Origin of the sequence: Labrys neptuniae (assembly GCF_040797145.1) — a bacterium.
GTDB classification, from domain to species: domain Bacteria; phylum Pseudomonadota; class Alphaproteobacteria; order Rhizobiales; family Labraceae; genus Labrys; species Labrys neptuniae.
The window spans coordinates 1-55,775 of record NZ_JBFNQD010000004.1 but is presented as its reverse complement, the minus strand read 5'-3'; the positions used below and the strand labels follow the sequence as shown (position 1 = coordinate 55,775).

Annotated in this window: 55 protein-coding genes and 2 pseudogenes (1 of these 57 running past the window's edge); 31 read left to right on the top strand and 26 right to left on the bottom strand. The window is 63.1% G+C overall.

Annotated features, from left to right (window positions below):
• On the bottom strand, positions 1–8 hold the 5' end (the start) of the coding sequence (locus tag ABXS05_RS14275) for an ElaB/YgaM/YqjD family protein (protein ID WP_311941369.1). Its footprint begins 328 nt before the window's first position; 8 of the gene's 336 nt are visible here — the first part of the coding sequence; it begins with the start codon at positions 6–8; the stop codon falls past the left edge of the window.
• Between the two features lie 189 nt (positions 9–197).
• Positions 198–956 carry a response regulator transcription factor gene (locus tag ABXS05_RS14270; protein ID WP_367624359.1) on the bottom strand — a complete coding sequence of 253 codons (759 nt, stop codon included), beginning with the start codon at positions 954–956 and terminating at the stop codon, positions 198–200.
• Positions 957–1,390: 434 nt separating this feature from the next.
• Between ABXS05_RS14270 and ABXS05_RS14265 the strand changes: the two genes are divergently transcribed.
• Complete coding sequence (locus ABXS05_RS14265) at positions 1,391–1,810, top strand: DUF1236 domain-containing protein (RefSeq protein ID WP_311945240.1); 420 nt, start codon at positions 1,391–1,393, stop codon at positions 1,808–1,810.
• 403 nt (positions 1,811–2,213) lie between these two features.
• On the opposite strand, the gene ABXS05_RS14260 is transcribed toward ABXS05_RS14265, so the two are convergent.
• The 7 genes from ABXS05_RS14260 to ABXS05_RS14230 all read right to left on the bottom strand — a co-directional run bounded on the left by ABXS05_RS14260 (position 2,214) and on the right by ABXS05_RS14230 (position 10,756).
• Complete coding sequence (locus tag ABXS05_RS14260) at positions 2,214–3,092, bottom strand: SMP-30/gluconolactonase/LRE family protein (protein WP_367624358.1); 879 nt, start codon at positions 3,090–3,092, stop codon at positions 2,214–2,216.
• A gap of 55 nt (positions 3,093–3,147) precedes the next feature.
• Positions 3,148–4,074, bottom strand: coding sequence for a 3,5-dioxohexanoate:acetyl-CoA acetone transferase (gene kce, locus ABXS05_RS14255; protein WP_367624357.1), 927 nt, complete (start codon positions 4,072–4,074; stop codon positions 3,148–3,150).
• Between the two features lie 9 nt (positions 4,075–4,083).
• Entirely contained in the window at positions 4,084–5,028 is a 945-nt protein-coding gene (locus tag ABXS05_RS14250) for a 3-hydroxyacyl-CoA dehydrogenase (protein WP_367624356.1), read from the bottom strand.
• 28 nt (positions 5,029–5,056) lie between these two features.
• Complete coding sequence (locus ABXS05_RS14245) at positions 5,057–5,836, bottom strand: SDR family oxidoreductase (protein ID WP_367624355.1); 780 nt, start codon at positions 5,834–5,836, stop codon at positions 5,057–5,059.
• 25 nt (positions 5,837–5,861) lie between these two features.
• On the bottom strand, positions 5,862–7,937 hold the full coding sequence (locus ABXS05_RS14240) for an ABC transporter permease (RefSeq protein WP_311945089.1): 2,076 nt from the start codon (positions 7,935–7,937) through the stop codon (positions 5,862–5,864).
• On the bottom strand, positions 7,934–9,484 hold the full coding sequence (locus tag ABXS05_RS14235) for a sugar ABC transporter ATP-binding protein (protein ID WP_367624354.1): 1,551 nt from the start codon (positions 9,482–9,484) through the stop codon (positions 7,934–7,936). Before ABXS05_RS14235 ends, ABXS05_RS14240 begins: the two co-directional genes overlap by 4 nt.
• 147 nt (positions 9,485–9,631) lie before the next feature.
• On the bottom strand, positions 9,632–10,756 hold the full coding sequence (locus tag ABXS05_RS14230; RefSeq protein ID WP_367624353.1) for a sugar ABC transporter substrate-binding protein: 1,125 nt from the start codon (positions 10,754–10,756) through the stop codon (positions 9,632–9,634).
• A 188-nt stretch (positions 10,757–10,944) separates the two neighbouring features.
• Between ABXS05_RS14230 and ABXS05_RS14225 the strand changes: the two genes are divergently transcribed.
• Together ABXS05_RS14225 and ABXS05_RS14220 are read left to right on the top strand one after the other, a co-directional pair.
• Positions 10,945–11,628 carry a GntR family transcriptional regulator gene (locus ABXS05_RS14225; protein ID WP_311945093.1) on the top strand — a complete coding sequence of 228 codons (684 nt, stop codon included), beginning with the start codon at positions 10,945–10,947 and terminating at the stop codon, positions 11,626–11,628.
• A 375-nt stretch (positions 11,629–12,003) separates the two neighbouring features.
• Positions 12,004–12,606, top strand: coding sequence for a TVP38/TMEM64 family protein (locus ABXS05_RS14220; protein ID WP_367624352.1), 603 nt, complete (start codon positions 12,004–12,006; stop codon positions 12,604–12,606).
• 31 nt (positions 12,607–12,637) lie between these two features.
• Here the strand turns inward: ABXS05_RS14220 and ABXS05_RS14215 are convergent, their stop codons facing one another.
• Positions 12,638–12,793: a hypothetical protein gene (locus ABXS05_RS14215; protein WP_367624351.1), complete on the bottom strand. Its 156-nt coding sequence runs from the start codon at positions 12,791–12,793 to the stop codon at positions 12,638–12,640.
• Positions 12,794–13,196: 403 nt separating this feature from the next.
• Here ABXS05_RS14215 and ABXS05_RS14210 point away from each other — a divergent pair, with 403 nt between their 5' ends.
• Positions 13,197–13,631 carry an SLOG family protein gene (locus ABXS05_RS14210; RefSeq protein ID WP_311945095.1) on the top strand — a complete coding sequence of 145 codons (435 nt, stop codon included), beginning with the start codon at positions 13,197–13,199 and terminating at the stop codon, positions 13,629–13,631.
• A gap of 60 nt (positions 13,632–13,691) precedes the next feature.
• On the opposite strand, the gene ABXS05_RS14205 is transcribed toward ABXS05_RS14210, so the two are convergent.
• A complete protein-coding gene (locus ABXS05_RS14205; protein WP_311945096.1) occupies positions 13,692–14,408 on the bottom strand; it encodes a LuxR C-terminal-related transcriptional regulator in 717 nt (238 codons plus the stop codon).
• Positions 14,409–14,768: 360 nt separating this feature from the next.
• Between ABXS05_RS14205 and ABXS05_RS14200 the strand changes: the two genes are divergently transcribed.
• Both ABXS05_RS14200 and ABXS05_RS14195 read left to right on the top strand, forming a co-directional pair.
• Complete coding sequence (locus ABXS05_RS14200; RefSeq protein ID WP_311945098.1) at positions 14,769–15,383, top strand: response regulator; 615 nt, start codon at positions 14,769–14,771, stop codon at positions 15,381–15,383.
• Positions 15,384–17,174: an ATP-binding response regulator gene (locus tag ABXS05_RS14195; RefSeq protein ID WP_311945100.1), complete on the top strand. Its 1,791-nt coding sequence runs from the start codon at positions 15,384–15,386 to the stop codon at positions 17,172–17,174.
• Between the two features lie 35 nt (positions 17,175–17,209).
• Here ABXS05_RS14195 and ABXS05_RS14190 read toward each other — a convergent pair whose 3' ends face one another.
• A complete protein-coding gene (locus ABXS05_RS14190; protein WP_367624350.1) occupies positions 17,210–18,469 on the bottom strand; it encodes an NAD(P)/FAD-dependent oxidoreductase in 1,260 nt (419 codons plus the stop codon).
• Between the two features lie 368 nt (positions 18,470–18,837).
• On the opposite strand from ABXS05_RS14190, the gene ABXS05_RS14185 reads away from it, so the two are divergent.
• A complete protein-coding gene (locus tag ABXS05_RS14185) occupies positions 18,838–19,560 on the top strand; it encodes a class I SAM-dependent methyltransferase (protein ID WP_311945103.1) in 723 nt (240 codons plus the stop codon).
• Between the two features lie 109 nt (positions 19,561–19,669).
• Here ABXS05_RS14185 and ABXS05_RS14180 read toward each other — a convergent pair.
• Positions 19,670–20,600: pseudogene (locus ABXS05_RS14180) on the bottom strand (cation diffusion facilitator family transporter).
• Positions 20,601–20,732: 132 nt separating this feature from the next.
• A complete protein-coding gene (locus ABXS05_RS14175) occupies positions 20,733–21,197 on the bottom strand; it encodes a hypothetical protein (protein ID WP_367624349.1) in 465 nt (154 codons plus the stop codon).
• A gap of 736 nt (positions 21,198–21,933) precedes the next feature.
• On the opposite strand from ABXS05_RS14175, the gene groL reads away from it, so the two are divergent.
• On the top strand, positions 21,934–23,562 hold the full coding sequence (gene groL, locus ABXS05_RS14170; RefSeq protein ID WP_367624348.1) for a chaperonin GroEL: 1,629 nt from the start codon (positions 21,934–21,936) through the stop codon (positions 23,560–23,562).
• 234 nt (positions 23,563–23,796) lie between these two features.
• Entirely contained in the window at positions 23,797–24,003 is a 207-nt protein-coding gene (locus ABXS05_RS14165) for a hypothetical protein (RefSeq protein ID WP_367624347.1), read from the top strand.
• Positions 24,004–24,182: 179 nt separating this feature from the next.
• Here the strand turns inward: ABXS05_RS14165 and ABXS05_RS14160 are convergent, their stop codons facing one another.
• Entirely contained in the window at positions 24,183–25,610 is a 1,428-nt protein-coding gene (locus ABXS05_RS14160; RefSeq protein WP_367624346.1) for a CoA transferase, read from the bottom strand.
• Between the two features lie 261 nt (positions 25,611–25,871).
• On the opposite strand from ABXS05_RS14160, the gene ABXS05_RS14155 reads away from it, so the two are divergent.
• Together ABXS05_RS14155 and ABXS05_RS14150 are read left to right on the top strand one after the other, a co-directional pair.
• Entirely contained in the window at positions 25,872–26,591 is a 720-nt protein-coding gene (locus ABXS05_RS14155; protein ID WP_311945111.1) for a DUF3053 family protein, read from the top strand.
• Positions 26,592–26,632: 41 nt separating this feature from the next.
• On the top strand, positions 26,633–26,881 hold the full coding sequence (locus ABXS05_RS14150; RefSeq protein ID WP_245196957.1) for a hypothetical protein: 249 nt from the start codon (positions 26,633–26,635) through the stop codon (positions 26,879–26,881).
• Between the two features lie 51 nt (positions 26,882–26,932).
• On the opposite strand, the gene ABXS05_RS14145 is transcribed toward ABXS05_RS14150, so the two are convergent.
• Entirely contained in the window at positions 26,933–27,232 is a 300-nt protein-coding gene (locus ABXS05_RS14145; RefSeq protein WP_367624345.1) for an I78 family peptidase inhibitor, read from the bottom strand.
• A gap of 316 nt (positions 27,233–27,548) precedes the next feature.
• Positions 27,549–28,469, bottom strand: a complete 921-nt coding sequence (locus tag ABXS05_RS14140; protein ID WP_367624344.1) for an alpha/beta fold hydrolase — start codon at positions 28,467–28,469, stop codon at positions 27,549–27,551.
• Positions 28,470–28,588: 119 nt separating this feature from the next.
• Between ABXS05_RS14140 and ABXS05_RS14135 the strand changes: the two genes are divergently transcribed.
• Positions 28,589–29,062, top strand: a complete 474-nt coding sequence (locus ABXS05_RS14135; RefSeq protein ID WP_367624343.1) for a winged helix-turn-helix transcriptional regulator — start codon at positions 28,589–28,591, stop codon at positions 29,060–29,062.
• Between the two features lie 26 nt (positions 29,063–29,088).
• Here the strand turns inward: ABXS05_RS14135 and ABXS05_RS14130 are convergent, their stop codons facing one another.
• Positions 29,089–29,553, bottom strand: a complete 465-nt coding sequence (locus tag ABXS05_RS14130; RefSeq protein WP_367624342.1) for an Rrf2 family transcriptional regulator — start codon at positions 29,551–29,553, stop codon at positions 29,089–29,091.
• 204 nt (positions 29,554–29,757) lie between these two features.
• Between ABXS05_RS14130 and ABXS05_RS14125 the strand changes: the two genes are divergently transcribed.
• Entirely contained in the window at positions 29,758–30,702 is a 945-nt protein-coding gene (locus ABXS05_RS14125) for an NAD(P)/FAD-dependent oxidoreductase (protein ID WP_367624341.1), read from the top strand.
• Between the two features lie 64 nt (positions 30,703–30,766).
• Here ABXS05_RS14125 and ABXS05_RS14120 read toward each other — a convergent pair whose 3' ends face one another.
• Positions 30,767–32,113, bottom strand: a complete 1,347-nt coding sequence (locus ABXS05_RS14120) for an aspartate aminotransferase family protein (RefSeq protein WP_367624340.1) — start codon at positions 32,111–32,113, stop codon at positions 30,767–30,769.
• Positions 32,114–32,175: 62 nt separating this feature from the next.
• Positions 32,176–33,030: a fatty acid desaturase family protein gene (locus ABXS05_RS14115; RefSeq protein ID WP_367624339.1), complete on the bottom strand. Its 855-nt coding sequence runs from the start codon at positions 33,028–33,030 to the stop codon at positions 32,176–32,178.
• A gap of 223 nt (positions 33,031–33,253) precedes the next feature.
• On the opposite strand from ABXS05_RS14115, the gene ABXS05_RS14110 reads away from it, so the two are divergent.
• The 11 genes from ABXS05_RS14110 (at position 33,254) to ABXS05_RS14060 (ending at position 43,996) form a co-directional block, all read left to right on the top strand.
• Positions 33,254–33,469, top strand: coding sequence for a hypothetical protein (locus tag ABXS05_RS14110; RefSeq protein ID WP_367624338.1), 216 nt, complete (start codon positions 33,254–33,256; stop codon positions 33,467–33,469).
• Positions 33,466–34,182, top strand: coding sequence for an MtnX-like HAD-IB family phosphatase (locus ABXS05_RS14105; protein WP_367624337.1), 717 nt, complete (start codon positions 33,466–33,468; stop codon positions 34,180–34,182). The genes ABXS05_RS14110 and ABXS05_RS14105 overlap by 4 nt, the downstream gene beginning before the upstream one ends.
• On the top strand, positions 34,179–35,093 hold the full coding sequence (locus tag ABXS05_RS14100; RefSeq protein WP_311945004.1) for an arginase family protein: 915 nt from the start codon (positions 34,179–34,181) through the stop codon (positions 35,091–35,093). Before ABXS05_RS14105 ends, ABXS05_RS14100 begins: the two co-directional genes overlap by 4 nt.
• Positions 35,090–35,452, top strand: a complete 363-nt coding sequence (locus ABXS05_RS14095) for an EamA family transporter (RefSeq protein ID WP_311945002.1) — start codon at positions 35,090–35,092, stop codon at positions 35,450–35,452. Before ABXS05_RS14100 ends, ABXS05_RS14095 begins: the two co-directional genes overlap by 4 nt.
• Positions 35,449–36,351, top strand: a complete 903-nt coding sequence (locus ABXS05_RS14090; RefSeq protein WP_311945001.1) for an alpha/beta hydrolase — start codon at positions 35,449–35,451, stop codon at positions 36,349–36,351. Before ABXS05_RS14095 ends, ABXS05_RS14090 begins: the two co-directional genes overlap by 4 nt.
• Entirely contained in the window at positions 36,348–37,484 is a 1,137-nt protein-coding gene (locus ABXS05_RS14085; RefSeq protein ID WP_367624336.1) for a GNAT family N-acetyltransferase, read from the top strand. The genes ABXS05_RS14090 and ABXS05_RS14085 overlap by 4 nt, the downstream gene beginning before the upstream one ends.
• Entirely contained in the window at positions 37,481–37,876 is a 396-nt protein-coding gene (locus ABXS05_RS14080; RefSeq protein WP_367624335.1) for an EamA family transporter, read from the top strand. The genes ABXS05_RS14085 and ABXS05_RS14080 overlap by 4 nt, the downstream gene beginning before the upstream one ends.
• Positions 37,877–37,878: 2 nt before the next feature.
• Entirely contained in the window at positions 37,879–39,681 is a 1,803-nt protein-coding gene (locus ABXS05_RS14075) for a sensor histidine kinase (RefSeq protein WP_367624596.1), read from the top strand.
• Entirely contained in the window at positions 39,656–41,038 is a 1,383-nt protein-coding gene (locus ABXS05_RS14070; RefSeq protein ID WP_367624334.1) for a sigma-54-dependent transcriptional regulator, read from the top strand. The genes ABXS05_RS14075 and ABXS05_RS14070 overlap by 26 nt, the downstream gene beginning before the upstream one ends.
• Positions 41,039–41,062: 24 nt before the next feature.
• Positions 41,063–42,325: a class I SAM-dependent methyltransferase gene (locus ABXS05_RS14065; RefSeq protein ID WP_367624333.1), complete on the top strand. Its 1,263-nt coding sequence runs from the start codon at positions 41,063–41,065 to the stop codon at positions 42,323–42,325.
• A gap of 114 nt (positions 42,326–42,439) precedes the next feature.
• Entirely contained in the window at positions 42,440–43,996 is a 1,557-nt protein-coding gene (locus tag ABXS05_RS14060) for a B12-binding domain-containing radical SAM protein (protein WP_367624332.1), read from the top strand.
• A gap of 157 nt (positions 43,997–44,153) precedes the next feature.
• Here ABXS05_RS14060 and ABXS05_RS14055 read toward each other — a convergent pair whose 3' ends face one another.
• Positions 44,154–44,681 (bottom strand): DUF6428 family protein, encoded by a 528-nt coding sequence (locus ABXS05_RS14055; RefSeq protein ID WP_367624331.1) that lies wholly within the window; start codon positions 44,679–44,681, stop codon positions 44,154–44,156.
• A gap of 47 nt (positions 44,682–44,728) precedes the next feature.
• Here ABXS05_RS14055 and ABXS05_RS14050 point away from each other — a divergent pair, with 47 nt between their 5' ends.
• From ABXS05_RS14050 to arsH, 6 genes and pseudogenes are all read left to right on the top strand, one after another.
• Complete coding sequence (locus tag ABXS05_RS14050; protein ID WP_367624330.1) at positions 44,729–45,091, top strand: ArsR/SmtB family transcription factor; 363 nt, start codon at positions 44,729–44,731, stop codon at positions 45,089–45,091.
• The gene (locus ABXS05_RS14045) at positions 45,084–45,626 is read left to right on the top strand and encodes an arsenate reductase ArsC (RefSeq protein WP_367624329.1); all 543 of its coding nucleotides are present in this window, start codon (positions 45,084–45,086) and stop codon (positions 45,624–45,626) included. The genes ABXS05_RS14050 and ABXS05_RS14045 overlap by 8 nt, the downstream gene beginning before the upstream one ends.
• Before the next feature lie 8 nt (positions 45,627–45,634).
• A pseudogene (gene arsC, locus ABXS05_RS14040) lies at positions 45,635–46,021 on the top strand (arsenate reductase (glutaredoxin)); the annotation flags it as partial.
• Positions 45,998–46,465 (top strand): arsenic resistance N-acetyltransferase ArsN2, encoded by a 468-nt coding sequence (gene arsN2 / locus ABXS05_RS14035; RefSeq protein ID WP_437178672.1) that lies wholly within the window; start codon positions 45,998–46,000, stop codon positions 46,463–46,465. The pseudogene arsC and the gene arsN2, both read left to right, overlap by 24 nt.
• A gap of 1 nt (position 46,466) precedes the next feature.
• Positions 46,467–47,522: an ACR3 family arsenite efflux transporter gene (gene arsB / locus ABXS05_RS14030; protein ID WP_367624328.1), complete on the top strand. Its 1,056-nt coding sequence runs from the start codon at positions 46,467–46,469 to the stop codon at positions 47,520–47,522.
• Positions 47,519–48,232: an arsenical resistance protein ArsH gene (gene arsH, locus ABXS05_RS14025; protein WP_311944981.1), complete on the top strand. Its 714-nt coding sequence runs from the start codon at positions 47,519–47,521 to the stop codon at positions 48,230–48,232. The genes arsB and arsH overlap by 4 nt, the downstream gene beginning before the upstream one ends.
• Positions 48,233–48,359: 127 nt before the next feature.
• Here arsH and ABXS05_RS14020 read toward each other — a convergent pair whose 3' ends face one another.
• The gene (locus ABXS05_RS14020) at positions 48,360–49,217 is read right to left on the bottom strand and encodes a MipA/OmpV family protein (RefSeq protein WP_367624327.1); all 858 of its coding nucleotides are present in this window, start codon (positions 49,215–49,217) and stop codon (positions 48,360–48,362) included.
• Between the two features lie 152 nt (positions 49,218–49,369).
• Positions 49,370–49,984, bottom strand: coding sequence for a TetR/AcrR family transcriptional regulator (locus tag ABXS05_RS14015; RefSeq protein WP_367624326.1), 615 nt, complete (start codon positions 49,982–49,984; stop codon positions 49,370–49,372).
• Positions 49,985–50,104: 120 nt separating this feature from the next.
• Here ABXS05_RS14015 and ABXS05_RS14010 point away from each other — a divergent pair, with 120 nt between their 5' ends.
• Entirely contained in the window at positions 50,105–50,674 is a 570-nt protein-coding gene (locus ABXS05_RS14010) for a hydrolase (RefSeq protein ID WP_367624325.1), read from the top strand.
• Between the two features lie 104 nt (positions 50,675–50,778).
• Here the strand turns inward: ABXS05_RS14010 and glyA are convergent, their stop codons facing one another.
• From glyA to ABXS05_RS13995, 3 genes are all read right to left on the bottom strand, one after another.
• Positions 50,779–52,083 carry a serine hydroxymethyltransferase gene (gene glyA, locus ABXS05_RS14005; RefSeq protein ID WP_367624324.1) on the bottom strand — a complete coding sequence of 435 codons (1,305 nt, stop codon included), beginning with the start codon at positions 52,081–52,083 and terminating at the stop codon, positions 50,779–50,781.
• Positions 52,084–52,128: 45 nt separating this feature from the next.
• Positions 52,129–54,822 (bottom strand): phosphoenolpyruvate carboxylase, encoded by a 2,694-nt coding sequence (locus ABXS05_RS14000; protein WP_367624323.1) that lies wholly within the window; start codon positions 54,820–54,822, stop codon positions 52,129–52,131.
• A gap of 449 nt (positions 54,823–55,271) precedes the next feature.
• A partial coding sequence (locus tag ABXS05_RS13995) for a peroxidase family protein (RefSeq protein ID WP_367624322.1) occupies positions 55,272–55,775 on the bottom strand: 504 nt, incomplete at its 5' end.

Below are 55,775 nucleotides of genomic sequence, written 5' to 3'. Positions count from 1 at the left end.
TCGGCCATCTTGTTCTCCGTTCTGGTGATCCTTGACGGTGATGGTGGATACCTGCACCGCCCTTGCCCATAACGCCCGATCAGGCGGCATGTTCCCGACACCTCACCGGCAGACAAAAAAGGCTCCCATAGGGAGCCTTGCCGTCTTGCGCATTCATCCAGGCACGAACGCGTTTTGCTCGAGCCGAGGCCCTGTGCTTAGTTGAACAGATCCTTGGTCAGGATCGCCACTTCCGTGCGATTGCGCGCCTTGATCTTGCGCATGATGTTGCGGATGTGGATCTTCACCGTGCTCTCGCTCATCTCCAGCTTGAAAGCGATGATCTTGTTGGACTCGCCACGGCGTAAACGGTCGATGACGTCAATCTGCCGCTGGGTGAGCGCCTGGCCGAGTGGCCCCTTGTCCGCAGCCGGCATGGGCGCGGCCTGCGCCGCCAGGAGGCTGCTGACGGGGACGAACTTCTCTCCTGCCTGAACCAGGCGAATGGCGGCGGCCGCCATGTCCAGATTGAAGGTCATGCCGACGAAACCCTGGGCACCCTGTTCGAGGCTGCGACGGACCAGAACAGGGTCCTCGACATCGGAGAGTACGATGATCTGGCTGTCGGGAGCCTTGGCCTGCAACCGGGCAATGTCGTCGCAAATGGCGCGTTCTGTCGCGCCGTCCCCAGTCGCGCACAGCAATATCGTCACGGGGGCGGCAGGGTCCGTCGGACGCCATTCGTCGACAGATCCATAGCCGCTCGTGCTGCAGTTCAATTCGGCTTCGGCGAGGCAGCGCGCCAGGCAGTCGCGGATCAGCGTTGCGGCGCTGATGATGAGGATCGGGATCGTCGCGACCCGGGGTGTGATGATCGGACCGGAAACGGGAGTCGGCCGCATGGCTTCATTGCGCAGTCTTGGCAGACGGTCGACGTCGACGCTCCTATAGGCGTCGGAAAGCACGGCAGCACCCATTACCATATTACCTTAAAATAGACTGCCGCTATCCAGCAGATCTCCAAACTTCATGGAGCCTTAGGGGTAATTTCATGCTGCGGATGTGCGATTTCGCACATACGACGCCGGCAGATCATCCGCTGCGATGACGAATCCGGTTATGCGCACGACACTCGGACAACCATCGGCGCACGTCTGCGGCCGCAAGACACAACGGCTGCGCGGCGACAAGAATTTCCTATCTACATATCTCAAAAAACTTGGAATTCATCAGAATACTTCAATGACACACATTTACCGGAAATGTGTCATCATTAAGAAATCAAAGATAATTTTGCGACGCGTGCCGTAATTCCTATTTTCATCAAAATTATATGGGAACAATTGCAGCCATGGGTTGTTGTATTGCTCATATCTGGAGTGGATACACTCGATAACCACGGAGAAAGGTCATGACAAGCAGGTTGATGAACTTGATTGGCATATCTTTGGTGGCGCTATGGCTGCCGGCCGCTGCCCAGGCACAAGGCGTGATGGGCGGAGCCCAGGAAGGGGCGGAACGCGGCAATGACAATGCCGGGCCGATCGGCGGTATCGTCGGCGGTACGGTCGGCGCCGTGACAGGCGGCATCAACGGGTTGCTGGGGATCGAACAGCGCCCCCGCTTCCGCAAATATGTGATCGAGCGGCATATCCCCTCCTATCGCTATGAAGAACCTCTCAATGTAGGCGTCGTCCTGCCTGAGGAGGGCGTCGAATACTACGACGTACCTGCCGACTATGGCGAAGTCCGCTACAAATATACGGTCATCAATGATGAGGTCGTGTTGGTCGATCCCGGCACCCGTCGGATCGTACAGATTGTAGAGTAGCATCCGGGTCTGCGGGTGGCTCGTTCACTTTAGCCACCCGTAATAGACATCGAGGTCTTCCGGCTGCTGCAGATGCAGGGGTCGGAAGACTTCGATGTCTGCTCAAGGCAAAACGATAAATCATCAATTTATGAATATAAAATATCTCATTGATGCATAACGATTTTTAAAAGAATCAAAACAAGGATTTCCACCCTGCTCCGATGACGAAAAGTCTTGCCCAGCGGCCCATGAGCCTGCCGGCTGGGCCAGCTTATCGGCGCGGGATCATCCTCGTCCTTAACTTCAGCAAGCTGGCCGCCAGCCAAGAAAACGACACTCGCCGGCAACGAGGCGCGCCGGCCCTGGCTTGCGGCGAAAGCTGCTGGTTGGGGCCGTCCCGTCCCGCCGTTTTCCGATCCCTTCACCCGCCGAAGCGCGGTTCGGGAATGCCCCTTATGCCCAAATCATGGATGGCGAACAGGCTGCCTCGCAGCACGCCGTCACCCGGGAAGCGCGGCAAGGGCGGCTTGGCCATCGAGGTCACATAGAGCACGTCGAGATCGGGGCCGCCGAACATCACGCTGGTAACCTTCTTGACCGGCATCTCGATCACCCGGTCGACGGAACCGTCCGGCCGGTAGCGTACCAGTTTGCCGTCATAGACCAGGGCATTCCACAGGCAGCCCTCGGCGTCCACCGTCGAGCCATCGGCCGCGCCACCGCCAGAGCCGTCGACCTTGGCGAAGGTTCGTTTGTTCGATACGCCGCCGGTGTCCTGGTCATAGTCATAGGCCGAGATCTCGCCGGACCAGGTGTCGGTGAAATAGAAAATGGTGCCGTCCGGGCTCCAGCACGGCCCGTTCGAGCAGATGATGCCGCTATCGAGCCTGGTGACTTTGAAATCCGTCGACAGGCTGTAGAGCGCCCCGTTCGGCCCCTCCTCCATCGTGTCCATGGAGCCGGCGACGAAGCGGCCGCGCTTGTCGACCTTGCCGTCATTGATGCGGTTGTTGGGCAGATCCGGCTCCGGATCGTGGATGAGCTCGACGTCCCCGGTCTTGAAGTCGAGGAGGTGGAAGCCGCGCGCCAGCGAGACGACGGCGCCCGAACCGTCCTTGCGCAACGCCATCGAGCCGATCTTCTGCGGCACGTCCCAGGCCCGCAGTTCCCGGCCGTCGGCAGTGGCACGGAAGACGCGGCCGTCGAAACTGTCGATCCAGTAGAGCCGCTGCTGCTCGACATCCCAGAGCGGCCCCTCCCCCAACGTGGTCTTCACATCCAGCAGGACTTCGATACGCATGCTTGTTCCCTCTCCTTCAACCGTTCTTTGGTTTTCAGCCTCCCGGCGGCCTGCCTCAGAAATTCACGGCGTGGCCGCCTTTCAGGCCCAGCATTTCGCGGGCCTCATCCGGGGTCGCCACGGCGAGGCCGAGACCTTCGATGATCTGGCGGACCCGGGTGACCTGCTCCGCATTGGAGCGGGCGAGCACGCCCGGCCCGTTCCAGAGCGAATCCTCCAGCCCGACGCGGACATTGCCGCCCATCGCGGCCGCCATCGCCGCAACGTTGAACTGGTTGCGCCCGGCACCGAGAACCGACCAGCGATACTGGTCGCCGAACAGGCGGTCGGCCGTGCGCTTCATGTGCAGGACGTCGTCGGGATGGCCACCGATGCCGCCCTGCAGGCCGAACACGGTCTGGATGAACAACGGCGCCTTCACCAGGCCGCGATCGAAGAAATATTTGAGGTTGTAGAGATGCGCCGTGTCGTAGCATTCGAATTCGAAGCGCGTGTCATTGCCGGCGCAGGTGGTCAGGATGTGCTCGATCTGCCCGAAGGTGTTGCGGAAGATGATGTCCTTGTTGGCCAGATAGGTCCGCTCCCACTCGTGCTTGAGATCGGTGAAGCGATCGAGCATGCCGAACAGGCCGAAATTCATGGAGCCGAGATTGAGCGAGGCGACTTCAGGCGCGAAGGTCGCCGCCGGCCGCACGCGTTCCTCGATACTCATGGTCGGGGCGCCGCCGGTGGTCAGGTTGATGACGCAGTTCGAGCGCTGCTTGATCTGGGGCAGGAACCGCGCAAAGGCCTCCGGCGTCTGGTCGGGCTCGCCCGTTACCGGATTGCGGGCGTGCAGATGCACGATCGCCGCGCCGGCTTCGGCGGCGCCGACAGCCGCATCGGCGATTTCTTCTGGCGTCACCGGCAGATAGGGCGACATTGACGGTGTGTGGATGGCGCCCGTTACGGCGCAGGTGATGATGACTTTATTGCGGGCCATACCGTCTACTCACTTTCCAATGTCCTTGGCGGCTTTACGCTTGTGGGCGCGCAGAGCCATCAACTGGCGGTCGCGCCATTTCTGGCGTTCGCCGAGCTTGTCGCGTGGCAGAAGGGCGCTACGCTCGGCTTCGATGCGCTCCATCACGGGGCCGGCCCAATCGACGCGGTACTGCACCGACGGGAAGATGTTGGCGTAGATGCCCTGGTAGCGCTCGGCATAGTCACGCACGCCCCCGGGCGCGTTGAGGTCGATCGTCTCGAACGGCCCCATGAAGGACCAGCGCAAGGCCAGCCCGTCGCGCAGGCCGATATCGATGTCCTCGACGTTGGCGATATCGTCGGCAACCAGGCGGAACGCTTCCTCGAGCAGGGCCCCCTGCAGGCGGTTCATGATGAAGCCGTCGATCTCGCGCTTCATCACCAAAGGCGACTGGCCGCAGCTGCGCATGAAGTCGGCAGCCTTGTGCATGGCCTCCTGCGAGGTCCAGGGCGAGGGACAGACCTCGACCGCCGGCACCAGATAGGGCGGATTGATGGGATGGCAGACCAGGCAGCGCTGGCGGTCGGGCAGGTGCTCCATGAAGGCAGAAGGCAGGATCGCCGAGGTCGAGCTTGCCAGCACCGCCTTGGCGGGTGCCAGCCTGTCGAGATCGGCGAACAGGGTACGCTTCAGTTCGACCTGTTCGGGCGCATTTTCCTGGACGTGATCGACGTCATCGAGCGCCACTGCAAGATCGGCCTCGATATGGATGCGCGCCTTGACCTCGGCCGGCTCCGAACCACCCAATAGGTCGTTGGCGGCCAGATCCGGCAGCATCTCCTCGATGAAGGCCAGGGCTTTCGGCAGGGCGTCGGCGTCCTTGTCCCAGAGCCTGACTTCGTGGCCGGCCCTGGCGAAGGTGATGGCCCAGGCGCGGCCGATGAACCCGGATCCGATGATGGCTGTCTTCATGGGGATGTTCCCGACTGAGAGGGGACGCTCACAGGGATTCGACGTTGCCGTCGACGCCCAGGGACTGGCCGGAGATGTTGATGCCGGCCGGCGACAACAGGAAGAGGACCATGGCCGCAACATCCTCCGGGCCCGTCATGCGGCGCAGCGAGATGCGATCGAGATACTGCTTCTCCATCGCCTCATAGGGCACGCCGACCTGCGCGGCGCGGTCGCGGATCACCCCCTCCATGCGCGGGCCTCGGATGATGCCGGGCAGGATGGCATTGACGCGAATGCCCGAGGGGCCGAGTTCCTTGGCAAGGCTCTGGGTGAAGCCGATCACCCCCCATTTGGCAGCCGAATAGGGCGTGCGATAGGCATAACCATAGCGCCCCGCCGCCGAGGACAGGTTGACGATGGCACCCTCGCCGGCCTGCTTGAGCAGGGGCACGCCATGATGCGTGCACAGGAACTGCCCTGTGAGGCAGATGTCGATGGTGCGGCGCCAGTCAGCGGGCGCGATCTCCTCCACGCCGCCTGTCGGCCCGGCAATGCCGGCATTGTTGATGAGCGCGTCGAGGCCGCCGAGGCCCGCTTTTACCTCATCGAACAGCCTGGCCACCGCCTCCTCGTCGGAGACGTCGCACAGGCTGGCGCCGTGTCCGGGATGGGCGCTGCGGAAATCGGCAAGATGATGCTCGGCGACATCGCACACATGCACCCTGGCACCGTTGTCGATCAGGAGGTCGGCGATGGCGCGGCCGATGCCGGAAGCTCCGGCGGTGACGAGAACCCGAAGACCGGGCTTGAGGACAATTCCAGTCATGATATTTCCTTGTATGGCAATATGTTCAGGTGTTTTTCTCGCGCAATGTGATAACCGCGCAAAGCACAACCACGCCATAGAGAATTGCGCGTGTGGCATAGGGAAGCGTGGTACCGGCGAGCAGGGTCTGCAAGGCCGTCAGCAGCAGCACGCCGCCGATCATGCCGATATAGCGCCCTCGCCCGCCGGTGATCAGTGTGCCGCCCACCACGGCGACGGCGATGGAAGGCAGGAGATAGTCATCGCCCATGCCCAGGCTTGCCTGGCCGGAGAAGCCGGCGAGGAGGCAGCCCACGAGCGCCGCGCAGAAACCCGACAGCATATAGACCTTGACGAGGGTCGCGCCGACGGGAACGCCCGAAAGCTCGGCGGCACGCATGCCGTTGCCGATGGCGTAGACACGCCGGCCGAAGGCCGTGCGACCCAGCAGGATCGTGGCAACGAGCACGAACAGGATGACGAGGGGGACGATCGGTGTCACGCCCATCACCTGGCCGGTCATGATCCAGCGCAGGCCGGGGGCCGAAAAGCCGTCGGGCGTACCGCCGGAATAGACGAGCGCGAAGCCTTGCAGGATGCCGTTCATCGCCAGGGTCATCACGATCGGCGACAGGCCGAGGGCCACGATGCCGAGACCGTTCATGAGGCCGATGAACGTGCCGATCCCCAGAGCCAGCGGCAAGGCATAGAGCATGGCGCTGTCAGATCCCTTCATCAGGCCGGCGCTGACGATGCCGCAGAAGGCGATCGTCCATGGCAGCGAGAGGTCGAGGCCACCGGTGAGGATCACGCTGCCCTGCCCGAGCGCGAGAATGGCCAGGAAGCTCGCCAGCACGATCAGCGAATTGTAGTAGCCCCATGACAGCAGGGTGCTGCCGAGCACGAACTGGCTGACGACGAGAACGATCGCAAAGCAGGCAAAGGCCGGCAGGACGGTGCGCAGATCCTCCTGGCGGCGGATCCAGAAGCTGGGACGCGCGACTTGAGATCGTGCGGCTCGAGCGGGCTCGTCCGGCAGCCGCAGCCGCGTTTCCGGCAGGGTCAGCTGCCGAGGCAGACGCCCCTGACGCCAGGCCGACAGGCGATGGCCGCCGAGGCGCAAGGTCGAGGCGAGCACCGAGGTGCGGGTGATCGAAGCGCCGAGCACCGCCAGGATCAGGATGGTGCCCTCGACCACGGAGGAATAGAAGGCCGGCACGTTGAGGACGAGCAGGATGTTGACCACCATCATCAGCACATAGGCGCCGAAGATGGTGCCGACCGGCCCGCCGCGCCCGCCGCCCAGCAAGGTGCCGCCCACCACCACCGCCGCAAACATCTGCAGCAGCATGGGATTGCCGACCAGCGGGTCGCCCGAGCCGGTCTGCGCGCTGATGAACACGCCGGCCAGACCGTAGAGCCCGCCGGCCAGGACATAGACGAAGAACTCGCACAGGCGGGTGTCGAGGCCCGCCGCACGCGCCGCGTCCCGGTCCGAGCCGATGGCATAGATCGCCTTGCCGAAGATGGTGTTCTTGAGGAGAAGCCAGCCCAGCACCAGGAGGACGAGCATCAGAACCGGGCCGGGCAGCCAGTCGGGGATGACGTCCGCCGTGAAGAAGGCACTGAACCCGGCGGGAAGCTGGCCACCCGGCTTGTCCATCACCAGCAGCGTCACGCCCTGCAGGATGAACATGGTCGCAAGCGTCACGACGATCGGCTGAAGACGCAGGAAGGCGATGAAGAAGCCGTTGAAGGCACCCGCCGCAGCCCCGATGGCGATGCCGGCGCAGGACCATAGGAGGATGCTGGATGGATCGTCCTGCATGTGGCTCGCCAGTGTGACGTTCACCAGCGAGATCACGGCGGCGGCCGACAGGTCGAACCCGCCCGACAAGACCACGACGGTCTGGCCGATCGCGGCCGTTGCCAGCGTCGCCCCGCCCGTGGCGATGGTCGAGATGTCGTAATAGTTGAGGGATCCGCTGACGAGGCGGATCAGCCCGAGGCAGACCAGGAAAGCCGCGATGGCGATCAATGTGCCTCGATGGCGCGCCCAACGCAGGACCGCGCGCCTGGGGGGCGACGGCTTGAGGGACATATCGGCTTGGGCCGCGCTCATGATGCCTCCCGGATCGTGGCAGCGCTGCCCAGCGTGGCGCGCAGAATGGCGTCCTCGGAAATCGCGGGGCCGGTGAGATCGGCCGCAACCTTGCCGCGATAGAGCACGAGGACGCGATGGGCGAGATGGTCGAGCTCGGCGATCTCGGTGGAATGGAACAGGACGGCGCCGCCCGCGGCGGCATATTGCTGGATCAAGGTGTAGATCTCATGCTTGGTCCCGACGTCGATGCCGCGGGTCGGATCGAACAGCAGCAGCACGCGGCTTTGCGCGAACAGCCATTTGGCGATGGCGATCTTCTGCTGATTGCCGCCGGAGAAGGACTTCACGCTGGTCCACAGCGCGCGCATCTGCACGTTGAGCCGGCCGAAGACCCGGGCGACATCCCTCCCCTCGCCGGCCTCGTCGATCAGGCCGAACCTGGTATAGCGCTCGATCACCGGCAGGGAGACGTTGCGCTGCCCGTCGAGCTTGAGGAAGAGGGCTTCGGTCTTGCGGTCCTCGGGAACCAGGCTGATGCCGATGCGCGCCTCGATGGCGTCGCGCGGGGAAGTCAGCGTCACCGGCTGTCCGTCGATGCGGATCTCGCCGCGATATTCCTCCATGCCGAACAGGGCCGAGAAAAGCTCGAGCTGGCCCATGCCCTGGAGGCCGGCGACGCCGAGGATCTCACCTGCGCGCAGGTCGAAGCCGACGCTTTCGAGCCTCTTGTGTGTATTGAGGCCGTTTACCGAAAGCACGGGATCGCCGGTCAGCGCGGGCACCGGCGGCTTGGGCGGGAAGGAGCGGCCGAGCTCCCGGCCGGCGATCATGCCGATCAGGTCCTCGTCGGCGACATCGGCAAGGCTGGCGGTGGCGATATGCTTGCCGCCACGCAGGACCGTGACGCGATCGCAGAAGGCCCTCACCTCTGCCATGCGGTGGGAAATGAAGACGACCGTGACGCCATCGCGCTTCAGCCCGTCGATCAGGCCGCCCAGCCAGTCGATGTCCCGGCCGGAGAGCGTGGAGGTCGGCTCGTCGAGAAGGAGGATCCTGGGGCGGCGAAACAAGGCGCGCGCAATCTCGATCTTCTGGCGCAGGTTGAGATCGAGATCGCGCAGGTCGGTGTCGAGGTCGATCGCCGCAAGGCCGATCGCGTCCAGATGTTCAGCCACCTGGCGGCGGGCCTCGGCGCGGCGGATCTGGCCGAGCAGGGTCGGCGGATAAGGCAGCAGCATGTTGTCGAGCACCGTCAGGTCCTTGACGATGGTCAATTCCTGGAAGGCGGTCTGGATGCCGAGCCGATGGGCCGCGCGCGGGCTGCCAAGCATGGCCTGCTGGCCGAAGATCTCGAAATGGCCCGAACTCGGCAGGATCAGGCCGGACAGCAATTTGACGAGCGTCGACTTGCCGGCGCCGTTCTCGCCCAGCAGGGCATGGGTCTCGCCGGCGCTGACCTCGAAGGAGACGCCGTCGACGGCGATGGTCGGCCCGAAGGAACGGCTGATATCGCGGGCCGCGACCGCCGTTTTCGGCAAAGCCGTCTGAACGGATGGGGATGACATGCGAGCCGGTCCTGAACTCATTTGCGGTATCTGCGCGCCTCATCCTGACCGGGAGGCTCACATCGAGACCAACAAGGTGTCTCTCCCTCTCCCGCAAGAGGAGAAGGAGAGTCTCGGATTTGGACGAGGGCGCGGACCGCCCTGCCTTCAATTCTCGGGCTGGCCGACCAGCGCCGCCGACAGCCCGAGCTCGGGCGTTTCGGCCGAATAGATCGAGGCGAACCAGCCGGGGTTGGAAACCAGAGAGGGCTTGAAGGCGTTACAGCCGGCCTTCATCTCCGCCCAGCTGCCTTCCTGGCAGAGCTTGATCGTCTCGTTCGTCACGATCGGCAAAGGCAGCACCGTGTGCTTGGGAATGTCTTTGCCATCGAGCTTGGCGACGGCAAGCTTCAGGGCCAGGCCACCCGAGTAAGGCGGCGAGGCATAGGAAATTCGGGGCGCAGCCATCGGGGTATATGTGCCGTTGGCGCCTTCGACCTCGGTGCCCACCGGCAGCATCTGGATGCGGCCGCCATTCGAGCCCTCGCCGGCACAGGGCTTGAGCTTATCGGGGGTCGCGCCGGCCTCGATCTGCATGGTATTGGCGGTATAGCAGCCCACCTGCATCCACAGCCCGTCGATCTCGTCCCATTTACGGGTGGCCATGATCTTGGACAATTCGGTGCGAGCCACCGCCTGGCTCCACATGCCGACGGCTTCGTTGACGATCTTGATGTCGGGATATTTGGCAAACACCTCCTTGGCTGCCTTGGTGCGCAGCGTATCGACCGAGGTGCCGGGCACGCCGGTGATGGCGATGATGTTGCCCTTGCCGTTCAGTTTCTTGGCCAGCCATTCGGCCGTGACCCGCCCTGCCTCGCCCTGGTCGATCGTGACGTTGTAGGCGCAGGGCTCGGTGATCTCGCCATCATAGGCGATCACCACCACGCCCTTGCCGCAGGCATTCTTCACGGCCGCATTCAAGGCCGTGGGCGAGATCGGGAAAACAACGATGGCCTTGGCACCGGCCTGGACCATGGCGTTGATCTGCTGGATCTGGCGCTGGGCATTGGGGCCGGCGACCTGGACCTGGAGATCGACCTTGTCGGCCATCTCTTTGCTGGCGGCCATGGCCTTGACCATGTTGGCGGCCTCGCCCTGCCAATCATTGCCGATATAGCTCATCGACAGATAGATCTTGTATTTGTCCTTGGCTTCGGCCTGCCCGCCAAGGGCGCATAGGCCGAGCAGTCCCGCGCCCAGCAGGGCAGCACCGCGCTTCACCAGTCCCATTCTTCCCTCCCTGTCAGCCCGCTTCGTTGCGGCGGGCACTTCGACTCGTTGATAAGTCAGCTTCTGTGAGCTACTTTTGATCATAAATCAAAGATCAGAATTTTAGCAAGCCCGGTGACGCTTTCTTGGAACGGCGAACCGACCTACAAGACGAGAATCCCGTCCCGGGATTGCAACGCGGAGGTGTCATGAGCGAAATCAGGTCCAAGGCGCGAGAACCGCTCTCGGTCGTCCGCGTGCAGCGCGCCACGATGCAGGAGGACGTCTATCGCCAGGCCAAGGAACTGATCCTCAATGGCGACCTGGCGCCCGGCCAGTCGATTACCATCCAGTGGCTGGCGGATGCCTTCGGCGTCAGCGCCATGCCGGTGCGCGAGGCCATTCTACGCCTGACGGCGGAAAAGGCCCTCACGGTGGTCGCCGGGCGAAGCCTCGGCATTCCGCATCTGACCCGAGAACGATTGGCCGACCTGACGCGCACTCGCCTGGAAATCGAAGGATTGGCGGTATCCTGGGCCGCGCCCAACCTCCAGCCCGCAACACTCGCCCGGCTGGACGAACTGGTCGAAGAGATGGACAACATCAAGCCGAACAAGGAAGCCCGGAAGATCTATCTGCGCGCCAACCGGGCGCTGCATTTCGAGATCTACCAAGCGAGCGGCTCGGAGACACTGTTCGGCATCATCGAGACCCTCTGGCTCCAGGTCAGCCCCTATTTCAACCTGCTGCAGGAACGCGGCAATTTCGTCGTCTCGAATAAACACCACCGTATCCTCGTCGACGCACTGCGATCGGGAGATCGGGATGGTGCGGTTCGTGCCGTCCAGGCCGATATCGGCGACGCGGCCGATATTCTCGAAACCATTCTCTGACCGGCTGTGTTCCAGAGAGGGACCAGCCTCTTGCCGGTCCTAACCCTTTGTTTCGATGTGCATTTGCGAATCCTGGCAAGGTTGTCGGATTACAGGACGCCTTGGCGCCGGTACTTTCACGGCTGTGTCACATCGTCTGACAATAGTGTGCACCCATGCCGCAAATCGGCGGCATAGCAACCAACTTTTGACCCGGCGCCCGACACGCCGGGTTCTTTGTTGGCACGAGGCATGATCGGCATGCTGCCTGGATGCCGGCATCGCTTTCACATCCGGCCACAGGCCGCGTGAATGTCTCTTGAGCAAAAGCCATCGAGGTTGCATCCTGCCCGAGACACGATATGAACGGCGAACGACACCGGGACTGGTTTGGGCATGCAGGCGGATCTATTGAGCTTTGCCGGCGAGTGGGGAGCAGCCTTGATGCTGCTGCTCTTCTTCGTCAGTGCGGTCTCGCTGCTGCCCCGGCCCGCGCTTTGCATCGTGGCCGGTTCCGCCTATGGTCTATACGGCATCCCGCTTGCCCTGATCGGATCCATCCTCGGCGCATCCGTGGCTTACTGGCTCGGCCTCGCCGTTGGTCGCCGCTACGGGCACCGGCTCACCCGGCGCTGGCGCCTGCTCGAGCCGCTTCGTGAAGCTGTTCGGATAAGTGGCTGGCGTATCGTGCTTTTATGCCGTTTCGCGCCGATTGCGCCATCGAGCCTGGTGAGCTTCGTGTTCGGCTCGACTTCGACCGCCTTCGGCCCGTTCCTGATCGCGACCGGGCTTGGCATTCTGCCCGGCATCGCCCTGCAGGTCGCTGCCGGTGCGGGACTGCGCGCGAGCCTCGATGGACAGCTGTCGGCGCTGCAGATCGTCACTTTCGGCTTAGGCCTTTGCGCCGGCCTGGCGGCTCTCCTGTTGCTGGGGCGCAAGCTGCGGCAGGTCCTGGCGACCTATCAGCGCGAGCCGGCGGGCGAAGAGCGGATTCGGTAACGCTCAATCATGGATGCTGACGGCCGGTGCCTCAACCGCGCCTTCTTCGCCGGATTGTGGTGGCTACTACGCCCACCACCAGCAAGCCGGCCACTGCCAGGGCCATGATGCCCGTCACGCGGATGGCCGCCAGGGCGAGTATGATGGATGTCAGAGAGTGAATGAGGGCGTCGGCGATACTCAGCAAGGGCGGCGGATACCAATGGAGGGGGGGTGAATGACAGAGATCAGATCTCGATGACACCGCCAGAGTGGCATGAGAGTTGGGCGCTGATGGGGCACTTTCACGACGAGACTCGCCTTCGCTCGCCTTGCCTTATCATGCGGTAGTGGGCTCCGGACAATCGGATCACACCCCTGTCAGGCCGGTGGCTGATCTAATGGCGGGCAAGGAAGAGCCAAGAGGTTTGACCCGAACCAGATACAGGCCGGTCTTCGGCCAACATGCAGGTTCGGTATCAAGGATCACGGCAGGACCCGCGACATCCCCCCGGGAGATCGGGGAAATTCTGCTCAAGAAAATGCATCAACGCGAAGAAGAATAGAGAAACTGCGCTTCAAAGCGGTCACAGGTCCGGGCGGTGGCACTCATGACGATCGACATGCACAACAGACATCTCTCGCTGCTGCAGCCTTCCGGCGAGAAGATCCCGCGCCTGCCGCCAGGCAAGCCCAGAACCGTGCTCGTCTGTGGTGATGACGAGACCATCGATGAGCAACGCGTCTTCGCCATCCTGGACCGCCTGCTGGCGGATGAGGGAGAATTTCGTATCGTTCATGCCGGCAAGCGTGGCGCTGACCTGCTGGCAACCAAGTGGGCCGTCGCCCATCGGGTCAGGTCGATTGTCGAGCGCGCGTCCTGGCTCAGATATGGCACATCCGCGGGACCGCTGCGCAACGAGCACATGCTCAATTTCTACGAGCCCTTCGTGGTGATTGCTTTTCCGGGCGGCAAGGATTGCGCAGATCTGGTGGCGCGAGCCCGACGATCCGGTGTCCGCATCGTCGAGGCGGTTGCCTTCTGAAGCCTGCAACGCCCCGATCCCGGCGACCGGAACCGAACTCGGTTGCCCCTTCCGATTGGATCAGTGGGCGTCGCCGTCAAAAAGATCGTTGGTCATATAGGCGATTTCCGTGCGATTGCGCGCCCGGATCTTCTGCATGATGTTGCGGATATGCACCTTGACGGTGCATTCCTCCATATTGAGCTTGTAGGCGATGATCTTGTTGGACTCGCCCTGGCGCAATCGCTGGATCACCGCCAGTTGCTTGGGTGTGAAGGCCGCCTGCCGAGACACGCCTTCGTCCTGGCTTTCCTCTCCGCTGAAACCAGCCCGTGACTTCGACGGCAGCAGGCCGCTTGCCGGGACGAAGATGCCACCTGCCGCCACCAGGCGTATAGCCGCCAGGGCAACATCGAGGCTGGAGCTCATGCCGATATAGCCCCGTGCCCCCTTGCCGAGAGCCGCCACGACCAGCCGGGGATCCTCGATGTCGGAAACCACGATCACCCGAACGTCACCGCAATGTTGGGCCACAAAATCGAGATCGAGCCCCACGACCGCCTCGGTTGCCTTCTGACCCGTGACGCAAAACAGGACAATGCACGGGCCGTAGCCTTCCTCACTCTGGTGCCAATCCGCCAGACTGGCATATCCCAGGGCAGAAAAGGCAGGGGCAGCAGAGACGAGGCTGTGTATCAGACAGCTGCGGGTGAGTTGCTTGTCATCGATGACGGCAATCGTCCACGGCGCGCCCTGCCGGTCGTGTTCGGGAGCATGGGAAGTGGGGATCGGTTCCACGGGAGGAGTCTTTCAGCAAGAAAATGGACCATGAGAACTTCGGCAGCGAATTGCCGAAGTACATAGTGCGCCCCCCTGTCACGCTGGCTACCATTGGGAATGCAGCCTGCTTGGCCCGGATCGGCGATAGATCGACGAGGTGAAAACCTCAACCATCCGATTCTCTTGCGGCAAGCGCCTTAGCCGCAATCGGCCGGCAAGCTCGTCGTGAGACCAATCCCGCCAAGTTGCTCCACTCAACTCCAACCCGTTGGTCAAAGCGACTTTAGAAAACTCTTAGCTCATTTTCCATAGTCTGTCTTGGACTAGTCTGCATGGACTAATGGTCTAAGGTCGGCAACTAGCCTAAAGTAGGGTGTCATGCACGCCCCATCGCCGCTGCACTTACTCCTGATCGATGATCACTCGCTCCTGCGCGCCGGCTTGCGCCTGGTGCTCGAGCAAGGGCTGCCGCACGCCATGATCCGCGAGGCCGCCTCGATCGCCCAGGCCATTGCCGAGGACCAGATACGGCCTCATGCGGTATTGCTCGATATCGAGATGCCCGGCCTGAGCGGCATGGAAGGATTGGCCGTGTTCAGGCGACGCTGGCCAGGCGCACCTGTGATCATCCTCACCTCGCATGACGATGTCGGCACTCGGGCGGAGGCCCTCGCCAAGGGCGCGGCGGCCTTCCTGTCTAAGGCCGAGCCGACCGATCGTATCGTCGCGACCGTCGAAAGTGCCCTGCGAGGAGAGACGGCCCCCAGCGAGATCGCTCATCCGCTCGCCAGAAGCCAGGCCCAGCTCACGCCGCGCCAATACGAGGTTCTCGACCAATTGGGCCGGGGCTATTCCAACAAAGTGATCGGGCGCCACCTCAACCTGTCGGAAAACACGGTACGCGTGCACGTCCAGGCCCTGCTGGCGGCTTTCGACGTGGCGAGCCGGGCGGAGGCGGTGGCCACGGCCCGCGAACGCGGCCTGATACGCTGAATGGCAGCGCTCCTGTTCAAGCCGGTTCCCGCCCGCATCGCTGCGGAGCAGCTTCGCTTCATGCTTGGCACGGCTCCGTTTGCCTTCATCATCGGCGGCATCGGCAATGCGGCGATGGCCGTCATCTTCGCCCTGAATGCCCCCGTGCTTCCCTTGGCGATCTGGGCAGTCTGCGCTTTTCTTCCCGTGCCTTTTCTGCGCCTGCTCGCCAACCGCTTCCGTGACAGTCCGGATCCTGTTGCCGAGGCCGGTCGCTACCAGCGTTATGCCGTCCTGCTTGCCACGGCGATCGGCGTCCTGCGGGGCATATTGCCCTGGATCGCCTTTGATCAGGCTTCGCCCCTCGCCATCGCCCTGCTTCTGTGTTTCATGGCCGGCATCCAGGCTGGCTCCCTCTCCTTCATGGCGCCCGTGCTGCCGGCCTTTGTCGGCTATTCGGTCGTGTTCATCGCCATGCTCTCCCTCAAATTGGTCACGCTCGGCGATCCCATGTATTGGGGCATGGCGATTGGCAGCATATTGTTCTGCATCGCCATCATCGCTTCGGCGCGCAGCGCGTCGCAGACCTTCCAGAAATTGGCGGAGCTGCGGTTCGAGAACAACGAATTGGTAGAGCGCCTGCGCCAGGAGACGGCAATCGCCCAGGCCGCCCGCCTCGAGGCCGAAACCGCAAACCAGGCCAAATCGAAATTCCTGGCTGCCGCCAGCCACGATCTGCGCCAACCCATCCATGCCCAGGGCCTGTTCCTGGAAGTGCTCGCCCGTGGCCAGTTGACGGCGCAGCAACGCGAGATCCTGGACAATGCCCGCGCCGCCTCGAGTGCTTCGGGCGACATGCTCAACACGCTGCTCGATTTCTCGCGGCTCGAAGCCGGCGTGGTCACGGTGAGCAAGCGCTGTTTCGAACTCCAGCCCCTGCTCAACAGGATCGGTACCGAACTTGCCCCGTCGGCGGATGAAAAAGGCATCGTCTACCGTCAGCGCGATACCGATGTGATGGTGGAATCAGACCCCGCACTGGTGGAGCTGATCCTGCGCAACCTGATCTCCAACGCCATTCGCTACACCGAACGCGGTGGTGTGTTGATCGGCTGCCGGCGCCGCTCCGACCAGGTCCATGTCGAGGTCTGGGACAGCGGCATCGGCATCGCGGCCGACAACCAGCAGGAAATTTTTCGAGAATTTCATCAGCTCGGCAATCCCGAGCGCGATCGCCGCAAGGGGCTCGGCCTGGGATTGGCTATCACCGAGCGTCTCGCCCGGGCCGCCAATCATGAATTGCGATTGCGCTCGGTGGTTGGCCGCGGCAGCAAATTCGCTCTTATTCTGCCTCTTGCAGCCGGGCAGTCCGGCATGCAGGCCGATCCCGAGCCGTCCGCGTTCGCGAACGACCACACGACGCTGGGCACACCGTGCCGGATCCTCGTGATCGACGACGACGAAGCCGTTCGTGAGGGCATGTTGCGCCTGCTGAAAACCTGGGGCGCGCGGTGCGAGGCCGTGGAAGGCATCGAGCAGGCGCGGCTTTGCCTCGACCGCATGGCACCGGATCTGGTGATCTGCGATTACCGCCTGCGCGAGCAGCGAACCGGCGCGGAAGCGATTGCCATCCTCCGGGAACGGATCCCCGACCTGCCCGCCATCCTCATCACGGGCGACACCGCGCCCGAGCGGCTACGCGAAGCGGAGGCCAGCGGCATCCCCCTGCTGCACAAGCCGGTTCTGCCAGCCGCCCTCTTCGCCAGGATCCGCAGCACCTTGCCGCCTCGAGCAAAGCGGGCCCATGGCTGAACGGCGCTGGTGCCGGCCTGCACTCCCTATGTCTTTCAGCCGAACCGGTTCATTGCAAAGGGCGTCGGATCGGCAAAAGTGGGCAATCCCGCCATCATTTCCGACAGCAGTCGCCCCGTGGCGGGACCGAGCGTCAGGCCATGATGGTTGTGGCCAAAGGCGAACCACAGGCCCTTGTGGCGTGGAGCCGGGCCGATCACGGGACGCATGTCCGGCAGGCAGGGGCGCGATCCCATCCAGGGCGCAGCCTCGACACGTTGCGCGAGTGGAAATACCTCGCGGGCATGCGGCTCGGTCCGGTCGAGCTGTACCGGCGTCGGCGCGTGATCGCGTGCGGCGAACTCGATTCCCGTCGTCAGCCGGATGCCCCGGGTCATCGGCGCCAGCAGATAGCCACGCTCGATGTCGACGATCGGCCGATTGAGGACGGCGCCGGGTGCCGGATTGAAATGCACGTGATAGCCGCGCTTGACCGCAAGCGGCACGCGATAGCCGAATTTCGTGTAGAGCCGGTCCGACCATGGCCCAAGGGCAACGACGGCTTCGCGGCAGTGATAGTGGTGCTCCGGCGTCTCCAGACTCCAGCCGCCCTCTTCCTGCCGCAGGGCTGTCGCGTCGGCCTCGACGAAGCTGCCGCCATTGCGGGCGAAAAGTGCAGCATACTCCTTCACCAGCCGGCCAGGATCGGCAATCGTGGCGGGATCGCGCCAATGCACCGCACCCGCGAATACACCCGCCAGGCTCGGTTCCCTCTCACGCAGTGCGGAAGCGGCAAGGAGGTCGTAGCGCAAGCCGAATTCATCGAGCTGCCTGGCCGCCGAACAGGCCTTCTCGAAGGCCGCGGTGCTGCGATAGGCCTCCATCCAGCCGGTTGGTCGCAATTGCTCGGAAATACCGGCATCGGCCATCAGCCTGGCGTGCTCCTCCACCGAATGCTCGATCAGGGGCAGCATATCGAGGGCAGCCCGGCGCAGCCGCTTGGGCGAGGACTCCCACCAGAAGCGCGCGAGCCACGGCAGGGCCTTGGGCAGGAAGCGCCAATGGTAGCGCACATCCGCAGATAGATTCAGCCCATAGTGGAGAATCGTCGAGAGCTCACGTGGAAAGCCATAGGGAATGACGCTGGCCCGCTCGATCAGGCCCGCATTGCCGTAGCTGGTTTCCTCGCCTGGAGGACGGCGGTCGACGAGAACGACGGATCGCCCCAATTTCTGAAGATGCAGAGCAACCGAGACGCCGACGATACCGGCACCGAGCACCAATACGTCGCCCGATTGCCTGATGACCTGAACCATGGACCGCTGCCCCCAAGCAATTTCGCGGCCAAGATCTGATTCGTGGCCAAGACTTGACCGCTGCATCGTGGAGTCCATGACGGCCGGCCGTTTCCCGATTGTCCTTGCGCCAAGCGCTGTCGTGCCCGCAAGCAATTTCGTCGCATGATGCGGCAACCGCGCTGCTTTGACGCTTGGTCTGCGAGAAGGGCAGAGAACCGCACGGATCATTCGCCAGGCCTGCGCGGTTGTCCGGAGGTGTCGATGGACCGTCATCGAGCACAAAGAAGTGCCGAAACAGCGGGTTAGGTGCAGCCCTTCCCGCCTGAATGCACTTTGCTTTAGGCTCGCTCCTTCGAATCAGCACAATCTGATCGGAGTGAGACGAAATGGACCGTTCAGCGGACGAGGCCCATTGGACGCGTATTGCCGAACAGTGGATCGCCTGGGCGCGATCGCCGGGCCATGACGCTTTCTGGGCCTATCGCCAGTCATTGCTTGCCTTCATCGGTGCCGGGCAAGGCAAGGCTCTGGAGATAGGCTGCGGCGAAGGCCGGGTCAGTCGCGAACTGCGCAAGCTGGGCTACCACGTGACGGCAACGGACGCCGTGGCGCCGATGGTCGATGCCGCGCGGCAGGCGGAATCAGCCGACGCCTACGCCGTTGCAGGAGCTGCAAAACTACCGTTTGCCGCGGCCAGCTTCGATCTGGTGGTGGCCTACAATGTCTTGATGGATGTCGAGGATGTACCGGCGGCCGTTGCCGAAGCCCGACGTGTCCTCAAGCCGAGCGGCGAGTTCCTGATATCGCTGGTGCATCCCTTCCGGGACCGTGGCCGCTTCGCAGGCCCTGAGCCGGATGCGCCCTTCATCCTGGAAGGCAGCTATTACGGCCGGGTTCGCTTCGAAGGCGAAGAAGAGCATGACGGACTTCGCATGCACTTTGCCGGCTGGTCGCAACCGCTTGAGAATTATGTCTCTGCCCTCTCGCGGGCGGGCCTGGCGATTACGGCCCTGCGCGAGCCCATTCCCGATATGGAGAATGCAGACCGCCTCAGGCAATGGGCTCGCCTGCCGCTTTTCCTTTGGCTCAAGGCAAAGATCCTGGCTTGAGAAAATCCAACCTAAAATATTATTACATCAATGTAATTGATTGATATAAAGCTATAATTATAGATATGATCAGCTCTCGCAGAGGCGGCGCTGGTATCCTCTGCCCGTTCTACACGGCCCATTCGACATCCGTGGTAAAGGCGATGGTCAACCAGCGATCCCGGCTTTCGCCGCCGATCGCTTCGCCGATCTCGTCACGGATGCGGTCCCATTCCTCCAAGCGCGTGGCTGGCCGGCCGGACGGCACGATGAAATAGAGCTCGATCTGCCGACCTCGGCCAACCTTCGCGACATAGGCTTTGTGCGTCAGAAAGCCGTATTTGGTGACGAAGATCTTGGCGACGGCGTCGACATGGTCCTTGAGGGACGTCGGCGTTACCAGGAGGATCTCGGACAGGGCCTGCCTGACGGTCGAAACCGGCAGAGGAATGATGACCAGGCAGAGCAGAAGCAGGACAGCGGGATCGACATAGGGGGGTGAGCCAGTCGAAGCGCGTGCCCTCGATCGCATAGCCGATGCAGAAAGCCAGAAGCAGCGCCCCGGTGATCGAGGCTGACATGATCCAGGCCTTGGCATCGAGCGCCACGAAATCGGAGCGGATGGTCCGGTTCATCCGGGTTTCGACCACCGCCATGGCGATGCAGGCAGCCAAGGCCACGGCGGCATAGAGGATGGCATATCCGAATTGGAGATCCCTGCCGCCGACCATCAGACTGCCGATGGCATTGATCATCGCATAAATGGCCGCCCCGATGAGCATGGCGCCGTTGAGGCCGAGAACCATCGGCTCCAGATGCCAGAAGCCCATGGTGAAGCGCTCATGCAGCTTTCCCACGGCTGTGGCCGGGGACGAATTGGTGGCGATCAGGCTCGCCACAATCAGCGCCAGGCCGCTCATGCTGGCGTCGACCAGCATATAGACGCCGTCGAAGACGATGGAGAAGGAACCAGAAAGCAGGCCGAACACCACGCCGAACCCGGCTACGAAAATGGTGACGGCGATCGAGACTTTGAGAATGCCTTGTTCCGTATGCACCATCACCCCGCGCTGCCGAACGGCCAAGACCTAGCACACCGCCAAGCCATTTCGGCATCGGCACAGGTCGGCGCGACCTGCCAGGCCGATAACTCGTATCAGCCATCCAGGTCAAAAGGCGATGCCCCTTCGGGGCTACGGACGCAGTTGCCCGATGCGGCCAGAGCCCAGATTCCGGCGGACATGCCGCAACCGGCAGGTCCAGCGTTCCGCGGGTTTGGCAGCGGAGCGAGCGGCGCGAGCCGACAAAGGCCTGCGCGCACCCGCTTCGGCCGCATCCTCGGAGGAAACCTCATCTAGCGGTGTTTCCGAGGCGGGAGCTTTCTTGCGCGGAGCGGTCTTGACTTCTTCCGGCAGATTGGAAGACGGCGGTTCCTGATCGTTCCCGGGGGCCACATCAGGAGCCAGCCGGGAATGCACCGAGGGATGCTCTTCCTGCGATGCCTTGCTCCTGCGTGCCTTCCTTACCGGAATAACCCTTGCTTCCTCCGGCGGCAGCACCGGGGCTTTCGCCATTTTGCGACTGCGTTTGACGGTGTTCTTATCGCCTTTCCCGTCGCGCGCCTCGACATGGGCGGTCTTGTCCTTGGGCTCGACCACGGCCTGGGCCGAAATGGGCACAGGCTCAACAGGAGCGAGGGGCTCCTGCTTTGACGGCCCGGGCTCGGTGGCTCGAGGCTGAAAGAACTGCTCGGCATGTTGCCAGGCCTTGGATCGCGCACCGGCAGGCTCGGGCGCGTCCTCCCAAGACGACGTCGGTCGCGCGGGTGGAGAGGCCTGGGCCGGAATCGATCGCGAACGCCTGACCTCGACGAAGAAAGGCTTGGACGGGGGTTTCATTCGGGAATGTATGTTGCTTGCGAGTCGTGGAATGCGGGCAGCATTACACCCTCGATCGTGCTTGGCAAACCGCCAGATCGGTTGAAATGCGAAATATCCCGCCTTCTCCCCGTCGACAGATCGTCATACCGCGTTCCCTGCAGGATCATTGCACCTTCGCCTTTGCCTTCCGGCAGTTGAGGACGATCCCGCTCCCCTGCTCCTCCGCCACCAGGAATTCGAGAGCCAGAACAGACAAGGTCGCCACGGAACGACTGAACGAGAACAATATTCAGACTGAAGCGTTTCCCCCAAAAAGTTGATAGACTTCTCCATCAACAAGACACGTCGAAACAGGGAATGTGGAAAAGATCGATTCGGAGAAATCGCAACATGCTCGGGCATGTCGCGATGCGATGAAGATATTTCCCAAGTCGCAAAACCGCGTCAAAGCAACAAGTTAGCGCAAAAAAGCGCAGTCTTGCCGAAGGTCGAGCCATTCCAGGGAGGAATTGTCATGGCTGCCAAGGACGTGAAGTTCTCATCCGAAGCGCGCGAGAAGATGTTGAAGGGCGTCGACCTGCTTGCAGATGCGGTCAAGGTGACGCTCGGTCCCAAGGGGCGCAATGTCGTCATCGAAAAGAGCTTCGGTGCCCCCCGCATCACCAAGGACGGCGTCACCGTCGCCAAGGAAATCGAACTCGCCGACAAGTTCGAGAATATGGGCGCGCAACTGGTCCGCGAGGTCGCCGCCAAGACGTCCGACGCGGCCGGTGACGGTACTACCACCGCCACGGTTCTCGCCCAGGCCATCGTCCGCGAAGGCGCCAAGGCGGTGGCGGCCGGCATGAACCCGATGGATCTCAAGCGGGGCATCGACATGGCGGTGGACGCGGTGGTCGCCGATCTCAAAACGCATGCCCGCAAGGTCACCAAGAACGACGAGATCGCCCAGGTCGGCACGATTTCGGCCAACGGGGACGCGGAGATCGGCGAATTCCTCGCCAAGGCGATGAAGAGGGTCGGCAATGAGGGCGTGATCACCGTCGAGGAAGCAACCGCGCTGGCTACCGAACTCGAGGTGGTGGAGGGCATGCAATTCGATCGGGGCTACATCTCGCCCTATTTCGTCACCAATGCCGAGAAGATGCGAGCCGACCTCGAAGACCCCTATATCCTGATCCATGAAAAGAAGCTCTCCAGTCTTCAAGCATTGCTCCCCTTGCTCGAAGCCGTCGTGCAAAGCGGCCGCCCCTTGCTGATCATCGCCGAGGATGTGGAAGGCGAGGCCCTCGCCACCCTGGTGGTCAACAAGCTGCGCGGCGGGCTGAAGATCGCCGCCGTCAAGGCACCCGGCTTCGGCGACCGCCGCAAGGCCATGCTCGAGGACATTGCCATTCTCACCGGCGGGGAGGTCGTCAGCGAGGATCTCGGCATCAAGCTGGAGAATGTCGGGCTGCCAATGCTCGGGCAGGCCAAGAAGGTGGTGATCGAGAAGGAAAGTACCACCATCGTCGACGGCGCCGGCAAGAAAGTGGAGATCCAGGCCCGCCTCGGCCAGATCCGCGCCCAGATCGAGGAGACCAGCTCCGACTACGACCGGGAGAAGCTGCAGGAGCGCCTGGCCAAGTTGGCGGGCGGCGTGGCGGTGATCCGGGTGGGGGGCGCCACCGAAGTCGAGGTCAAGGAGCGCAAGGACCGGGTCGACGATGCGCTTCACGCAACCCGCGCGGCCGTGGAGGAAGGCATCCTGCCCGGCGGTGGCGTGGCCCTGCTGCGCTCGCTCGGCGCCCTGGGCAGCTTGAAACCGGGCAATAGCGACCAAAAAACCGGTGTCGACATCGTCAGACGTGCAATCGAAGTGCCGGCTCGGCAAATCGCGGCGAATGCCGGTGCCGACGCCAGCATCATCATCGGCAAGCTTCTGGAAAAGGACAGCTATAATTGGGGCTACAATGCCTATACGGGCGAATATCAGGATCTCGTCCGGGCCGGGGTGATCGATCCAGCCAAAGTGGTGCGGACGGCCCTGCAGGGTGCAGCGTCGATCGCTGCCTTGCTGATCACCACCGAGGCGCTTGTGGCTGAACTGCCCGGCAAGGAGGCGCCACCGGCCATGCCGGGCGGCGGTGGCATGGGCTTTTAAGGGCCGTGATATCGCGGCCAGGATAGGCTACCAGGGGAACTCGCGCCTCTGCGGGTCCGCGGTAGTGCCGTGCCAAAACGTCGCCCGCAGACTGGTCCCGGCTGCTTTTCCAGCCGTTGTGATCGGGTGATGATCGCAATGTGCGAAATCGCACTGACGAGCCCTGTCGCGTTCTGCCTTGTCGTTACGTCATGTCGACAGTTCGAGGGCGAGATCTTGGTGCGGAAAGAAACGTTGCTGGACCTTATCGAGGGACAATCCCAGGCCGGGAAGGCTGGCCGGAGGATTGCCCGTCGCCAGTACTGTTTCGCCGCCTGCATCGTCGCGACACTCGCGGTGGCCATGGTGACCACGGCCATTGCCGGCGTCTCGGCCTATCAGGGCCAGACGACCTATTGGAATCATCCGGCGCACAAGCGCGCCTCGCTGGCCCGGCCTTAGAGCAAAGCGCGATCAAGTGTGAACGCCTATTTGCTCTAACTCCTTGTTCCCAAGGCCAATCCAAAGGATTGGCTAAGGCGTCTTTGCGATTCTTGGTGATTCCGCCAAATCGCAAGACGCTTTAGAAACAGGATCTTCGGCGCCATGGGTTCGGGCACGAACGCAGTGCTGCTGATGCGTCAGGCTTTGTCGGCGAGCCAAGCCGCCACAGACGATCCCAGCTTCGATGCGGGTAAGTCCCAAGCCATGGGATTATCCGCGATCACGACCGGCGGGCGGATGCGCCGGGCCGGCCCCCAGCCTGTCTGCTCGACAATGTAGGACCAGTCGGAGGGTTGCTCGGATGCCGGCGCTTCCATAGCGACTGACTGGTTTCCATTTGAAACCACGAGGCGTGCGGTCCGAGCCAGCGATCCCCGCACCTCGCATCCCTGCCCCGTCTGCAGTCGCTCCACCAGGCCGCGGATGGCCGCTGCCGCCAGGATATAGCCCGTGGCATGGTCGAGCGCCTGTCCCGGCAGTGGTGTCGGACGATCGCGCCCTGCTGCCCGCCTGCCTGCGTCGGCAATCCCCGTGCTCATCTGGATCAGGCTGTCATAGCCCCGGCGACCCTGCCACGGCCCGCTCCAGCCATAGGCGTCCAGGCAGACGTCGATTAGCCCGGGATTGAGCTGGCGCCGGCGCGCAGAACCAAGCCCGAGGCGGGCAAGGGCATCGGGCCGATAGCCGTGAACGAGTATGTCCGCTCGCGTGAGCAACCGTTCCAGCGCATGCAGATCATCCGGGTTTTTCAGGTCGAGCCGGGCACAGCGTTTGCCGAGCACCACCTCCGGTACGGTGACCGGCTCTTCCCATCCAGGCGGATCGATGCGCAGGACCTCGGCCCCAAAGCCGGCGAGGAAGCGTGTCGCGACGGGCCCGGCAAGAATGCGCGTCAAGTCCAGCACGCGGATACCCTGCAAGGGCCGGCCAGCCGACAATGTCGCACGCAGTCGGTTGCCGCCGATGCTGCTGCTACGATGCAGCAGCGGCTCCGCATTGACGGCCCTTCCCTGTGGGTGATCGACCCATTGTTCGAGCGTGTACATGGCGGCGGCGCAGCCATTCCCGGCGACGATGGCTGTCTCCAGGGCCACGGCCGGCCATTGCTTCACCACGGCAGCCACCGCCTCGCGATCCGCTGGCGTCTTCAGGACGGCGAGGGCCGCATCACGGTGATGCGGGGCGTTCGTATGCAGCCGGATCCAGCCATCCGCCGCCTGATAATCGCCGGCTAAGGCATCCCATTGCGGCGGCATCGACCAGCCCTGGGGCCGTAACGAGGTAAGGAACCAGAATGAGGCCAGCCGTCGATCGACCTGCACGGCAGGGAATCTGCCCAGTTGCAGCGATACCAACTCGGCGACGGCGAGGCCAGCGGCCGCCACGGCAGCGCTGGCGAGATCGGTGACGTGGAATATCGAGGGCAGAGCGCCGGTACCGTTTATCGCCAGATGGCGGAGATGTGCCGGATCCCCGCCGACCGCGCGCCAGATTTCGCTGAGGAAACATGCCGCAGGAGCGGAAACCGTCGAGGAAAGCGATGTCGCGGCGATGTCGTCGTGCATGGAGGCCTCAATATGCTCTTGTTCGATGAACAACTCAGCAGACGTCAGGGCTCAGGCGTCGCCCGGTGCTGAAACCTGAAAGCGGAACCGGTAGCGCACAAAGCTTGAATGAATGACATGGCATGCTAGGTACGCTTGCCCTGCCTCCTCTCCCTCGACCGTGTCCGCGCCGCCTCCAGAGGGTGAAATTGCTATGATTTCAATGTTCTTTCTGGAATTTCTCTTCAAATCACTCAATTCGAATTGCCTGGAATCGACAGTATGAACTCGTTTGCCCGCCCCTTGGCCTTTCTGGGGATTCTGCTCTGCCTTGCCCTTTCGGCCTGCGGTGACCAGGAACCCAGCCAGCGCAAGGAATTCATCGAATTCCTGCAGACCCGCATCCTCGACAAGCCGGGCGCTCATGTGCCGCAATTGAGCGGCAATCAGAAGGACGCCTTCGGCCCCTACGTCAAGGACTATGCCATCATCACCGACTTTGCGGCAGGCCCGACCGGTGAGCCAGGCAATCTGCAGCAGCGCTTCAGCGCCATCATGGCGAAGGGCTCCATCCGTTCGATGAGCGATCTGGCGTCGCGACGCGAGGATCTGGTCGCCGTACAAAATCTCATCGGCGAGCTTGGTGGTGCCATCGACCAGGCCCTTGCCAAGGCCAATGACGCCAAGGCGCAGCTCAAGCAGCCCGAAGATCTCAAGGCCGTTTTCGACAAGGCTTATGAGCGGGACGTGACGAACGTGGCCAGCAGCGTCAAGCAGATGCTGCCGCCGGTCCAGGACATGATTGCCGCCGCGTTGCAGCTCTCCGATTTCATCGCAAGCCACAAGGACAAGCTCGAAGTCACCGGCATGATGATCACTGCCAAGGATCAGAAGACCCTGGCGTCCCTGCAGCCTCTGCTCAACGATTTCAACGCCAAGGGGCAGGCCGTGATGGCCCTCCAACAGAAATTCCGTTCTTCCATGCTCGGCACGGGAAACTGAGCCAGCCCTCCTTCGATGTCATCAGGCCATAGGTATTCAATATGCTGATCTTGCGAAAACTCATCATGATCGTGGTGGTGGCCGTCATCGCCATCGTCGGCACGGCCGGCTATCGCTGGTACGACTATGTGACGGCCGCCAAGGACCCGCTCGACGAAGTCGGCATCGAGCTCAACAGCCGCATGCCGATGGCCCTGCGCAAATGGGGGTGCTATCAGCTGCAAAAGCGTTTCGGCGACCGCTTGCCGCCTTATGGCTGCTCCAGCGGCGACGGCCGGAGCTGGATGTAACCGGCCCATCGCCTCGGTGCCCTTCCGAGAGGATGGAAGGGCGACCTTCAATCAACCGCAACCGGCGCTGACCACCCGCCCGGTCGCCGGGTTGGTGGTGATGGTGACCCGGTCCGGACGAAAATCGAAGGTGACAGCCTGGCCTGGCTTGATCTGGCGTACGATCTGGGCACCGGTCAGTTTCCTGGCCACATCATCGGTTGGCTTGGGCTGACCCACCAGGCGTTGCGCCGCCTCCGCCACGCAGGTTGGAGGCTGTCCCGGCCGTGCGGCATTGGAGGCGCAAGCCGCCAGAGCAAGCATGGCAAGGGGTAGGAATGGCAGGAGGAGTTTATACTGGCCGACAGGCATGACGAATTCCTCATGGCGGGTATCGGATCGTTGAAAAAACGATCGGATGCTGTCTTGCCGGATTGAGGGTCGGCCGTCTCACCACCAACGCAATCCAGCAGGAAGCACACATTAATTCATATATCTCAATACATTACATAGATTTTTTATTCTAAGAATCAAGGAACTATCCTGACGTTCTAGCCTGGAGGCATGACCTTGATATGGCAAGCCGATCATCCCGCATGCGTGGACACTCACCCGCGCGGCGGAGACCCTACGCACTCGGCTAAGCCATAGGACTGCAGGGTGGTCACCGCGCGACTGCTACGCGATCTCACGACCGGCAAATGAAATTGCCGATCAGATCGGCAAGGGTGTCCGGCGCATCTTCGAAGCAGTAGTGTCCCACTCCCTTCAGCCGCTCGATGGGCGCCCGAGGGAAAAGCTCGGAGAACAAGGGCAGGAAATGCCCGGCCTGGAGCGTGCGGTCCGCCTCCCCCCAGATCGCCAAAGCAGGCTTGTCGCGAATGATCTCGATGGCAGCCGGGCTGGGCTGCTCGAAGCGGTGGATACCCAGGGCAAAGCCCTCGGCCCAGCCGATTGCACCCAGGCATTCGGCCGGCTCCGAAAAAGGAGCACCATAGGCTGAGAGCCAAGCGTCGGTGACAATGGCATTGTTCTCGAAGCCGTTCAGCTTCAACGTGCTCAAAATGTTGAAGCCGAGCTGGCCAAGCACCCCTGTCAGCACACCCCCGGCATGGGCTCGAGCAATCCACTGGAACCAGGGCGACACCTGCGCATTGGCCGTGAGGCGTTCGACCAGATCGGCCTGCCCGAAGGGCGTCGGCCCATTGGCCGAGATGATCCGCCGGATCCGTTGCGGTTGCCTCGCAGCAAGTCCCATGCCGACGGGGCCGCCGAAATCATGCATGACGAGGGTGATGTTGCCGAGATCGAGGGCAAGGACGAAGCGCTCGAGATTGTCGATGTGATCCTGCAGCCAATAGCTGCGCCCTTGCGGCGTCTCGCTCTTGCCGAAACCCATGTGATCGGGAACGACCACGCGATGCGTCCGGCTCAGCACAGGAATCAGATTGCGGAAAAGATAGCCCCAGGTCGGCTCGCCATGCAGGCACAAGATGGGCTCGCCATCGCCGGGTCCTTCATCGACATAATGCATTCGAAAGCCAGCCACGTCAGTGAAGTGCGGGGCGAACGGAAAGGTCCTATCGAAGGTGGCCTCTGCCTCGATCATGAGAATGTCCATATCTATGGTTTTAGATTGAAACCATAGGTTCGATAAACCTTGTGGTTTTAATTTGCAACCGATATATTCCGAAACGAGAGCGCGGACGAGAATGGTGGACGAATGTCATGGCCAAGAGGATAAGCCACCAGGAATCCCTGTGCGGCGTCGCCCGGCCGCTGGATGCGATCGGCGATTGGTGGTCGCTGCTGATCGTGCGTGACGCCATCGATGGCCTGCGCCGGTTCGGCGAGTTTCAGAAGAATCTAGGCTTGGCCAAGAACATTCTGTCGGCGCGGCTGCGCAATCTGGTGAGCCATGGCATCATGGATCTGGTGCCTGCCAGCGATGGCGGCCCCCATCACGAATATGTTCTGACCGAGAAGGGCCGCGGCCTGTTCCTGGTTCTGGTCGCCCTGCGGCAATGGGGGGAGGATTTCTTCTTCGAGCCTGACGAAGCGCATGTACTGCTGGTGGACAAGAAGACCGCCCTCCCCGTGCGCAGGCTCGAACTTCGCGCCCAGGACGGACGCGTGCTGGGCGCACAGGACACATTCGTCCGAAGCCCACCGGGACGGATGGATGCAGAGAAGGCGGGCTGACCCCTCCTCTCGCGCAATAGGCCTTTCTAGCGTTCCTCCCGATGCGCGTTGCACCGACGCTCGCCATGAGCGGCCAGGCGTACGTGGAAATCGGCGGAGAGATCCGCCAGCGTTACCTTGGCAAACTGATCGAGCAACAATTGGCGCGCCTGGCCGAGCGCATCGTCGAGGCGGGCATTCACCGCCTGTTCGACCAGGCATTGCGCGTGGTCCTCGGCGAGACCCAGGGCGAATATGGGCGGTTCGCCGATGGCGGCATAGACATCGCGCAAGGTGAATTGATCCAGAGGTCGGGCCAGTTTCCAGCCGCCGCCATGGCCCTTCTCCGAGGTCACATAGCCCTGCTCCCGCAGCCCTGCCATGGTGCGGCGGATCACCACGGGATTGGTGTCGAGCATCCGGCCGATCTCGTCCGAGGTCAGCCCGCGTTCGGCCTGATCGATATGAAGCAGCACATGGAGCATGCGTGACAGCCGGCTATCGCGAGCCATTCGGTCCCCTTTCCTTTCAGCATCTCCGACCGGCCGCTGCACCGTGGCGATGATGGGTTGCCGCTATCCGTGATAACCGGAATTGAATCTCGTAACAATAAAAGTTGCGTTCTTCGTCGGCCGAACTATCATGTAACTTTCAATGATACGTATCTGGCAGGCGTGCCAGCAAAGGTTTCTCAACACCGGACTCAAGGTACTTCAATGACTGTGTCGCCTCTCGACCGTGCCGACCATTCCCCTCACGACGTCATCATTATCGGCGGCAGTTTTGCCGGCGTTTCCGCGGCGATGCAGCTCGCCCGCGCTCGACGCCGGGTGCTGCTCATCGATGCCGGCCTGCCGCGAAACCGCTTCGTGGAGAGCGCCCATGGCTTTCTCGGCCAGGATGGACGCCCGCCGCGCGAGATCATCGGCACCGCCCTCTCCCAGCTCTCCGCCTATCCGACTTTCAGCTTCCTCGCCGGCCAGGCCCAGCAGGCACGCCGGAGCGGGGCGTTCTTCGAAATCGAACTTGGAGGAAAAGGCATCATACGTGGCCGACGGCTGATCCTGGCGACCGGCGTCGGGGACGAACTGCCGGAGATCGCAGGCATGCGCGAACGCTGGGGCCTGTCTATCTTCAGCTGTCCCTATTGCCACGGCTTTGAAGTTGCGGAGCGCCGCCTCGGTGTCATCGCCAACCATCCGATGTCGGCGCACCAGGCCGTGCTGGTGTCGGATTGGGGGCCGACGGCCTATTTCACCCAGGGCCGGTTCGAGCCCGACGAGGACCTTCTGCCCCTGTTCCACGCCCGTAACATCGCGGTCGAGCGCAACCCGATCGTCGAGATCCTCGGCCGGGACACGGCAATCGAAGCGGTCCGCTCCGCCGATGGCCTGACGGTGCCGGTCGAGGCCATCTTCACCGCGCCGCGGACCTGTTTGACCTCGCCGCTGGCGGAGCAACTCGGCTGCCATATCGAAGACGGTCCTCTTGGGCCCCTCATCAGCGTCGACGACCAGAAGCGCACCAGCGTCGAAGGCGTCTTTGCCGCCGGCGACGTCACCAGCATGATGGCGAATGCCACGATGGCTTCGGCTGCCGGCGTGATGGCGGGCGTGTCGGCGCACCGCTCCCTTGTCTTCGAGAGCACGACACAAGGCTGATCCGACGCGTCGGGCAGAATGCAAGCGGCCGTCCACCGGATGCAAGCCATCGGGCGACCGAAGATCACATCGTCCGCGCGAGGCTGTCGGCGACGTCCTTGGCGGCCGCCAATGTCACGGCGATGTCCTCGCGGCTATGAGCCGTGGACACGAACAGATTCTCGTAAGCGCCGGGATGGAAGAGCACGCCGCGCTCCAGCATGCCCTCGAACCAGCGCCGGAACAGGTCCTGGTCGGCATGGCGCTCGGCGTCACGATAATTGTGGATCGGCTTGTCGGCGAACCACACCTGCATCAGGGGCCCAAGCCCGACCGTATAGGCGGGCAGCCCGGCCTGCTTCAGGACGAGGTCGAGGCCGGTTCTCAATTCGTCCGAGATGGCGTCCAGTTGTTCATAGGTCCCGTCCCGGCCGAGTTCGTCCAGCGCCGCATTGGCGGCGGCGACCGCAATGCCGTTGGCCGTATAGGTGCCCGCCATCGACACGGTACCGTCGGCGACCAGGCTCATGATCTCCTTGCGGCCGCCGAGCGCCGCTACCGGGAAGCCACCGCCGAGCCCCTTAGCGAACACCGACAGGTCAGGCCGGATGCCGAACCGCGCCTGGGCGCCGCCGAGGCCGAGCCGGAAACCGGTGATGACCTCGTCGAAGATCAGCACGACGTCATGCCGGGTGGCGAGATCGCGCATCGCCTCCAGATAGCCGGGCTTGGGCAGGATGCAGCCGGTGTTGCACATCACCGGCTCGGTGATGATGCCGGCGATCTCCTCGCCATGCCTGGCCAGAACGTCGGCCAGCACCTGCGCATCGTTCCAGGGCAGGATGATCAAGTTCTCTTCCACCCCGCGCGGCATGCCGGGACCCTGCGCCACCGCTTTGGGGCTGTGATCGGGTCCAGCCTTGTCGATCGGCGGATGCTTGCTCCAATACACCCCATCCGAAAAGCCATGGTACATACCCTCGAAGCGAATGATCTTGCGCTTCCTGGTGAAGGCCCGCGCCAGTCGGGTGGCATAGAGCACCGCCTCGGTGCCGGTATTGCACAGGCGCACCTGCTCGACACCGGGGACCGCGGCCACGATCTTCTCGGCCAGGACCGCCTCGTCGGCCGTCGGCAAAGCGAAGACGGTGCCGCGCTGCTCGATGAACTCCACGACGGCACGGGTTACCTTGGGCGGGCGATGTCCCAGGATCATCGGGCCAAGCCCGAGGAGATAGTCGATGTAGTGGTTGCCGTCGACATCGGCGAGCCGCGATCCTTCACCCTTTTCGACGAACAGGGGATAAGGCAGCCAGCCTGACCATTGGGCCCGGGCGGTCGAGTTCACGCCACCAGGAATGACATGGCGCGCCGTTTCGAACAGGGAGGCGCTGGTGGTGGTACGCGTGAGGGAAGGGCTGATGTAATTCACGGGATTGTCTCGATTGAGGAGGGTTTTGGCAGGCGCGTCACATGGGAACCGACGGGCGTGCGTCAGTGCTGGGCCAGATCGGCGTCGAGGAAGCCAAGGGGATGGGGCGGGCGGATCACCCGCGTGCCGGCCTGCTCCTGCTCCGAGGCAATGGTGCGGTGGAGCTCGGGCATCTTGGTCCAATGGACCTTGGGCCGGTAATGATGCTCGGCATGGTAGCCATTGTTCATCCAGGTCCAGTTGTAGACCTTTTCATAGGTGCTCACGCCCCAGGCCAGCGGCTTTTCCGGGTCGCCGCCGAAATGCTCGTAATAGCCGTTGAGGGATGACAGGCACTGGCCCAGATAGTTGAACGGCAGCATGCAGACGATGAAGCGCCAGTCGAGCAGCGCCAGCACCACATAAAAGCCGATCATCACAGCAAGTTCCAACTTGGCCTGTCGGGCCTCCCCCGGGCGCCTGAGCGCCATGGCCCGGAGGATCTCGGCCGGGTCATCGCGAAAATAGCTGAGGAAGGTATAGGCCCAGACATTTTCGGGCTTGCCGTCATGGCCATGCTTGTAGATCGAGAGGTAATCGATGGTTTTTCCGGCCTCATCGGGCCTGTCCATATTGCCGCTGTGATGGCGCATATGGACGAAGTTGTACATGGCCTGCGAAAAACCGAGCGTGATCGACAGCATGAAGCTGAAGACGACGTTCAGGGTCTGACTGGCGAAGAACGGATTATGAATGAAGTTGTGGGATATACTGTTGATATTCCAGGATATCGATAGCGAATAGATCAGCGCCAGGCAGATGAAGCTCCACCAGGACAAATGCGGGAAGGCGACGAACAACCCGATCACGGCGAGGAAATGAGCGGTCCCGAGTACGACGGGTACCCAGTCCCATGTTGAATAGTGCAGAATGCGCATCTTGAACGTTCCTGGTTCGGTCGCCTGGTTGCGGCGACCCACAGAGCGGCTGCCACACCAACCGCAAGGAACGTGCCAAGACCGCCAAAGCCTGGAATGCCCGCATTCCGCCACGACTTTCGACGTGTTGCGCGCCATAGCCGCGAATGGGAGGGCGGCCAGCGCCGCGACATTTCCTGACGCGAGCTACAAAACTTGTAGCTCGCAATTTGGAGGAAGGCCGGTGATCCGTGCCCTCGCCTGCGCTCATTCGCCGCCACAAGCCGTAACAACTGCTTTGAGAAGCGAGAGAAAAGCGGACGAGGACGCCTGCGATCCCAAGAAAGCCGACTGGCATGCATCTTGCGATGAAGGGGGCAAAACCTTCTGCCGGCGGATCGTGAAATGGCGTATCGGATATATTGCGACTTTGATGGAACGATTGCGACAAGCGACGTGACCGACGTGCTGCTGGAAGCCTTTGCGGCACCTGGCTGGCGCGACATCGAAGCCCAATGGCAGGCGGGCCTGATCGGCTCCGCCGTTTGCATGGCCCGCCAGGTGGCGCTGCTGCATTGCAGCCGCCCTGCCCTCGATCATCTGCTCGACGCCGTCGACATCGATCCTGGTTTCGTCGATTTCGTCGCCTTCTGCCGAGACCATGACATCGAGCCGATCATCGTCAGCGACGGCCTCGATTACGCCATCCGGCGCATCCTGTCGCGCGTCGGCCTGGGCGACCTGCCGGTTATCGCCAATCGCCTGATGTTCCTGGCCGAGGATCGTCATGCCATGCTCAGCCCGCATGCCTCCTCGGCCTGTCATTCGGCGGCCGGAACCTGCAAATGCGAAGCCGTGCGTTCGGCCGGCACCGCGGAGGCGCACACCGCCATCCTGATCGGTGACGGACGTTCCGACTACTGCGCGGCCGGGGTCGTCGATCTCGTCTTTGCCAAGGCAGGCCTGCGAGAGCACTGCCAGGCCAATGGCATCGTGCACCTGCCCTATGCGGATTTTGCCGAGGTCACCCGGCTCCTGGCCGAGCGGCTGCCAAACCTCGGCGCCGCCGGCTTGGCCGACCTGCCCACACATGCTCCCAGCGGCGCCTTTTTCGGACAGGAGAAGCAAGCCGTCCTGCTGGAAGCCGGCATCCCCGGCAGGGTGCTGCCATGATGCCGATCCGGGTCCTGGATCTCGACGGCAGCCTGCCCGGCCAGGGGCCGGTCGCCCGGCGCCTGCAGTCCGGCCAGGCTGTCCTGCATGACCTGCGCTCGCTTGGGCCGGCCCTGCGTCTATGGGCACGCCGCCAGGCCTATGCCGCCTTCGAGAGCTTCTGGGCCAGCCTGCCGGCCTCGTCGAGACCGGCGCTGACGCTGGTGGGTTCGGGTGATTTCCACCACCTCACCGCCAGTTTCATCGCCTCGGCTCCGGGGCCGCTGACCGTACTCCATTTCGACAATCACCCCGACTGGTGCTGGACCATGCCCCGCCGCCATTGCGGATCCTGGGTCAACGAAGCGCTCGCCCTGCCGCATGTCCAGCGCGTCGTCACCATCGGCCCCTGCAGCGACGATCTCGTGCGTCCAGATCGCAAGGGCGCCAATCTGGAGGCTCTATCGAACGGACGGCTGGAACTCTTCCCCTGGTGGCATGGTCCCTCGGAAACACGCAAGGCCGTCCGCAGCGGCGCCGGGCATGTCGCCGCCGACGGGCTGATCCGCTGGCACAATCTGGTGGACCAGGACTGGGGCGACTTCCTTTGCGCCCTGATGGAGCGTGTGCCGACCGAGCGGATCTGGATCACCATCGACAAGGACGTGCTGCCGCCGACGGAAGCCGTGACCAATTGGGACCAGGGTGGACTGCCGCTGCAACGCCTGATCGAAGCCATCAGGCGCCTGGCAGCCAATTTCAGCGTGGTCGGCGCCGATATCTGCGGCGAATACGCGCCGATCCGCCACCGCAATCCCTTCAAGCTCATCGAGGCCCGGCTCGATCAGCCGCGTTCCGACGCCGAACCCGATCTCTCCGTCAATGCCCATACCAACGAGCGGCTGATCGCCGCCTTCGAGGCTGCCCTATGAACGGTTTCGCCCTTCTGGTCCTCTTCGGCACGATCCTGTGCGATGTCGTCGGCCAGCTCTGCTTCAAGGCGGGCCTCGACGGCGTCACGGGCGGGGATTCCTCGCGGCCGGTCTGGCTCAAGGTCACGACGACGCCGTTGATCTGGCTGGGCGTGGCGACCTACGCCATCGAGATCGGCGCCTGGCTGTTCGTGCTGTCGCGTATGCCGCTGAGCGTGGCCTTCCCGCTGGCGAGCCTCTCCTATTGCGGCATCGCGCTCGCCAGCCGCTTCATTCTCAAGGAACCGGTATCGCGCCGGCGCTGGCTTGGAACCGCTCTCATCGCCGTAGGCGTCGCCATTGTGGGGACCTCGACATGAACGTCCATACCCCTATCGGCAAGTCCGAGGCCGAAAGCTCGCCGGCTCCCGCCCAGCCCCATGCCTTTCACTATGCCGGCGGCCCGACTGCCATCCTGTTGATCCATGGGCTCACCGGCACGCCGGCCGAGTTGAAGCTGGTCGCCAAGGGTCTCGTGAGGGCCGGCTATTCGGTCTATGGCGTGCAGCTTGCGGGCCATTGCGGCAGCGAGGCCGACCTCACCGCGACCGGCTGGAAGGACTGGCTCGCCAGCGCGCTCGAAGCCTTCGACCGGATCCGCCAGGACCACGACGCCGTGTTCGTCGGCGGCTTGTCGATGGGCGCGCTGCTAGCCCTACTGGTGGCATCCCACCGGTCCGACCGGGTGGCCGGCTGCCTGCTCTATTCGCCGACTATGTTCTATGACGGCTGGAGCGTGCCGCGCGGCAGTGTGCTTTTGCATGGGGCCATCCTGCTCGGGCTCGGGCGCTTCTTCCGCTTCCGCGAGAATTTTCCCTACGGCATCAAGGACGACAGGCTGCGGGCCAGGGTGCAGGCCGCCATGGAGTCCGGCCGCAGCGAAGAGGCGGGCCTGCTCTATATGCCCGGCCGCAGCCTTGCCCAGCTTCTTTACCTCATCCGGGACCTGAAACCGCGCCTGCCCGCCTTGCGCATGCCGGTCCTGGTCCTGCATGCCCGCGAGGACGACGTCACCAGCATCCGCAATGCCAATTACCTGGCGGCCAATCTTGGCGGCAATGTCGAGAAGATCCTGCTGGAGAACAGCTACCACATGATCACGCTCGACCAGGAACGTGAGCTGGTGATCGATCATTCCGTCGGTTTTCTCAAGCGTACCGAGCCCCGCCGGCTTGCTGCTCCCAGCCTGAGCCTGGCGCTCAATCGAGGACGATCATGACGCTCACCGCCGTCGTCGAAAACTCGATCACCGCCTTCGACAGCGCGGACTGGAACCGCTGCTTTCCGTCCGACCCGGAGAACTGGGCCTTCTATCGCGCCTGCGAGGAGGCTGGCCCGCCCGGCTTCACCTGGTACTACGCGGCCATCCGCGACAATGGCCGCCTGGTCGCCGTGGTGCCAGCCTTCGGCACCGAATATCGCCTCGACACCACCGTGCAGGGCGTCCTGAAGCGGATCACCAATCAGGTCCATCGCCTGCTGCCGGCCCTGCTGTCGCTGCGCCTGATTGCCTTCGGCTCGCCGGTTGCCGAGATCTGCCATCTCGGCTTCGCGCCGGAGGTGCCGGCCTATGACCGCCCGGCCTTGCTCAGGCGCATCGTCACCGCGCTGCAGGAATTCGGGGCGGCCAAGCGCTACGGCCTGCTCGGCATCAAGGATGCTCCTGCCCGGGACGACGGCCTATGGCGAGGCGCGCTCGCGCCGAGCGGCTTCACGCGTCTGCCCGGCCTGCCCACGGCCGTGCTCGACCTGCCTTACGGCAGTTTCGACGGCTATCTCGAGAGCCTGAGCAAGGCCACCCGCAAGGATATGCGGCGCAAGCTCAAGGCGTTCAAGGATATCCGGGTCGAGCAGCGCCGTAATATCGACCACGTGGTCGGCGAAGTGTCGGCTCTCTATGAACAGACCGTCGCCCATAGCGACCTGCAGTTCGAATATCTGCCGCCGGACTATTTCCCGCAGCTGCTGCGCTTTCTCGCCCCGGAGGCCAGTGTCTTCCTCTACTGGCACGACGACGAGCTGGTCGCCTTCAATTTCGTGATCGAGACCGCGGATCGCCTGATCGACAAATATATCGGCATGAACTACGCCGTCGTTCCGAAATTCAATCTCTACTTCAACAGCTGGCTGCACAATGTCCGCTATTGCATCGAGCGCGGCATCCCCGTCTACCAGAGCGGCCAGGCCTTCTACGGCCCCAAGCTGCGGCTCGGCTGCCGGTTGCAGCCCAATTGGCAATATTTCCGCCATCGCAACGCGGCAATTAACACCATATTGCAAGTCGTCGCCAAATTCGTGCGGTTGGACCGTTTCGATCCCGCGATCGCCAATCTCGTGAAGGAAGCGGCATGACCAACGCGATATCCGCCATGCGCCCGGACTACCGCAATACCCTGTTTGCGTGGCTGCTCCTGCTCGTGTTCGAGACCACCTCCCAGCTTGCCCTCAAGATCGGTGGCGAGGCGCTGGCCCATCTGCCCTTCGGCCTTGCCTGGCTCATGCAAGCGGCGAGCAATCCCTGGGTCATCGTCGGTGTCTTCGGCTATCTCGGTGCCTTCTCGGCCTGGATGGTCATCCTCGATCGCATTCCACTCAGCTTCGGCTTTCCCCTCACCGCCGTGGTGATGCTGGTGGTTGCCATCGCCTCCCACTACGTCTTTGGTGAAGAGCTCACACCCTGGCGCCTGGTCGGCATCGGCCTGATCGTCGCGGGGGTGGTCGTCATGGGAGGAGGCGACGGGTGACGATGCTCACCGTTCTCTATAAATGGTGGAGCCGGTCGATACGCTGGAAGCTCGTCGGCGTGTTCGTGATCATCAGCGTCATCCCGATGCTGATCGCGACCAAATTCGCCACGCAGGTCGTCTCCACCACCTTCGAGGACAATGTCGAGGCCTGGCTGTTCCAGACCTCGCACTTTTTCGTGGCCAACATTCTCGACCAGCGTCGGGAAACTGCCAGCATCGCCGACGTGCTCGCCGAGAACGGCAGCCTGACCGCTCTCGTCACCGGGCAGTCGCGAGAAATGCCGCCGGCAGTGTCGCATATGATCAACGCGCTCGGCTACGACCTCCTGCTGATCTCCGACAATGAAGGCAGGATCGTCTTCTCCTCCAAGCCCGCCACCAACATCACCAGCGTGCCCTTCGGCGAGGGGCAGAAGCTCTATCTCGACGTGATCGACGGTACGCCGACCCTGATGGCAGCGGGTTCCAGCACCTTCGACTATCAGGGCCAGCGCTACCATGTGCTGATCGGCACGCTGGTCGACCAGAGCTTCGTCGCCAATATGGGAGCGCTGTCGTCGCTGACCGTCCGCCTCTACTACAAGGTCAACGGTCAGTTCACGCAGGTCTACGCCTCCGGCGGCCAAGCCTCAGTGGCGTTGCCCCCGGCAACGCTGGCCGAAGTCGCCGGCAACGCCGCTGACGAGTATACATCCGCCGACATCGACGACGAAGACACCTCCATCGGCATCTATGCGCCGATCCGTGACGGCAACAATCTCATCGGCGTGCTGTTTTGCGGCCTCAGTTCGGAGTCGGGTATTGCCGACTGGGTGACGAGCAAGAACCTGTTCATCGCCATCTTCGCCTTCGGCATGCTGCTGTCGCTCGGTGCCGGGTTGATCATGTCGCGCCTGCTCACCAGCCCGGTCATCCGCCTTGCGGAAGGCGTCAACGCCATCGCGAAGGGCGATTTCACCCAACGCGTGCCGACGCGCCGCCATGACGAGCTCGGCCAGCTTTCCACCGCCTTCAACTCGATGGCCCAGCAGCTGGAGGGTCTGCGCAAGATGGAGGCCAAGCTCAGACGGCGCGAGCGCATGACCACGCTCGGCGAGGTCGCCGCCGGCCTCGCCCATGAGGTGCGCAATCCGCTCGGCATCATCAAGACGTCCGCCGAACTCCTGCAGAACGGTGCCAATCTGACCGAGGTGGAAACGCGGCGCCTCGGTTATGTCATCGACGAAGTCCGCCGCATCGACCAGCTCATCCGCGACTTCCTGGCCTTTGCCCGGCCGCCGCAGCGCATGATGGACCTGGCTCCCGTCGATCTGATCGACCGGGTTCTCGGCAGTTGCCAGAGCGAGATCGAGCATCAGAAAATCCTTGTCAACGTCGAGGATGAAAGCGGCGGTGCCCGCATCCATGTCGATCGCGACCAGATGATCCAGGCCTGCCTCAACCTGGTGCTCAATGCCCTGCAAGCCATGGAAGGAATGCCCGAACTGGCGACGGCACCCGGCCTTGCCGTTCGCCCGCGTCTCGATATCCGCATCGCCAGCGAAGGAGACGAGGTGCATTTCATCTTTGCCGATAATGGCCCGGGCATCCCGCCAACCCTGATCGACCGCATCTTCGATCCCTTCGTCACCACCAAGGACAGCGGCACCGGCCTCGGCCTCGCCCGCGTCTTCGCAGTTGCCGAGGGCCATGGCGGCTGGATCGAGGCCCGCAACGCTGCGCATGGCGGCGCCATTTTCGAACTCGTGATACCCGCATCCCAACGGAGGGCAGGCGATGTCCCAAACGATCCTGCTCGTTGACGACGAGGTGAAGCTGCTCGACGTGCTGAGCGGCGTGCTGGAGGGGCTGGGCTACCGCCCGCTCACCGCCAGCAGCGGTGCTGCCGCGCTCGAGCGGCTGGAGCAAGAACCCGTCGACCTCGTGCTCAGCGATCTGCGCATGCCCGGCATGAGCGGGCAGGAATTGCTGGCCGAGATTCACCGTCGCCATCCCTCGATGCCTGTGGTGATCATGACGGCCTACTCGACCGTGCGCGACGCGGTCCAGGCCATCAAGGATGGCGCCTTCGACTATATCGACAAGCCGATCGAACAGGAGGAACTGGCGACGACCCTCGCCAACGCGCTGCGCCTTCACGAGGCCTTGCGCGACAATGAACGGCTACGCCAGGAACTGGCGGGGCGCTACAAGTTCGACACGCTGGTGGGCAAGTCTCCGGCCTTCCAGAAGGTGCTGCGCGCGGTCAGCGAAGTGTGCGAACAGCGCACCACCGTGCTGCTCACCGGCGAGAGTGGCTCGGGCAAGGAAGTGGTGGCACGCGCCATCCACTTCAACAGCCCGCGCCAGCGCAAGCCCTTCGTCGCCGTTAATTGCGCCGCCATTCCCGAAGCGCTGCTGGAAAGCGAGTTCTTCGGCCATGTGAAGGGCAGCTTCACCGGCGCGGTCAGCAACCGTGTCGGCCGCTTCGCCCAGGCCGAGGGCGGAACTCTCTTCCTCGACGAGGTCGGCGACATGCCGCTGAACCTGCAGGCCAAGATCCTACGCGTGCTGCAGGAGCGTCAATATGAACCGGTGGGCGCGACGGGGTCGCGCACGGCGGACGTGCGCATCATCGCCGCGACCAATCGCGACCTCACCCAGATGGTGGCTGAGAACAAGTTCCGCGAGGACCTTTATTACCGCCTCGCCGTTTTCCCGATTGCCTTGCCCCCGCTGCGCGAACGCGCCGAGGACATTCCGCTGTTTCTCGATCTTTTCGCCGACGACCTCGCGCCCACGCTCGGCAAGCGCGACATCCGTTTCAGTCCCGATGCAGTGCGCGTGCTGGCCGCCTATCGCTGGCCCGGCAACATCCGCGAATTGCAGAACTGCGTGGAACGTTCGCTGATTTCGGCACGGGGCCCGGTGATATCGGCCACCGACCTGCCGCCCTACATCGCCGAAAAGCCCGGCAACGGCACGGCGCAGGATTTTCCCATTCAACTCGACGATGCCGCCGCCGCCTTCGAGCGCGGTCTCATCGTCGAGGCCCTGAAGCGGGCCGACGGCGTGCAGGTGCGCGCAGCCGAACTGCTCGGCATCAATGAACGCAGCCTTTGGCACCGGCTGAAGAAATACGAGATCACCGTCTCCAAGACGGTCGGGCCGCGCTCCTAGCGTCGCCCCATAGGAGATCATGAGATGGCTTCCACCCTGGACCGCATCCTGCTCTGGGCTTTTGCGAGGATCGTCAGCCACGGCAATCTGACGGTGGTGACGCCCGCCGGAACCAGGCTCGCCTTCGGTGACGGCAGTGGCGAAGCGGTTACCGTCCGCCTGACCGACCGGGCTGGCGTCATCGCTCTACTGACCGATCCCGACATGCGGCTCGGCGAACTCTATATGGACGAGCGCTTCCTGGTCGAGCAGGGCTCGATCTACGATTTCGTCCATCTCATCCTGCGCGAGGGCCAGAACCAGACCCATCCCCTGCCCGCGCGCCTGATCGATCGTACCCGCGCCGCCCTGCGCCGATTCCGGCTGCGCAACCTGCCGAGCCGTTCCAAGCGCAATGTCGCGCATCACTATGATCTCGATGGACGCCTCTACAATCTGTTCCTGGATGCCGACCGGCAATATTCCTGCGCTTATTTCGAATATCCGGGCCAGAGCCTGGAGGGTGCTCAGGCTGCCAAGAAGCAACACATCATCGCCAAGCTGCGGATCCGGCCACAGCACAAGGTGCTAGACATCGGCTCAGGCTGGGGTGGCCTCGCCTGCTCGATCGCCGAAGCGGGTGCAAGCGAGGTCCGCGGCGTCACCCTGTCGGAAGAGCAACTCGCCTTTGCCCGCGCGCGGCCCAAGGGTGCCGCCGAAGGCCGCGTCCATTTCGAACTGATCGATTATCGCAGTGTCCAGGGGCATTTCGACCGCATCGTTTCCGTCGGCATGTTCGAGCATGTCGGCCTTGCCCATTACGAGACCTACTTCAGGACGGCGGCCCGGCTCCTGGCCGATGATGGGGTGATGCTGCTCCACACCATCGGCTGCTCGGCCGAACCCGGCTTCACCACGCCCTGGCTCGACAAATACATCTTCCCCGGCGGCTATATTCCCTCGCTCTCGGAGATCCTGCCGGCCATCGAACGCGCCGGGCTGATCGTCACCGATGTGGAGGTGCTGCGCTTGCACTACGCCGAAACCCTGAGAGCCTGGCGCGAGCGCTTCCTGGCGCGCTGGAGCGAGGCCGAGGCGCTCTACGACGCTCGTTTCTGCCGGATGTGGGAATATTACCTTGCCGCCGCCGAGGTTGCCTTCCGCTGCGAAGACCTCGTGGTGTTCCAGATCCAGCTTGCCAAGTCCAACCAGGCCCTGCCGATGACGCGCGACTATATCGCCGCCGCGCACCCACCGGCCGCCGGCAATTTTACAAATGTAGACACGCAACTCGACAGCGCGGCCTGAGACGGCGCGCGCCAACTGCTCCCGCCCGGCTCGCCGCCGGGCAAACCTTCGAACGCAACGAACTGATGGAATAGCCGCAAGAACATCCTTCAACACCACTGAACGGTGACGACCATGGCCCATATCGTGCTGATCAATCCGCGCTTCGAGGCTTCCTATTGGGGATTGGAACATGCCCTACCCCTGTTCGACGCCAAGGCCAACCTGCCGGTCGCCTGCCTGCCCTTGCTGGCAGCGCTGACACCGGCCGAACACACCGTGACCCTGATCGACGAAAACGTCGAAGCAATCGACTACGAGCTCTGCGCCCGGGCAGATATTATCGGCCTCACCGGCATGATCGTACAGCGTTTCCGCATGCGCGAGATCCTCGACGAACTCAAGCGCCACAATTGTTTCGTGGCGGTCGGCGGGCCCTGGATCACCGTGCGGGAGGACTATTTCGGCGATGATGCCGACGTCACCTTCGTCGGTGAGGCCGAGGAAAGCTGGCCGCGCTTTCTGGATGATTGGATCCAGAACCGCCATGCCCGCCGCTACGAACAGGCCGACAAAACCGACATGAGCACGGTGCCGGTACCGCGCTTCGACCTTCTCAAGATGGACGACTACGCCGTCGGCAGCGTGCAGTTCTCGCGCGGCTGCCCGTTCACCTGCGAATTCTGCGACATCATCGTGGTGTTCGGTCGCAAGCCGCGCATCAAGACCAGCAGGCAAGTCATCGCCGAACTGGAGGCGTTGCTGGCGACAGGCATGGATACCGCCTTCATCGTCGACGACAACCTGATCGGCAACAAGAAGGCGATCAAGGACGTGCTGCGTGACGTCATCGCCTGGCAGGTCGCGCATGACTATCCGATGACCTTCGTCACCGAGGCCTCCATCGACCTCGCCGACGACGCCGAGTTGATGGAGTTGATGGTCGACGCCAATATCAGGGTGGTATTCATCGGCATCGAGACGCCGAACGAGGCGGCCCTGCGCGAAACCAAGAAGCTGCAGAACGTGCGCAAGGGCGCCACCATGCTGGAGAAGGTCCACACCATCCAGCGCAGCGGCATCGAGGTGTGGTGCGGCATGATCCTCGGCTTCGACAGTGACGATGCCACCATCTTCGAGGCCCAGCGCCGCTTCATCAAGGACTCGCGCATCGTCAATGCCATGGTGGGCATGCTCGCAGCCATTCCCAAGACGCCGCTCTATAGCCGCCTCGCCAAGGAGGGCCGCCTCGACCTCGCCGACCGGCAGCCCTACGGCACCAATGTCATCCCCCTCAATTTCAGCCGCGAGGCGTTGCGCGACGGCTATCTGGACGTAATGGCCGATCTTCACCAGCCCCAGGCCTATTTCGATCGCCTGGATGCCCTCTATCTCGACGAGCGCATCAGGCCCGAACGCTCGAGGCTGCGGCATCTGCGCCGCCATCCGCTGCGTTTGGCAAGGCTCAACCTGATGTGGATGCTCGAGGCCGCCGGCATCTTCCTGCGCCTGATGCGCCGGGTACCCCAGAAGGAACTGCGCCGGGTCTATCGCCAGCGCCTGTGGACGATGCTCAAACGCCGGCGCTCACCGGTGGTAATGCAGATCTATGCGATCAAATGCGCCATGCACTACCACGCCCACATCATGATCACCGATATGCGGGCCGGCCGGATCGTCAACTCGTTCTGAAAAATGCGGAGCAAGCCTGCGCTCGGCCTAGTACTCTACAGTTGCTTCTTTGTTCGAAGGGGATTTGGAGTGTCAGCCCCGCTCCATCACTTGATGGAGCTGTGGAGGCTGACACTCCCCTTTTCCCGTGCTCCTTCATGCAAACGCAACTGCAGTGCTAGCAGCACCCGCCGCCGCTTGCTTTCGAACTGCAGCACGCCGTCGCGCCGGCCGGTTGCTCGAGCCGATGGCGCGGCTTGCAAATTGCCGGGCGCCCTTCGAGTTTGAGGACGATCTGCTCGCCACCGGCGATTTCAAGTGCACCGACATCGAATATCTGCATGGGCTCGCCAGGCTGGCCCACCTCGAAGGTAAGCCGGGCATCCGCTTCAAGCTCCAGCCTTTCCGCGACCCGTTGCAGAATTCGTTCGAATTTGGCGACGGACATGAAATCCCCGTCGGCGGTCGCCTCGATGTCCTCGACCTGCAGGATCGTTTCTCGCCAGGCATCCGGATTGCCGCCACAATCCAGGGTGACGAACGAGCCCGCCTTGACCTCGGTGACATGATAGCCGGGCCGTATCGTCCGCTCGCCATAATGCAGCACCAGCCCCTTGCCGGCATGCGGCTTCAACGCAGCTCGGAAACCGTCGAGCGAGGCATCGCCGCCAAATTCGATCGTCAATGGGCTGGCAGAAGCGTTCATGTTGGTGTATCCATCATTTCAATGAGTCTTGAGATGTTGAGATAAAAATGGACGAAAAGCAAGCCCTCAATGCCTTCGCCGCCCTATCCCAGGAAACACGGCTGAGGATCGTCAAGCTGCTGGTGACGGCTGGCCCGGGCGGCTTGGCGGCAGGCGCGATTGGCGAGGCCATGGACGGCGCTTCCTCCTCGCGCATGTCGTTTCACCTCAGCCACCTCGAGCAGGCCGGTCTGGTTGAATCGCGCCGTGAGGGACGTTCGATCCTCTACAGCGCGGCCTATCCGGCGCTTTCCGGCCTGATCGAATTCCTCATGCGTGACTGCTGTCAGGGCCACCCGGAAGTCTGCAATCCCGCCGTCGCCTCGCTCTCGGCGTGCTGTGCTCCTCGAAAGGATATCCCCCATGCCTGACCCGCATGCGCCTTCGCACATCTACAATGTGCTGTTCCTGTGCACCGGCAACTCGGCCCGCTCGATCCTGGCCGAGAGCATCCTGCGCAAGGATGGCCGTGGCCGCTTCAACGCCTTCTCGGCCGGCAGCAAGCCCAGGGGCAGCGTCCATCATTTCGCACTGCATTGCCTGGAACGGGCTGGATATCCGATCGAAGGCCTGCGCTCGAAGAGCTGGGACGAGTTCTCCGGGCCTGATGTGCCGCAGATGGATTTCGTCTTCACCGTCTGCGACGACGCGCATGGCGAGACCTGTCCGGTCTGGCCCGGGCACCCGATGTCGGCCCATTGGGGCATCGAGGACCCGGCTCGTGTCGAGGGCAGCGACATCGAGAAGGAAACGGCGTTCGTCACGGCGCTGCGTTTTCTCAAAAACCGCATCAGTGCTTTCATCGCTCTGCCAGTCGCCAGCCTGGATCAGGCATCCCTACGCGCACAGCTCATCGAAATCGGCCAATCCGAAGGGGCAACCTCGCCCCGCAACAGCGCGGCATGACGGCCAGCATGGATATCGTCATCTATCACAATCCCGATTGCGGCACTTCGCGCAACACACTGGCCTTGATCCGGCAATGGGGGACTGAGCCCCATGTCATCGAATATCTGAAAACGCCTCCCTCACGGGCCCTGCTGGCTCGGCTCGTCGAGCGAATGGGTATCGGCGTGCGAGCGCTGATCCGGCAGAAGGGCACGCCCTATGCGGAACTCGGATTGGATTCGCCTGATCTGACCGACGATCAGCTCCTGGATGCGATGATCGCACACCCCGTCCTGATCAACCGGCCCATCGTTGTCAGTCCACTTGGCGTGAAGCTCTGCCGACCGTCCGACGTCGCGCTTGATCTCCTTCCTCAAGCAATGGCACGCTTGAGGATCGAAAAGGAGGAAGGTGTTCCCTTCCTGAAGGACGTCGCCGCAGCTCCGACCAATCCGGCCTTTGTCGCCGCCCTCCAGGCGGAAAACTTACCGGTCGACGACCTCGCCGAGCCAGGCAGCAGATTCTTTGCCTATCACACACTCGACGGCCAGCCTGTCGGCTTTGGCGGCTATGAGTTGCAGGGCGACGAGGTTCTGATCCGATCGGTCGTGGTACCGCAGGAGGCGAGAGGAACGGGGATCGGCCGCAACATCGTGCCCTTGCTGCTCTACCGGGCTTATGAAGCTGGTGCAAAGCGAGCCTGGCTCCTGACGACATCGGCATCTGATTTCTTCTCTCGCGTCGGCTTCAAGCCGGTAGAGCGGGCAGCTGCGCCCATCGCAATCCTGGCGACACGCCAGGCGTCATCGCTTTGCCCCGCCAGCGCGGTGCTCATGACCCGCAAGATCAGTTTCTGACATGTCCACATTCGAACGCTACCTGACGCTCTGGGTTGCCCTTTGCATCCTCGCCGGCATTGCACTCGGCCATTTGATGCCGGCGGCCTTCCAAACCATCGGCGCCGCCGAGATCGCCAAGGTCAATCTCCCGGTCGCCGTGCTGATCTGGCTGATGGTCATCCCCATGCTGCTGAAGATCGACTTCGCCGCCCTGCGCGAGGTCGGCCGGCACTGGCGGGGCATCGGCGTCACCCTCTTCATCAATTGGGCCATCAAGCCATTCTCCATGGCATTGCTCGGCTGGCTGTTCATCGGCTGGCTGTTCCGGCCCTATCTGCCGGCTGTCCAGATCGACAGCTACATCGCCGGGCTCATCATCCTCGCTGCGGCGCCCTGCACCGCCATGGTGTTCGTCTGGTCGAACCTGACCAAGGGCGAGCCGCATTTCACCTTGAGCCAGGTCGCGCTCAACGATGCCATCATGGTCGTCGCCTTCGCGCCGATCGTCGGCCTGCTGCTCGGCCTCTCGGCGATCACCGTGCCATGGGGCACGCTCGTCCTGTCGGTCGGGCTTTATATCGTCATTCCGGTGACGGTGGCACAGTGGCTTCGCCGTCGCTTGCTGGCCACCGGAGGCCAGGCGGGGCTCGACCATTTTCTCGCGCGCATCGGCCCCCTCTCCCTGCTGGCGCTCCTCGCCACGCTGGTGCTGCTGTTCGGCTTCCAGGGCGAGCAGATCATCGCTCAACCCCTAGTCATCGCGCTGCTTGCCGTACCGATCCTGATCCAGGTCTATTTCAATGCGGGGCTTGCCTATGTGCTCAATCGCATCGCAGGCGAACAGCATTGCGTCGCCGGCCCCTCGGCCCTGATCGGCGCCTCCAACTTCTTCGAGCTTGCCGTTGCCGCCGCCATCAGCCTGTTCGGCTTCAACTCGGGGGCCGCCCTGGCAACCGTCGTCGGCGTGCTGATCGAAGTACCGGTGATGCTGTCCGTGGTGTGGATCGTGAATCGATCCAAGCCTTGGTATGAGCGGGGTTCCTCCGCGGCCGCAGCGGAAGGACGCGATGGATGACGAACGACCTGCCCAACATCGCCGCTGATTGCGTGCAAATCCCCTCGCTCGATCGTCTGCGGCCGAAGGCGTCGGGACATCCGCCACGCATCCTGATGCTCTATGGCTCGCTGCGGGAACGCTCCTACAGCAGGTTGCTGACCTTGGAAGCGGAACGGCTCCTCAGGCATTTCGGCGCAGAGACCCGGATCTTCGATCCGCATGGCTTGCCGCTGCCGGACACCGAGCCGGCAGATCATCCCAAGGTCCGCGAACTACGGGAGCTGTCGCAATGGTCAGAGGGGCAGGTCTGGTGCAGCCCTGAGCGCCATGGTGCCATGACAGGTATCATGAAGGCACAGATCGATTGGATTCCCTTGTCGATCGGAGCGGTACGCCCGACCCAGGGCAAGACGCTTGCCGTCATGCAGGTCTCAGGCGGTTCGCAATCCTTCAATGCGGTCAACCAGATGCGCGTCCTCGGCCGCTGGATGCGAATGATCACCATCCCCAACCAGTCCTCGGTCGCCAAGGCCTATGAGGAGTTCACGCCCGACGGTCGTATGAAGCCCTCATCCTATTACGAGCGCGTCGTCGATGTAATGGAAGAACTGGTCAAGTTCACCCTGCTGACGCGCGATGCCTCGGATTACCTCACCGATCGCTACAGCGAGCGGAAGGAAGCACACGCAGCCCTTGAAGCCCGTCTCAAACTGACGGAAGTCCGATGACTCAATCCCACGCTGGCCAGTGATCACCATCATCGGGCGGCACAGATCTTTGCACTGAGGGCTTCCTACCACGCACCTGCCGTGCTGGCGGATTTCTCGCGCGACTCTTCCATGGCGCTGCGCCCGCCTATCGGAATTTCAGGCCGAAGGAATAGCTCAGGCTGAGGCCGACCGTGTTCTGGTTGAGCGAACCGAAACGCTTCGTGACCGGGCTGTCCGCGGCATCGCCCGTCAGGCGCTCGTATTTGTCATAGAGCGTCGCTTTCCAGGCCGGTGAAAACTGGTAGGAAAGCGAGGCTAGGGCACCATAGGCCTTGATGCCGGCTGAGGGGTCGTAGGGGACCACCTGGCCGTTGCGCACGGCATCGCGCTCCGTCACACCGAAGGAGGAGCGCATATAGGTGCCGTTGCCGACCGACAGGCGCGGGCCGATGGAAAAGGTGAAAGCGTCATAGGGCTGCACCCAGTCGGCCGAGAAATCGGCGACCAGCCCTTGCCCGGCCCGCAGGGCCTGGCGCACTTCCGCCCGGGCACGGAGCTGATTCTCGATCAGCCAATATTCCATGAACAGGCCGGCATCGAGCGTCGCGGGCACCGTATGCACGCCGGTGAGGTCCCGCTCATCCGATCGCGAGCGGCCGCCACGGAAATCGGCAGCGGGCCCAATGGCAAAGCCATGGCTTTCGAACACCGAAAACGAGAATGCGTCATCGGGGGCGCCCCATCCGGGTGCCTCCCCTGCTCGCCTGATGTCGAAATCGGAGGGCAGCACGGTAACGCTGGTTTTCGAGGCTCCCTCATAGGTCGGTCCATACTGCGTCCCGACCCCCACCGTCACGATCCAGTCCGGACCGGCGTCGGGCAGTGAGGAAAAGTTCAGCACCGAATAGGGAGAACGTTCATCGGCATGCACTCGCGAGCCGGGCATGAACGTGCCGGCGGCGAAGCCAAGGAAAGCCAGAACGGGCAATACTCTCGAACGCATGGACGCGGCATCCTCAAACTGGATCGTACTTGCGGCGCGTTCCGTCGCGTTGACAAGCAAAATCAGGCTAGAGGCTTAAGATTTCATGGGCATGACGCGCCTGTGCCACGGGAGAGCTCTGCCGTTCGTCACCTCGTCTTGATTGTCAATCGTCATGGCCGTGCCGGCGTCAGCTTGGCCCCCAGATAGAGACGGTTCATCAATCTGAGCTGGTCCGGCGCGCCCTGCGTCGTCGGCGCGTCCTTGCGCATCATGCCGACCATGGTCTTCATATTGTTGAGCACGACTGCGGCGATGTCGTCCGCCTCGGCCTCCGCCAGGCCTGTCGCGTTGGCCATCAGCGCCGCGCGCACGCCGGCAAGAGCCTGGGCGCGGAAGCGCAGGCGGATCTGCGTCCAATCCGTCCTGGAATCCAGCAGGGCCGTAACGGCTCGCGCCTGGGGATGAAGCTTCACCAGGAGATCGATAAGGATGTCCGCCAACTGCTCCGGCGTAGCGCCTGCCGCCTGATCGCGCACGGCGTCATAGGCAGCGGCAAGGACCGTTGCATAATGATCCATCAGCGCATCCGCCACCGCGTCCTTGCTGGGGAAGAAGCGATAGAGCGAACCGATGCGGGCATCGGCGCGCAGGGCGATCTCCGCCATGGTGGTCGCCTCGAAGCCCCGCTCCTGGATCACCTCCGCCGCCGCTTCCAGGAGTTCGGCGACGCGCTGCCGGCCGACCTCGCGCTGGGGCGCCAAGGTTTTGCGTTTCTGGCTTGACAAATTTGAGCTCATCCTCAAATACATACGCTGCTTGAGCAATTCCTCAAATAGATATCGATCTCCCCGCCATCATGCAACCCTGGCGCGAGGTAGTCGAAAACTCCGCAAAAGGATCAATCCATGCCCGCTCTGCCCGCCTCGACGACGGCTCTGATCTTGATCGATCTGCAAAAGGGAATTGTCGGCACGGCCGCCGAGCCCTATTCCGGCCCCGATGTGCTGATCAAGGGGCAGGAACTGGCCCGGCGCTTTCGGGCAGCTGGAGCGCCCGTCATCCTTGTCAATGTCGCCTTCTCCGCCGATCGCGGCGATGCCCTCAAGGCACCGGTCGACCAGCCCATGAGAATACCGCCCGGCGGATTTCCCGAGGGCTGGGCGGATCTGGCCGACGGTCTTGCAGACCCCTCCGACCTCAGGATCACCAAGCATCAATGGGGCGCCTTCTACGGCACCGAACTCGACCTGCAGCTGAGGCGCCGCGGCATCACCACCGTTGTCATCGGCGGCATCGCCACCAATATCGGCGTCGAATCGACCGCCCGCGCCGCCCATGAACACGGCTATGCCGTCGTGCTGGTGGAGGACGCCTGCACAGGCCGCGCTGCCGACATGCACGCCTTCGCCTTCCAGCGCATCTTCCCGCTGCTCGCCCGCGTGACCAAGGCCGACGACGTCACGTTGCAGCCATGACAAGCCCGCAGGTACGGTCGGGGATACGCAGCTAGAACCCTAAGACTACGGCGGGACAAGGCCATGGCTCGGACAGTCGCCATGGCCCTCCGCTGCGTCGTCGTTCAGTCATAGATCGGGAAGCGCGCGAGCAGGCCGCTCACCTCCTGGCGCACGCCGGCTTCCACAGCGGCATTGCCCTCCTCGCCATTGGCGGCGAGACCATCGATCACCGCCAATGTGAGGCGGGCGACCTCCTTGAATTCCTCGACCATGAAGCCGCGTGTCGTGCAGGCCGGCGTGCCCAGGCGCACGCCGGAGGTCACCATCGGCCCCTGGGGATCGAAGGGAATGCCGTTCTTGTTGCAGGTGATGTGAGCCCGGCCGAGCGCCGCTTCCACCGCCTTGCCGGTGAGGTTCTTGCGGGTAAGGTCCACCAGCATCAGATGGGTATCGGTGCCACCCGACACGATGTCGACACCGCCGGAGGACAGCGCTTCGGCGAGGGCTCTGGCATTGTGGACGACATTGGCGGCATAGGTCTTGAACGCAGGGGTCAGCGCCTCGCCGAAGGCCACAGCCTTGGCAGCGATCACATGCATCAGCGGGCCGCCCTGCAGGCCGGGGAAGACCGCCGAATTGATCTTCTTGCCGATCTCCTCGTCATTCGACAGCACCATGCCGCCGCGCGGACCGCGCAGGGTCTTGTGCGTCGTGGTCGTCACCACATGGGCATGGTCGAGCGGGTTGGGGTGGACGCCGCCGGCGACCAGGCCGGCGAAATGCGCCATGTCGACGAAGAGCTTGGCGCCGACCTCGTCAGCGATCTCCCGGAAAGCCTTGAAATCGATGATGCGCGGATAGGCCGAGCCACCGGCCAGGATAATTTTCGGCCGATGCGTCCTGGCAAGGTCGCGCACCTGATCGAGGTCGATGCGGTGCGTCTGCGGGTCGACGCCATAGGAAACCACGTTGAACCATTTGCCCGACTGGTTGACCGGCGCGCCATGGGTGAGGTGTCCGCCGGCGGCGAGGTTGAGGCCGAGAAAGGTATCGCCCGGCTGCATCAGGGCCATGAACACCGCCTGGTTCGCCTGGCTGCCGGAATTGGGCTGCACATTGGCAAAGCTGCAGTTGAACATCTGCCGCGCCCGCTCGCGGGCAAGGTCCTCGACCTCGTCGACATGCTGGCAGCCGCCATAATAGCGCCGCCCCGGATAGCCCTCGGCATATTTGTTGGTGAGGACCGAGCCTTGCGCTTCCAGCACGGCCCTGGAGACGATGTTTTCCGAGGCAATCAGCTCGATTTCCTCGCGCTGGCGATGGAGCTCGCGACCGATCGCACCGCTGACCGCCGAATCGGCCTTGGACAAGGTATCGTGAAAGAAATGGCCGATATCCGTGCTATCGGTTCTGACGGGGCTGTCCATGAAACTCCTCCCTTATGGCGCCCGGAGGCGCTGATATGACCATCGTCAGCCGGTCCAACCGAGCCCGGCCGAGATGCAGTTGATCGAAAGCAGCAGGGCATTGACCGCTCGCTTGGGGCTGGCGGACTTGCCGTCCTGGGCGCGGACTTCACGCAGGAGCTGGACCTGCAGGCGGTGGATCGCATCCATCTGCGGGCGGGTCTGGTCGAAATGGCGCTTGAAGGAGGGAAACCGCTCCGAAAGGGCCAGTCCGCCATTGACCTCGGCGATCATCTTGCGAGTCAGCTCATATTCGGCCGCGATCTTGCGGTAGATGCGCTCGCCAACCTCGCCGTCCTGCACCAGCGAGGCATAGAGACGCCCGATCTCCATGTCGGTCTGGTAGAGCCCCTTGTCGACCTCGTCGACGACGAGGCGAAAGAAGCGCGAGCGTTCGAACATCTGGCGCAGCAGATCGAGCCCCGCCTCGCCGCGGACGCCGACGAAGGAGTTGAGCGCGCTGCCGATGCCATACCAATTGGTGATCAGGTGCCGGTTCTGGCTCCAGGCGAAGACCCAGGGGATGGCGCGCAGGTCGGCAATGTCACGGGCGCCGAAACGCCGGGCCGGGCGCGAGCCGATCTTGAGCAGCGACAATTCCTCGACCGGGCTCGCCTGGTTGAAATAATCGATGAAACCCGGCTCGCGGATCAGGCCGGAATAGGTTGCCTGCGACATGCCGGTCAGCGCTTCCAGCGCCTCGTTGAACTCGGGATTGTCCTTGAGCTGGCTCTCGTTGCGCGACTTGACCGAATGGGCGAACACGCTCGCAGCCAGGATCTCGAGCTGGTAGAGGCCGGTGCCGCGATTGGCGAATTTCGACGATACCACTTCGCCCTGCTCGGTGACGCGCATCACGCCGTCGATGGTGCCGGCCGGCTGGGCCGCGATGGCCCGGCCGGTCGGCGCCCCGCCGCGGCTGACCGAACCGCCGCGGCCATGGAAGAAGCTGATCTTGACCTTGCGCTTGAGGCCGAGGGCAGTGATGCGCCGCTGCGCCTTGCTCAGCTCCCAATTGGATGCAAGGAAGCCGCCATCCTTGTTCGAGTCGGAATAGCCGAGCATTACTTCCTGGCGGTTGGCGAATTCGCGCACCGATCGGCGCACGATGGAAAGGCCCAGCAGCTGGTCGAGAATGTCGGGGGCGGCCCGCAGGTCCGCGATGGTCTCGAACAGCGGCACCACCCGCAGATTGATGGTGCCGCTGCCGTCGGCGGCCGTGGCTAGACCGCTATATTGCGCCAGCAGATAGACGGCGAGCAGGTCGTCACAGGAGCGCGTCATCGACAGGATGAAGGCGCCGATCGCGCCTGCACCCGGATCGGCAGAAGCCTCGCGGATGACGTCGAAGAGGTCGAGCAATTCCCGGGCTTCGTCGGACAAGGTTGCCCGGTCAAAAACCGGTCTCCGGCCCGATTGCAGTTCGGACCGCAGGCGCGCGCTCCATGGGCCGGTTTCCGGCTGCGGAGAGTCGCCTCCCGGGATCTGGCCGAACAGCTCGGCCAGCACGCGATTGACCACGGTGGAATTCTGCCGGATGTCGAGCGAGACTGTGCGGAAGCCGAAACTCTCGACCTGCTGGCGCAGGGGACGAATGAGGCGCCGTGCCGTCAGGGAGCCGCCAAGCCGGACGAGGACGTTTTCCAGCTCGCTGAGATCGGCGTTGAAGGTGTCCGCGCGGACATAGGGCTCTGCCATGGACTCGCTGCGCATGGCGCGCAGGCGCTCCAACATGCCCGCCGCGAACTGACGCAGCGGCTCTCCCGGGTTGCGGGCCATGACGGCCGATGCGGCACCCGTCGAGCGCAGGAGGCGCTCGAGGGCCTTGCCGAAATCCTCGGGAATGTCGACGACGTTGGCGCTGACGCTGAGCAAGGTCACCAGACGGCGCACCTGCTGAATGTACCAGCCGATGATGGCCTGGCGGCAGGCATCCAGCGCATAGGCCGTGGTCTTGGCCGTGACATTGGGGTTGCCGTCGCGATCGCCGCCGATCCAGGAGGCGAAATGCAGGAAGGACGGCACCTTGAGGTCATATTCCGGATAGTGGCGTGCCAGCGCCTCCTGGGCCGTCTCGTAGATCCGGGGTGTCGCCTCGAAGATGACCTCGCGGAAGAAGTGGAGGCCCCAGGCGATTTCGCGCTCGACCGAGGGGCGTTCGAGGCGCAATTCGCCGGACATCCACAACAGCTCGATCTCGCTCGCGAGATCGTTGACATGCTGCTCGCGCTCGCGCGGCGCCCAGCGATGCTGCTCCAGTTCGGTGAGCTTGCGATAGATGCGGCGGTGGATCTCGAGAACGGTGACGCGCTTGGCTTCGGTCGGATGGGCCGTCATCGTCGGCCCGACCCACAATTGATCGAGCGCGGCCTGCACTTCCTCGGCCGGATAGCCGGCGGAGGCGATCTCCCCCATCACATTGGAAAAGGAGCCGACGATCTCGTCGGCGCCGCCGACCTGCTCGAGCTCACGCCGGGCGCGCATGGCCAATAGCTCGTTGGCGATGGTGACCAGCTGGAACCAGATCCCGGTCGCCTGCAGGGCGCAGATGCGTTGCTTCTTGTCGAGCGTATCCAGCGGTTCGGTGCCGGCCAGCACCGCAGCCAGAGATGGCTCGCGTTCGCTCACGACGGATAGCAGCAGCCTGAACAGCAGGCTGCGTACATCCTCGCGGAAACTGAGTGGCCTGCTCTCGTCCAAGGCGTCCCCCGTTCGCTGGAGCAAAGCGCGTTCGAGTGTGACCGCTTGTTTGCTCTCGCTCTTTGTTTCGACGCGCCCTTGCGATTCGAGGTGACCCCATCTCATCGCAAAACGCTCTAGCCACGATCCCGCAGGCGGCCCGATACCGGCCTTTCGCCTGTTCCCCCGAATGCTTGGTTCTGGGGATTTTTGGTTGGCTTAGCAGACCGCGTTTTGCCCCGGTTGGAAACGCCCGGACGGGTAGAAATCCTGCTCGTTCGGGTGGTGGAAAGACTGGCCGCCCGGATGACACCGATTGCCCTGCCGAGCAATGACGGGCCGTCGCCTCCGTCCGGACGTGCAGGCGAAGGATGTACGGCGAGCCCGCAAAAGAAAACGGAGGCGGCCAAGGCCGCCCCCGCATGATTGAAACCACCGATATAGGCAGTTTCGAACGCTTTACCCGAAGATCAGACGAGATCGAAGCGATCGGCGTTCATGACCTTGGTCCAGGCGGCGACGAAGTCGGCGACGAAGCGGGCCTTGGCATCGTCGCTGGCATAGACCTCGGCCAGGGCGCGCAGCTGCGAGTTGGAGCCGAACACCAGGTCGGCGCGGGTGCCGGTCCACTTCACCTCGCCCGTGGCGCGGTCGCGACCCTCGAACACCTCCTCGGCCGCCGAGGTCGCCTTCCAGGCCGTGCCCATGTCGAGCAGATTGACGAAGAAGTCGGTGGTCAACGCGCCCGGCCGGTCGGTCAGCACGCCGTGCTGGCTGCCGCCGGCATTGGCGCCGAGCACCCGAAGGCCGCCGACCAGCACGGTCAGTTCCGGCGCCGTCAGGCCCAGGAGCTGGGCCCTGTCGACCAGCAGTCCCTCGGCCGGCACGCTGTAGGTGGTCTTCAGATAGTTGCGGAAGCCGTCCGCCACCGGCTCGAGCACGGCGAAGGATTCCACATCCGTCTGCTCCTGGCT

Bases quoted from the DNA above. Each gene is read 5' to 3' on its own strand.
- ABXS05_RS14270 (WP_367624359.1), bottom strand. From the start codon at position 956: ATGGGTGCTGCCGTGCTTTCCGACGCCTATAGGAGCGTCGACGTCGAC.
- ABXS05_RS14265 (WP_311945240.1), top strand. From the start codon at position 1,391: ATGACAAGCAGGTTGATGAACTTGATTGGCATATCTTTGGTGGCGCTA.
- ABXS05_RS14260 (WP_367624358.1), bottom strand. From the start codon at position 3,092: ATGCGTATCGAAGTCCTGCTGGATGTGAAGACCACGTTGGGGGAGGGG.
- kce (WP_367624357.1), bottom strand. From the start codon at position 4,074: ATGGCCCGCAATAAAGTCATCATCACCTGCGCCGTAACGGGCGCCATC.
- ABXS05_RS14250 (WP_367624356.1), bottom strand. From the start codon at position 5,028: ATGAAGACAGCCATCATCGGATCCGGGTTCATCGGCCGCGCCTGGGCC.
- ABXS05_RS14245 (WP_367624355.1), bottom strand. From the start codon at position 5,836: ATGACTGGAATTGTCCTCAAGCCCGGTCTTCGGGTTCTCGTCACCGCC.
- ABXS05_RS14240 (WP_311945089.1), bottom strand. From the start codon at position 7,937: ATGAGCGCGGCCCAAGCCGATATGTCCCTCAAGCCGTCGCCCCCCAGG.
- ABXS05_RS14235 (WP_367624354.1), bottom strand. From the start codon at position 9,484: ATGTCATCCCCATCCGTTCAGACGGCTTTGCCGAAAACGGCGGTCGCG.
- ABXS05_RS14230 (WP_367624353.1), bottom strand. From the start codon at position 10,756: ATGGGACTGGTGAAGCGCGGTGCTGCCCTGCTGGGCGCGGGACTGCTC.
- ABXS05_RS14225 (WP_311945093.1), top strand. From the start codon at position 10,945: ATGAGCGAAATCAGGTCCAAGGCGCGAGAACCGCTCTCGGTCGTCCGC.
- ABXS05_RS14220 (WP_367624352.1), top strand. From the start codon at position 12,004: ATGCAGGCGGATCTATTGAGCTTTGCCGGCGAGTGGGGAGCAGCCTTG.
- ABXS05_RS14210 (WP_311945095.1), top strand. From the start codon at position 13,197: ATGACGATCGACATGCACAACAGACATCTCTCGCTGCTGCAGCCTTCC.
- ABXS05_RS14200 (WP_311945098.1), top strand. From the start codon at position 14,769: ATGCACGCCCCATCGCCGCTGCACTTACTCCTGATCGATGATCACTCG.
- ABXS05_RS14195 (WP_311945100.1), top strand. From the start codon at position 15,384: ATGGCAGCGCTCCTGTTCAAGCCGGTTCCCGCCCGCATCGCTGCGGAG.
- ABXS05_RS14190 (WP_367624350.1), bottom strand. From the start codon at position 18,469: ATGGTTCAGGTCATCAGGCAATCGGGCGACGTATTGGTGCTCGGTGCC.
- ABXS05_RS14185 (WP_311945103.1), top strand. From the start codon at position 18,838: ATGGACCGTTCAGCGGACGAGGCCCATTGGACGCGTATTGCCGAACAG.
- groL (WP_367624348.1), top strand. From the start codon at position 21,934: ATGGCTGCCAAGGACGTGAAGTTCTCATCCGAAGCGCGCGAGAAGATG.
- ABXS05_RS14160 (WP_367624346.1), bottom strand. From the start codon at position 25,610: ATGCACGACGACATCGCCGCGACATCGCTTTCCTCGACGGTTTCCGCT.
- ABXS05_RS14155 (WP_311945111.1), top strand. From the start codon at position 25,872: ATGAACTCGTTTGCCCGCCCCTTGGCCTTTCTGGGGATTCTGCTCTGC.
- ABXS05_RS14150 (WP_245196957.1), top strand. From the start codon at position 26,633: ATGCTGATCTTGCGAAAACTCATCATGATCGTGGTGGTGGCCGTCATC.
- ABXS05_RS14145 (WP_367624345.1), bottom strand. From the start codon at position 27,232: ATGCCTGTCGGCCAGTATAAACTCCTCCTGCCATTCCTACCCCTTGCC.
- ABXS05_RS14140 (WP_367624344.1), bottom strand. From the start codon at position 28,469: ATGATCGAGGCAGAGGCCACCTTCGATAGGACCTTTCCGTTCGCCCCG.
- ABXS05_RS14135 (WP_367624343.1), top strand. From the start codon at position 28,589: ATGGCCAAGAGGATAAGCCACCAGGAATCCCTGTGCGGCGTCGCCCGG.
- ABXS05_RS14130 (WP_367624342.1), bottom strand. From the start codon at position 29,553: ATGGCTCGCGATAGCCGGCTGTCACGCATGCTCCATGTGCTGCTTCAT.
- ABXS05_RS14125 (WP_367624341.1), top strand. From the start codon at position 29,758: ATGACTGTGTCGCCTCTCGACCGTGCCGACCATTCCCCTCACGACGTC.
- ABXS05_RS14115 (WP_367624339.1), bottom strand. From the start codon at position 33,030: ATGCGCATTCTGCACTATTCAACATGGGACTGGGTACCCGTCGTACTC.
- ABXS05_RS14100 (WP_311945004.1), top strand. From the start codon at position 34,179: ATGATGCCGATCCGGGTCCTGGATCTCGACGGCAGCCTGCCCGGCCAG.
- ABXS05_RS14095 (WP_311945002.1), top strand. From the start codon at position 35,090: ATGAACGGTTTCGCCCTTCTGGTCCTCTTCGGCACGATCCTGTGCGAT.
- ABXS05_RS14090 (WP_311945001.1), top strand. From the start codon at position 35,449: ATGAACGTCCATACCCCTATCGGCAAGTCCGAGGCCGAAAGCTCGCCG.
- ABXS05_RS14085 (WP_367624336.1), top strand. From the start codon at position 36,348: ATGACGCTCACCGCCGTCGTCGAAAACTCGATCACCGCCTTCGACAGC.
- ABXS05_RS14080 (WP_367624335.1), top strand. From the start codon at position 37,481: ATGACCAACGCGATATCCGCCATGCGCCCGGACTACCGCAATACCCTG.
- ABXS05_RS14075 (WP_367624596.1), top strand. From the start codon at position 37,879: ATGCTCACCGTTCTCTATAAATGGTGGAGCCGGTCGATACGCTGGAAG.
- ABXS05_RS14070 (WP_367624334.1), top strand. From the start codon at position 39,656: ATGTCCCAAACGATCCTGCTCGTTGACGACGAGGTGAAGCTGCTCGAC.
- ABXS05_RS14065 (WP_367624333.1), top strand. From the start codon at position 41,063: ATGGCTTCCACCCTGGACCGCATCCTGCTCTGGGCTTTTGCGAGGATC.
- ABXS05_RS14060 (WP_367624332.1), top strand. From the start codon at position 42,440: ATGGCCCATATCGTGCTGATCAATCCGCGCTTCGAGGCTTCCTATTGG.
- ABXS05_RS14055 (WP_367624331.1), bottom strand. From the start codon at position 44,681: ATGAACGCTTCTGCCAGCCCATTGACGATCGAATTTGGCGGCGATGCC.
- ABXS05_RS14050 (WP_367624330.1), top strand. From the start codon at position 44,729: ATGGACGAAAAGCAAGCCCTCAATGCCTTCGCCGCCCTATCCCAGGAA.
- ABXS05_RS14045 (WP_367624329.1), top strand. From the start codon at position 45,084: ATGCCTGACCCGCATGCGCCTTCGCACATCTACAATGTGCTGTTCCTG.
- arsB (WP_367624328.1), top strand. From the start codon at position 46,467: ATGTCCACATTCGAACGCTACCTGACGCTCTGGGTTGCCCTTTGCATC.
- arsH (WP_311944981.1), top strand. From the start codon at position 47,519: ATGACGAACGACCTGCCCAACATCGCCGCTGATTGCGTGCAAATCCCC.
- ABXS05_RS14020 (WP_367624327.1), bottom strand. From the start codon at position 49,217: ATGCGTTCGAGAGTATTGCCCGTTCTGGCTTTCCTTGGCTTCGCCGCC.
- ABXS05_RS14010 (WP_367624325.1), top strand. From the start codon at position 50,105: ATGCCCGCTCTGCCCGCCTCGACGACGGCTCTGATCTTGATCGATCTG.
- glyA (WP_367624324.1), bottom strand. From the start codon at position 52,083: ATGGACAGCCCCGTCAGAACCGATAGCACGGATATCGGCCATTTCTTT.